The 54871-nt window shown below is 60.9% G+C and carries 57 protein-coding genes (2 of these 57 cut by a window edge); 42 read left to right on the top strand and 15 right to left on the bottom strand.

The window, feature by feature from the left end; genetic code table 11:
- The 12 genes from ACOYXG_RS19150 to ACOYXG_RS19095 all read left to right on the top strand — a co-directional run.
- Positions 1-416: the 3' portion of a DUF4823 domain-containing protein gene (locus ACOYXG_RS19150; protein ID WP_460353408.1), read on the top strand. Its footprint begins 190 nt before the window's first position; the window shows 416 of its 606 coding nt (coding positions 191-606); the start codon falls outside the window, past its left edge; the stop codon is at positions 414-416.
- A gap of 15 nt (positions 417-431) precedes the next feature.
- The gene (locus ACOYXG_RS19145) at positions 432-992 is read left to right on the top strand and encodes a DUF1285 domain-containing protein (RefSeq protein ID WP_460353405.1); all 561 of its coding nucleotides are present in this window, start codon (positions 432-434) and stop codon (positions 990-992) included.
- 192 nt (positions 993-1184) lie between these two features.
- A complete protein-coding gene (locus tag ACOYXG_RS19140; protein ID WP_027612366.1) occupies positions 1185-1901 on the top strand; it encodes a FadR/GntR family transcriptional regulator in 717 nt (238 codons plus the stop codon).
- Between the two features lie 132 nt (positions 1902-2033).
- Positions 2034-2909, top strand: a complete 876-nt coding sequence (locus ACOYXG_RS19135) for an SMP-30/gluconolactonase/LRE family protein (RefSeq protein WP_460353402.1) — start codon at positions 2034-2036, stop codon at positions 2907-2909.
- A 270-nt stretch (positions 2910-3179) separates the two neighbouring features.
- Positions 3180-3998: an SDR family oxidoreductase gene (locus ACOYXG_RS19130; protein WP_096794887.1), complete on the top strand. Its 819-nt coding sequence runs from the start codon at positions 3180-3182 to the stop codon at positions 3996-3998.
- A 136-nt stretch (positions 3999-4134) separates the two neighbouring features.
- On the top strand, positions 4135-5139 hold the full coding sequence (locus ACOYXG_RS19125) for a substrate-binding domain-containing protein (RefSeq protein ID WP_047295641.1): 1005 nt from the start codon (positions 4135-4137) through the stop codon (positions 5137-5139).
- Between the two features lie 33 nt (positions 5140-5172).
- Complete coding sequence (gene araG, locus ACOYXG_RS19120; protein ID WP_027612370.1) at positions 5173-6717, top strand: L-arabinose ABC transporter ATP-binding protein AraG; 1545 nt, start codon at positions 5173-5175, stop codon at positions 6715-6717.
- A gap of 12 nt (positions 6718-6729) precedes the next feature.
- Positions 6730-7698, top strand: coding sequence for an L-arabinose ABC transporter permease AraH (araH, locus tag ACOYXG_RS19115; protein WP_027612371.1), 969 nt, complete (start codon positions 6730-6732; stop codon positions 7696-7698).
- Between the two features lie 187 nt (positions 7699-7885).
- On the top strand, positions 7886-8599 hold the full coding sequence (locus tag ACOYXG_RS19110) for a GntR family transcriptional regulator (protein ID WP_027612372.1): 714 nt from the start codon (positions 7886-7888) through the stop codon (positions 8597-8599).
- A complete protein-coding gene (locus tag ACOYXG_RS19105; protein WP_115989161.1) occupies positions 8596-9594 on the top strand; it encodes an ADP-ribosylglycohydrolase family protein in 999 nt (332 codons plus the stop codon). Before ACOYXG_RS19110 ends, ACOYXG_RS19105 begins: the two co-directional genes overlap by 4 nt.
- Positions 9595-9808: 214 nt before the next feature.
- Positions 9809-11275, top strand: coding sequence for a purine-cytosine permease family protein (locus ACOYXG_RS19100; protein WP_460353397.1), 1467 nt, complete (start codon positions 9809-9811; stop codon positions 11273-11275).
- Positions 11268-12197 (top strand): PfkB family carbohydrate kinase, encoded by a 930-nt coding sequence (locus ACOYXG_RS19095; protein ID WP_460353394.1) that lies wholly within the window; start codon positions 11268-11270, stop codon positions 12195-12197. The genes ACOYXG_RS19100 and ACOYXG_RS19095 overlap by 8 nt, the downstream gene beginning before the upstream one ends.
- Before the next feature lie 116 nt (positions 12198-12313).
- On the opposite strand, the gene ACOYXG_RS19090 is transcribed toward ACOYXG_RS19095, so the two are convergent.
- From ACOYXG_RS19090 to ACOYXG_RS19075, 4 genes are all read right to left on the bottom strand, one after another.
- Positions 12314-12694 (bottom strand): Rho termination factor N-terminal domain-containing protein, encoded by a 381-nt coding sequence (locus tag ACOYXG_RS19090; protein ID WP_460353391.1) that lies wholly within the window; start codon positions 12692-12694, stop codon positions 12314-12316.
- A 63-nt stretch (positions 12695-12757) separates the two neighbouring features.
- Positions 12758-13015 carry a hypothetical protein gene (locus ACOYXG_RS19085; RefSeq protein WP_096794892.1) on the bottom strand — a complete coding sequence of 86 codons (258 nt, stop codon included), beginning with the start codon at positions 13013-13015 and terminating at the stop codon, positions 12758-12760.
- A gap of 44 nt (positions 13016-13059) precedes the next feature.
- Positions 13060-13404 (bottom strand): hypothetical protein, encoded by a 345-nt coding sequence (locus ACOYXG_RS19080; RefSeq protein WP_027612378.1) that lies wholly within the window; start codon positions 13402-13404, stop codon positions 13060-13062.
- Positions 13405-13501: 97 nt separating this feature from the next.
- Entirely contained in the window at positions 13502-14155 is a 654-nt protein-coding gene (locus ACOYXG_RS19075; protein ID WP_115989165.1) for an HD domain-containing protein, read from the bottom strand.
- Positions 14156-14370: 215 nt separating this feature from the next.
- On the opposite strand from ACOYXG_RS19075, the gene ACOYXG_RS19070 reads away from it, so the two are divergent.
- The 3 genes from ACOYXG_RS19070 (at position 14371) to ACOYXG_RS19060 (ending at position 16289) form a co-directional block, all read left to right on the top strand.
- Complete coding sequence (locus tag ACOYXG_RS19070) at positions 14371-14850, top strand: GNAT family N-acetyltransferase (protein WP_460353387.1); 480 nt, start codon at positions 14371-14373, stop codon at positions 14848-14850.
- A gap of 661 nt (positions 14851-15511) precedes the next feature.
- Positions 15512-15802, top strand: a complete 291-nt coding sequence (locus ACOYXG_RS19065; protein ID WP_027612380.1) for a hypothetical protein — start codon at positions 15512-15514, stop codon at positions 15800-15802.
- Positions 15795-16289, top strand: coding sequence for a hypothetical protein (locus tag ACOYXG_RS19060; RefSeq protein WP_460353384.1), 495 nt, complete (start codon positions 15795-15797; stop codon positions 16287-16289). Before ACOYXG_RS19065 ends, ACOYXG_RS19060 begins: the two co-directional genes overlap by 8 nt.
- A 43-nt stretch (positions 16290-16332) precedes the next feature.
- Here ACOYXG_RS19060 and ACOYXG_RS19055 read toward each other — a convergent pair whose 3' ends face one another.
- Positions 16333-16779 carry a hypothetical protein gene (locus tag ACOYXG_RS19055; RefSeq protein ID WP_103369245.1) on the bottom strand — a complete coding sequence of 149 codons (447 nt, stop codon included), beginning with the start codon at positions 16777-16779 and terminating at the stop codon, positions 16333-16335.
- A 190-nt stretch (positions 16780-16969) separates the two neighbouring features.
- On the opposite strand from ACOYXG_RS19055, the gene ACOYXG_RS19050 reads away from it, so the two are divergent.
- The 5 genes from ACOYXG_RS19050 (at position 16970) to ACOYXG_RS19030 (ending at position 22138) form a co-directional block, all read left to right on the top strand.
- A complete protein-coding gene (locus tag ACOYXG_RS19050) occupies positions 16970-17959 on the top strand; it encodes a 2-dehydro-3-deoxygalactonokinase (RefSeq protein WP_096794898.1) in 990 nt (329 codons plus the stop codon).
- 19 nt (positions 17960-17978) lie between these two features.
- A complete protein-coding gene (locus ACOYXG_RS19045) occupies positions 17979-18599 on the top strand; it encodes a 2-dehydro-3-deoxy-6-phosphogalactonate aldolase (protein WP_460353380.1) in 621 nt (206 codons plus the stop codon).
- Between the two features lie 48 nt (positions 18600-18647).
- Entirely contained in the window at positions 18648-19796 is a 1149-nt protein-coding gene (gene dgoD / locus ACOYXG_RS19040) for a galactonate dehydratase (protein WP_007961968.1), read from the top strand.
- 173 nt (positions 19797-19969) lie between these two features.
- On the top strand, positions 19970-21274 hold the full coding sequence (locus tag ACOYXG_RS19035; protein WP_460353377.1) for an MFS transporter: 1305 nt from the start codon (positions 19970-19972) through the stop codon (positions 21272-21274).
- Between the two features lie 60 nt (positions 21275-21334).
- A complete protein-coding gene (locus ACOYXG_RS19030; protein WP_096794901.1) occupies positions 21335-22138 on the top strand; it encodes an IclR family transcriptional regulator in 804 nt (267 codons plus the stop codon).
- On the opposite strand, the gene ACOYXG_RS19025 is transcribed toward ACOYXG_RS19030, so the two are convergent.
- Entirely contained in the window at positions 22135-23187 is a 1053-nt protein-coding gene (locus tag ACOYXG_RS19025) for an NAD(P)-dependent alcohol dehydrogenase (protein ID WP_027612386.1), read from the bottom strand. The genes ACOYXG_RS19030 and ACOYXG_RS19025 overlap by 4 nt on opposite strands.
- A gap of 190 nt (positions 23188-23377) precedes the next feature.
- Here ACOYXG_RS19025 and ACOYXG_RS19020 point away from each other — a divergent pair, with 190 nt between their 5' ends.
- A complete protein-coding gene (locus ACOYXG_RS19020) occupies positions 23378-24268 on the top strand; it encodes an AraC family transcriptional regulator (protein WP_007961974.1) in 891 nt (296 codons plus the stop codon).
- A 183-nt stretch (positions 24269-24451) separates the two neighbouring features.
- On the opposite strand, the gene ACOYXG_RS19015 is transcribed toward ACOYXG_RS19020, so the two are convergent.
- A complete protein-coding gene (locus ACOYXG_RS19015; protein WP_027612388.1) occupies positions 24452-26116 on the bottom strand; it encodes an electron transfer flavoprotein-ubiquinone oxidoreductase in 1665 nt (554 codons plus the stop codon).
- Positions 26117-26641: 525 nt separating this feature from the next.
- On the opposite strand from ACOYXG_RS19015, the gene ACOYXG_RS19010 reads away from it, so the two are divergent.
- The 10 genes from ACOYXG_RS19010 to ACOYXG_RS18965 all read left to right on the top strand — a co-directional run bounded on the left by ACOYXG_RS19010 (position 26642) and on the right by ACOYXG_RS18965 (position 36083).
- Complete coding sequence (locus tag ACOYXG_RS19010; protein ID WP_003226982.1) at positions 26642-27391, top strand: electron transfer flavoprotein subunit beta/FixA family protein; 750 nt, start codon at positions 26642-26644, stop codon at positions 27389-27391.
- Between the two features lie 2 nt (positions 27392-27393).
- The gene (locus tag ACOYXG_RS19005) at positions 27394-28323 is read left to right on the top strand and encodes an electron transfer flavoprotein subunit alpha/FixB family protein (protein WP_007961977.1); all 930 of its coding nucleotides are present in this window, start codon (positions 27394-27396) and stop codon (positions 28321-28323) included.
- 80 nt (positions 28324-28403) lie between these two features.
- Positions 28404-29225, top strand: coding sequence for a substrate-binding periplasmic protein (locus ACOYXG_RS19000; RefSeq protein WP_330206535.1), 822 nt, complete (start codon positions 28404-28406; stop codon positions 29223-29225).
- Positions 29226-29234: 9 nt separating this feature from the next.
- A complete protein-coding gene (locus ACOYXG_RS18995; protein ID WP_047598756.1) occupies positions 29235-29591 on the top strand; it encodes a DUF4398 domain-containing protein in 357 nt (118 codons plus the stop codon).
- Positions 29588-30400, top strand: coding sequence for an OmpA family protein (locus tag ACOYXG_RS18990; protein ID WP_460353370.1), 813 nt, complete (start codon positions 29588-29590; stop codon positions 30398-30400). Before ACOYXG_RS18995 ends, ACOYXG_RS18990 begins: the two co-directional genes overlap by 4 nt.
- 201 nt (positions 30401-30601) lie before the next feature.
- Positions 30602-32041, top strand: coding sequence for an aminotransferase-like domain-containing protein (locus ACOYXG_RS18985; RefSeq protein ID WP_003226969.1), 1440 nt, complete (start codon positions 30602-30604; stop codon positions 32039-32041).
- A 78-nt stretch (positions 32042-32119) separates the two neighbouring features.
- Positions 32120-32611 carry a translation initiation factor 2 gene (locus tag ACOYXG_RS18980; RefSeq protein ID WP_150368313.1) on the top strand — a complete coding sequence of 164 codons (492 nt, stop codon included), beginning with the start codon at positions 32120-32122 and terminating at the stop codon, positions 32609-32611.
- Positions 32612-32776: 165 nt separating this feature from the next.
- Positions 32777-33031 (top strand): YkgJ family cysteine cluster protein, encoded by a 255-nt coding sequence (locus tag ACOYXG_RS18975; protein ID WP_027612393.1) that lies wholly within the window; start codon positions 32777-32779, stop codon positions 33029-33031.
- Between the two features lie 41 nt (positions 33032-33072).
- Positions 33073-33678, top strand: coding sequence for an START domain-containing protein (locus ACOYXG_RS18970; protein ID WP_027612394.1), 606 nt, complete (start codon positions 33073-33075; stop codon positions 33676-33678).
- A 311-nt stretch (positions 33679-33989) separates the two neighbouring features.
- Entirely contained in the window at positions 33990-36083 is a 2094-nt protein-coding gene (locus tag ACOYXG_RS18965; protein WP_460353365.1) for an LTA synthase family protein, read from the top strand.
- Positions 36084-36140: 57 nt separating this feature from the next.
- Here ACOYXG_RS18965 and ACOYXG_RS18960 read toward each other — a convergent pair whose 3' ends face one another.
- Positions 36141-36299, bottom strand: coding sequence for a DUF3309 family protein (locus ACOYXG_RS18960; protein WP_169432680.1), 159 nt, complete (start codon positions 36297-36299; stop codon positions 36141-36143).
- Between the two features lie 323 nt (positions 36300-36622).
- Between ACOYXG_RS18960 and ACOYXG_RS18955 the strand changes: the two genes are divergently transcribed.
- The 3 genes from ACOYXG_RS18955 to csrA all read left to right on the top strand — a co-directional run bounded on the left by ACOYXG_RS18955 (position 36623) and on the right by csrA (position 38166).
- On the top strand, positions 36623-37438 hold the full coding sequence (locus ACOYXG_RS18955; protein WP_097088415.1) for an SDR family oxidoreductase: 816 nt from the start codon (positions 36623-36625) through the stop codon (positions 37436-37438).
- Between the two features lie 63 nt (positions 37439-37501).
- Complete coding sequence (locus tag ACOYXG_RS18950) at positions 37502-37834, top strand: YnfA family protein (protein ID WP_096794907.1); 333 nt, start codon at positions 37502-37504, stop codon at positions 37832-37834.
- Between the two features lie 146 nt (positions 37835-37980).
- A complete protein-coding gene (gene csrA, locus ACOYXG_RS18945; RefSeq protein WP_027612397.1) occupies positions 37981-38166 on the top strand; it encodes a carbon storage regulator CsrA in 186 nt (61 codons plus the stop codon).
- On the opposite strand, the gene ACOYXG_RS18940 is transcribed toward csrA, so the two are convergent.
- The 5 genes from ACOYXG_RS18940 to mnmC all read right to left on the bottom strand — a co-directional run bounded on the left by ACOYXG_RS18940 (position 38163) and on the right by mnmC (position 45602).
- The gene (locus ACOYXG_RS18940; protein WP_003192759.1) at positions 38163-38390 is read right to left on the bottom strand and encodes a YheU family protein; all 228 of its coding nucleotides are present in this window, start codon (positions 38388-38390) and stop codon (positions 38163-38165) included. The genes csrA and ACOYXG_RS18940 overlap by 4 nt on opposite strands.
- A 202-nt stretch (positions 38391-38592) precedes the next feature.
- Positions 38593-39783: an osmoprotectant NAGGN system M42 family peptidase gene (locus ACOYXG_RS18935; RefSeq protein WP_027612398.1), complete on the bottom strand. Its 1191-nt coding sequence runs from the start codon at positions 39781-39783 to the stop codon at positions 38593-38595.
- A 165-nt stretch (positions 39784-39948) separates the two neighbouring features.
- Complete coding sequence (ngg, locus tag ACOYXG_RS18930) at positions 39949-41697, bottom strand: N-acetylglutaminylglutamine synthetase (protein WP_027612399.1); 1749 nt, start codon at positions 41695-41697, stop codon at positions 39949-39951.
- A gap of 3 nt (positions 41698-41700) precedes the next feature.
- Positions 41701-43473 (bottom strand): N-acetylglutaminylglutamine amidotransferase, encoded by a 1773-nt coding sequence (locus ACOYXG_RS18925; RefSeq protein WP_150368284.1) that lies wholly within the window; start codon positions 43471-43473, stop codon positions 41701-41703.
- A 149-nt stretch (positions 43474-43622) separates the two neighbouring features.
- Positions 43623-45602: a bifunctional tRNA (5-methylaminomethyl-2-thiouridine)(34)-methyltransferase MnmC2/FAD-dependent 5-carboxymethylaminomethyl-2-thiouridine(34) oxidoreductase MnmC1 gene (gene mnmC, locus ACOYXG_RS18920; protein ID WP_097088405.1), complete on the bottom strand. Its 1980-nt coding sequence runs from the start codon at positions 45600-45602 to the stop codon at positions 43623-43625.
- Between the two features lie 341 nt (positions 45603-45943).
- Here mnmC and pap point away from each other — a divergent pair, with 341 nt between their 5' ends.
- On the top strand, positions 45944-47458 hold the full coding sequence (gene pap / locus ACOYXG_RS18915; protein ID WP_027612402.1) for a polyphosphate:AMP phosphotransferase: 1515 nt from the start codon (positions 45944-45946) through the stop codon (positions 47456-47458).
- Positions 47459-47561: 103 nt separating this feature from the next.
- Complete coding sequence (locus ACOYXG_RS18910) at positions 47562-48746, top strand: thiolase family protein (RefSeq protein WP_460353357.1); 1185 nt, start codon at positions 47562-47564, stop codon at positions 48744-48746.
- 110 nt (positions 48747-48856) lie between these two features.
- On the opposite strand, the gene ACOYXG_RS18905 is transcribed toward ACOYXG_RS18910, so the two are convergent.
- A complete protein-coding gene (locus ACOYXG_RS18905) occupies positions 48857-49051 on the bottom strand; it encodes a DUF6316 family protein (RefSeq protein WP_027612404.1) in 195 nt (64 codons plus the stop codon).
- Between the two features lie 210 nt (positions 49052-49261).
- Between ACOYXG_RS18905 and ACOYXG_RS18900 the strand changes: the two genes are divergently transcribed.
- The gene (locus ACOYXG_RS18900) at positions 49262-50221 is read left to right on the top strand and encodes a DMT family transporter (protein WP_460353354.1); all 960 of its coding nucleotides are present in this window, start codon (positions 49262-49264) and stop codon (positions 50219-50221) included.
- 123 nt (positions 50222-50344) lie between these two features.
- Here the strand turns inward: ACOYXG_RS18900 and ACOYXG_RS18895 are convergent, their stop codons facing one another.
- Positions 50345-51739, bottom strand: a complete 1395-nt coding sequence (locus ACOYXG_RS18895; RefSeq protein WP_460353352.1) for a class II fumarate hydratase — start codon at positions 51737-51739, stop codon at positions 50345-50347.
- Positions 51740-51932: 193 nt separating this feature from the next.
- Here ACOYXG_RS18895 and ACOYXG_RS18890 point away from each other — a divergent pair, with 193 nt between their 5' ends.
- The 5 genes from ACOYXG_RS18890 to ACOYXG_RS18870 all read left to right on the top strand — a co-directional run.
- Positions 51933-52451: a DUF2059 domain-containing protein gene (locus ACOYXG_RS18890; RefSeq protein WP_003226938.1), complete on the top strand. Its 519-nt coding sequence runs from the start codon at positions 51933-51935 to the stop codon at positions 52449-52451.
- Between the two features lie 12 nt (positions 52452-52463).
- Positions 52464-52763, top strand: coding sequence for a BolA family protein (locus ACOYXG_RS18885; RefSeq protein WP_007963599.1), 300 nt, complete (start codon positions 52464-52466; stop codon positions 52761-52763).
- Between the two features lie 285 nt (positions 52764-53048).
- Complete coding sequence (gene trhO / locus ACOYXG_RS18880) at positions 53049-53990, top strand: oxygen-dependent tRNA uridine(34) hydroxylase TrhO (RefSeq protein ID WP_096794914.1); 942 nt, start codon at positions 53049-53051, stop codon at positions 53988-53990.
- Between the two features lie 35 nt (positions 53991-54025).
- On the top strand, positions 54026-54628 hold the full coding sequence (locus tag ACOYXG_RS18875) for a DsbA family protein (protein WP_183785991.1): 603 nt from the start codon (positions 54026-54028) through the stop codon (positions 54626-54628).
- Positions 54621-54871 carry the 5' portion of an ABC transporter ATP-binding protein gene (locus ACOYXG_RS18870; protein WP_460353348.1) on the top strand. It continues 1567 nt past the right edge of the window, so the window shows 251 of its 1818 coding nt (coding positions 1-251); it begins with the start codon at positions 54621-54623; its stop codon lies beyond the right edge, outside the window. The genes ACOYXG_RS18875 and ACOYXG_RS18870 overlap by 8 nt, the downstream gene beginning before the upstream one ends.

Raw genomic sequence — 54871 nt, 5'->3', positions numbered from 1 at the left:
CGCCGGGTGGCTCCTATCCGCGCCCGAACGTGGTGGCAGAAGAAGCGTTCAAGGGTTTTGTCGAATACTTCCCGATGGTCCGCCGCGCGCGTGCCCCTGAAGGCCTCGATCAGGCGATGGGCGAAGCCCGCGATGCCGGCGCGCACTACCTGCTGTACACCCGTTTCGCCAAGGCTGACGACCGTATCGGTAACTCTGACGAATGGCTCGATCAGGAGGCCGTGGATCGCCTCGGCATCGACGGCGGCGTGATTCAGATCATGTTGATCGAGACCAGCACCCAGTATTTGATTGATACTGCACGGATCAAAAGTCGTGGCGGTTTACTGACGTTCCACGACAACAAGCCTGAAGACCTGATCGGCCCGCCGCTGGCGCAATACGCGCGCAGCCTGCTGGGAGTCGGCGACCAATAAACCAAGGAGTACGCCATGAGTGGACCGCAAAAAGCCAATGACCTGTTGGGGCAGATCCCCAAAACCAAAGGCCTGCCGCCGGTGCACTTGTGGAACCCGGACTTCTGCGGTGACATCGGCATGCGCATCGCCCGCGACGGCACCTGGTATTACCTGGGCACGCCGATCGGGCGCAAGCCGATGGTCAAGCTGTTCTCCACCATCATCCGCCGCGACGGCGATGATTACTTCCTGATTACCCCGGTCGAAAAGGTCGGGATCAAGGTCGACGATGCGCCGTTTGTGGCGATTGCCGTGGAAGTCGAAGGCGAGGGCGAAGCGCAGGTCCTGCGTTTCACTACCAACGTTGAAGAGACTGCTGAGGCCGGGCCGGAACATCCGATCCGCGTCGAGATCGACCCGGCGACGCAGGAACCTGCGCCTTACGTGCACGTGCGCACCAACCTCGAAGCGTTGATTCACCGCAATGTGTTTTACCAACTGGTGGAACTGGCGGTCAGTCGTGAGATCGATGGGCAGCGCTGGTTGGGTGTGTGGAGCGGCGGCGAGTTCTTCCGGATCGGCCTCGAACCTTGATCACAATCCCCCTGTAGGAGTGAGCCTGCTCGCGATAGCGGTGTGTCAGTCACCATCAACATTGACTGTTCCACCGCTATCGCGAGCAGGCTCACTCCTACAGGGGTTCATGATTCAGCAGAAAATCCCGATTGACTGTTAATCATATGATCATTAGCGTGGACACCCATCGCCAACTGCTTTGAGGTGTCCATGTCCAGCAGCTTTCATGCATCAACGGTCGATTGGCTGGGCAGCTGGATTGCCGCTGGCCAGGTCAAACCGGGGCAGGCGATCAAGGTCGAGGCGGATCTGGGCGAGCAGTTGGGTGTCAGCCGCACGGTGATTCGCGAAGCGATCAAGACTCTGGTCGCCAAAGGCATGCTCGAAGTCGGGCCTAAGGTTGGCACTCGCGTGTTACCGGTACGGCGCTGGAACCTGTTCGATCCGCAAGTCGTCGGCTGGCTCTCACGCAACGGCCTGCCGGAAAACTTTGTTGATGACCTGCTCGACTTGCGCCGCACCATCGAACCGATGGCCGTGCGCTGGGCCTGCGAGCGCGCCAGCCTGGAGCAGATTCACGCGGTGCAACTGGCCTACAACGCGCTGGAACGGGCGGTCGACAGCGGCATTGATTACAACCGTGCCGACCAGTCCTTCCACGAATGCATTCTGGCGGCCAGCCACAACCAGTTCATCGAGCAAATGGTCCCGGCCCTCGGCGCCTTGCTCGCCGTGTCGTTTGAAGTCTCCGCTGCCGACCCCGATGAACTGCGTCGCACCTTGCCGATCCACAAAGACATGGCCGACGCCATTGCTGCCCGTGATTCAGCACGCGGGGTCTGGGCCTGCATGACCTTGATCGACAACGCCGACCTGGCGATCAAACGCTTTTACCCGCAGGTGATGGCCAACAAAAAAGCCAGTTGACAACACAAATTCCCCTGTAGGAGTGAGCCTGCTCGCGATAGCGGTGGGTCAGTCACAATCGTCGTCACCGACCCACCGCTATCGCGAGCAGGCTCACTCCTACAGTTAGAACAACAACATGAAGGATTCAATATGCCGTTGACCGCCGTAACCCAACACCGCGCCAGGCTCGGTGAAGGGCCATTCTGGGACGCCCCGACCCAGGCGCTGTACTGGGTCGATATCGCCGGCAAGCAGGCGCTGCGGCTGATCGGCAACAACGTGCAGATCTGGCAGATGCCCGAGCACGTTTCCGCGTTCATCCCCTGTGCCAGTGGCGACGCGTTGGTGACATTGAGCAGCGGCGTGTATCGACTGGATCTCGATTCCCCGGGCCTCGAACCACGCCTCACGCTGTTCTGCATCGCCGACCCGCAACCCGGCAATCGACCCAACGAAGCACGCTGCGACGCCCAAGGCCGACTGTGGCTCGGCACCATGCAGAACAACATCGGTGACAACGGCGAAGACCTGCCGATCGAGCGTCGTTCCGGCGGCTTGTTTCGCATTGATCCCGACCAGCGTGTCACGCCATTGCTGCTCGGTCTCGGCATTCCCAACACGCTGTTGTGGAGCGACGACGGCACCAGACTGCTGTTCGGCGACAGCCTCGACGGGGCGCTCAATCGCTATTTCATTCACACCGACGGTAATCTCGGCAACGCCGAAATCTGGTACGGCCCCGACCAGAACGGTGGCCCGGATGGTTCGGCAGTCGACGCCGAAGGGTATGTGTGGAACGCGCGTTGGGACGGCAGCTGCCTGTTGCGCCTGACGCCGGACGGCAAGGTCGACCGCAAAATCGATCTGCCTGTCAGCCGTCCAACCAGTTGCGTATTCGGCGGCGAAGACCTGAAAACCCTGTACATCACCAGCGCCCAGAGTCCGCATAACCATCCGCTGGATGGCGCAGTTCTGTCGATGCGGGTCGATGTGCCGGGCAAACTTTGCACGCGCTTTGCTGGCTAAATCCCAAAATATGGGATGCAAAATTATATATTGAGATTATTTGGCAGTCGGGTTTATAGTCGGCTCCAGCAGTAACACGCACTCACACTTAAAAAGAACAAAACAGGTGAAGTGATGCAGCGAACCTCTATCGCACTCCTCAGCGGAGTCAGCGTCTCGCAACGGACCGGCGTCGCTCGCCGCGCCTGCCTGTTTCGTTTTCACAGTTTTCCAGACCGGACATCGGCAGATGCCCGGTTTTTTTGTGCTGACGAACAGGAGTCCTGATCCATGGCTGAACCTCTTTCCTTGCCGCCGGTGCCCGCGCCGCCGAAGGGTGAGCGTCTGAAAAACAAGGTGGTGCTGCTGACCGGTGCCGCTCAAGGCATCGGCGAGGCGATCGTTGCCACGTTCGCCTCGCAGCAGGCCAGACTGGTGATCAGCGATATTCAGGCAGAGAAGGTCGAGAAGGTTGCCGCCCAGTGGCGCGACAAGGGCTACGACGTGCAGGCGATCAAGGCTGACGTCTCGCGCCAGCAGGACTTGCACGCCATGGCCAAACTGGCGGTTGAGCTGCACGGGCGCATCGACGTGCTGGTCAATTGCGCCGGGGTCAACGTGTTCCGCGACCCGCTGCAAATGACCGAAGAAGACTGGCGTCGTTGCTTCGCCATCGATCTGGACGGCGCCTGGTACGGTTGCAAAGCCGTGCTGCCGCAGATGATCGAGCAGGGTGTCGGCAGCATCATCAACATCGCCTCGACCCATTCCAGCCACATCATTCCCGGCTGTTTCCCGTACCCGGTAGCCAAGCACGGCCTGCTTGGGCTGACCCGGGCGCTGGGCATCGAATATGCGGCGAAGGGCGTTCGGGTCAACGCCATCGCCCCGGGGTACATCGAGACGCAACTCAACGTCGATTACTGGAACGGTTTTGCCGATCCGCACGCCGAGCGTCAGCGAGCATTCGATCTGCACCCGCCGAAACGCATCGGCCAGCCGCTCGAAGTGGCGATGACCGCCGTGTTTCTGGCCAGTGATGAAGCGCCGTTCATCAACGCCTCGTGCATCACCATCGATGGTGGGCGCTCGGTGATGTACCACGACTGAGTGGATAGTGTTTCAGGCGGTGAACTCCGCGTGAAATCCAATCATCATACGATATGACTATTTTTGTCCTACATTGCAAAACCAGGCTTTAACGCTTTTCAAATAACGCTCAAAAAAAATAACAAGGAGTCAGCTTATGAAACGTCGTTTCGGGATTCGTACCCTGTGCAGTGCCGCCCTGGCGGTCACCGCGTTCAGTCTGAGCAGTACGCTGCTCGCTGCCGATGCCGTGAAAATCGGTTTCCTGGTCAAACAGGCTGAAGAGCCATGGTTCCAGACCGAGTGGGCTTTTGCTGAAAAAGCCGCCAAGGATAAAGGCTTCGAACTGATCAAGATCGCCGTGCCGGACGGCGAGAAAACCCTCTCGGCCATCGACAGCCTCGCGGCCAACGGTGCCAAGGGCTTCGTGATCTGCCCGCCGGATGTCTCGCTCGGCCCGGCGATCATGGCCAAAGCCAAACTCAATGACCTGAAAGTGATTGCCGTGGACGATCGTTTCGTCGACGCCAGCGGCAAGTTCATGGAGGACGTGCCGTACCTCGGCATGGCCGCGTTCGAAGTCGGCCAGAAGCAGGGCAACGCGATGGTCGCCGAGGCGAAGAAACGCAACTGGGACTGGAAAGACACCTACGCGGTGGTCAACACCTACAACGAACTCGACACCGGCAAGAAGCGCACCGACGGTTCGATGAAGGCGCTCGAAGACGCCGGCCTGCCGAAAGACCACATCCTGACCGCCGCGCTGAAAACCCTCGACGTGCCGGGCAGCATGGACGCCACCAACTCGGCGCTGGTCAAGCTGCCCAGTGCGGCGAAGAACCTGATCATCGGCGGCATGAACGACAACACCGTACTCGGCGGCGTCCGCGCCACCGAAGCCGCCGGGTTCGCTGCGGCCAATGTGATTGGCATCGGCATCAACGGCACCGACGCCATCGGCGAGCTGAAAAAGCCCAACAGCGGTTTCTTCGGCTCGATGCTGCCTAGCCCGCACATCGAAGGCTACAAGACTGCCGAGATGATGTACGAGTGGGTCACCACCGGCAAAGAACCGCCGAAGTACACAGCGATGGACGACGTCACCCTGATCACCCGTGAGAACTTCAAGCAAGAGCTGGAAAAAATCGGCCTGTGGAATTGATGGCTGCTCGATCGGTGTGAAGAGGTGACTCAGATGCACGCGCAAGTACAGACACACTCAAGCAGCGCCGGCGGCAGCCTGCGCTTCAACGGGATCGGCAAGACCTTCCCCGGGGTCAAGGCGCTGGACGCCATCAGCTTCGTCGCCCATCCAGGGCAGGTGCACGCCTTGATGGGCGAGAACGGCGCCGGCAAATCGACCCTGCTGAAAATCCTCGGTGGCGCCTACATTCCGAGCAGCGGCGAGTTGCAGATCGGCGAGCAGACCATGGCGTTCAAGTCGACCGCCGACAGCATCGGCAGCGGCGTCGCGGTGATTCACCAGGAGCTGCATCTGGTGCCGGAAATGAGCGTGGCCGAGAACCTGTTTCTCGGTCATCTGCCGGCCAGTTTCGGCCTGATCAATCGTGGCGTCCTGCGCCAGAATGCCTTGGCCTGCCTCAAGGGCCTGGCCGATGAAATCGATCCGCAGACCAAGGTCGGGCGCCTGTCGCTCGGTCAGCGGCAACTGGTGGAAATCGCCAAGGCGCTGTCCCGTGGCGCGCATGTGATCGCCTTCGATGAGCCGACCAGCAGTCTCTCGGCGCGCGAAATCGACCGTTTGATGGCGATCATCAGTCGCCTGCGGGACGAAGGCAAAGTGGTGCTCTACGTCTCGCATCGCATGGAAGAAGTGTTCCGCATTTGCGACGCGGTGACGGTGTTCAAGGACGGCCGTTACGTGCGCACCTTCGATGACATGAGCCAGTTGACCCACGATCAACTGGTGACCTGCATGGTCGGCCGCGACATTCAGGACATCTACGATTACCGCAGCCGTCCACGCGGCGCGGTGGCATTGAAGGTCGACGGTCTGCTTGGCCCGGGGCTGCGTGAGCCGGTGAGTTTCGAGGCGCACAAGGGCGAGATTCTCGGGCTGTTCGGCCTGGTCGGGGCCGGGCGCACCGAGCTGTTCCGCTTGCTCAGCGGGCTTGAACGCAACACCGCCGGACGCCTCGAACTGCGGGGGCATGAATTGAAATTGCGCTCACCGCGCGATGCGATTGCCGCCGGGATCCTGCTGTGCCCCGAGGACCGGAAAAAAGAGGGGATCATCCCGCTGGCCAGCGTTGCCGAGAACATTAACATCAGCGCGCGCGGCGCCAATGCCAGCCTCGGCTGCCTGCTGCGCGGGCTGTGGGAGAAGGGCAACGCCGACAAGCAGATCAAGGCGCTGAAAGTCAAAACCCCGCACGCCGGTCAGCAGATCAAATTCCTGTCCGGCGGCAATCAGCAGAAGGCGATTCTCGGTCGCTGGCTGTCGATGCCGATGAAGGTCCTGCTGCTCGATGAGCCGACTCGCGGCATCGACATCGGCGCCAAGGCCGAGATCTACCAGATCATCCATAACCTGGCCGCCGACGGTATTTCGGTGATCGTGGTGTCCAGCGACCTCATGGAGGTGATGGGCATTTCCGACCGCATTCTGGTGCTCTGCGAAGGCGCGCTGCGCGGCGAAGTCAGCCGCGACCAGGCCAATGAATCCAACCTGCTGCAACTGGCTTTGCCGCGCCATCGCGCTGACGGCGTGGCGAACTGAGAGGTGACTATGATGACCATCCAAAACAAGGCGCTGCCGACTCCCCGCAAACCGCTGGACCTGCGGCGCTTCCTCGACGACTGGGTCATGCTGCTGGCGGCGATCGGTATCTTCGTCGCCTGCACGCTGCTGATCGATAACTTCCTCTCGCCGCTGAACATGCGCGGGCTGGGTCTGGCGATTTCCACTACCGGCATCGCCGCGTGCACCATGCTCTACTGTCTGGCGTCGGGGCACTTCGACTTGTCGGTGGGCTCGGTGATCGCCTGCGCGGGGGTCGTTGCTGCGGTGGTGATGCGCGACACCAACAGCGTGTTCCTCGGCGTCAGCGCGGCGCTGGTGATGGGCCTGATAGTCGGGCTGATCAACGGCATCGTGATCGCCAAGTTGCGGGTCAACGCGTTGATCACCACGCTGGCGACCATGCAGATCGTTCGCGGCCTGGCGTACATTTTTGCCAACGGCAAAGCGGTGGGCGTGTCGCAGGAATCGTTCTTCGTCTTCGGCAACGGTCAGTTGTTCGGCGTGCCGGTGCCGATCCTGATCACCATCGTCTGCTTCCTGTTCTTCGGCTGGCTGCTGAACTACACCACCTACGGGCGCAACACCATGGCCATCGGTGGCAACCAGGAGGCGGCGTTGCTCGCCGGGGTGAACGTTGACCGGACCAAGATCATCATCTTCGCCGTGCACGGCGTGATCGGTGCGCTGGCCGGGGTGATTCTCGCTTCGCGCATGACCTCCGGGCAGCCGATGATCGGCCAGGGTTTCGAGCTGACGGTGATTTCGGCGTGTGTGCTCGGCGGCGTGTCGCTGAGCGGCGGGATCGGCATGATCCGCCACGTGATTGCCGGGGTGCTGATTCTGGCGATCATCGAGAACGCGATGAACCTGAAGAACATTGATACGTTTTATCAGTATGTGATTCGTGGTTCGATTCTGTTGCTGGCCGTCGTCATCGATCGCCTCAAACAACGGTAATCTTCAATCCCCCTGTGGGAGCGGGCTTGCTCGCGAATGCGGTGTGTCAGTCAATATTTTCGGCGTCTGACACAGCGCTTTCGCGAGCAAGCCCGCTCCCACAGGGGACCGCGCCGCGCCAGACCTTCCGTCATCTCTCCTAAAAATTCCTTGCTCGCCCGCGCCCGTTTCGGTTATCACTTTGTACATGATTAGACAGGTACGATTTGACAAGAAACAACGGGTGGTCGACGAACTCGTCCGGCGCATTGAAAGCGGCCTCATGGAGGACGGCTTTCTGTTGCCCGGCGAGCATCAGTTGGCTCAGGAATTCAACGTCAGCCGTGGCACGTTGCGCGAAGCGCTGGCCGAACTGAAGCGGCGCAATTACATCGCCACGCAAAGCGGGGTCGGCTCCATTGTCACGTTCGACGGTGTAGCGCTCGATCAGCGCAGCGGCTGGGCGCAGGCGTTGGCCGACAGCGGGGCGCTGATCAACACCGAAGTGCTGCGCCTGGAAGCGGTGACGCGGCCTGATCTGCTTTCGCGCTTCGGCACCGACCAATTCATCACCCTCGATCGCCGTCGTCGTTCCAACGACGGCACGCTGGTGTCCCTTGAACGTTCTTTGATGCCGGCCACCGGCGGCCTGGAAAGCCTGCCGCGGGTCGGTCTGATCGACAACTCGCTGACCATCACCCTCGCTGCCTACGGCTACATCGGCGAGCGCGGCGATCAGTGGATCGGCGCCGAACCACTCAATGCCGAAGACGCCGAACTGCTCGGGCGCCCGGTCGGCACCGTGTTCCTCAAGGCCCTGCGTACCACCTACGACCGGCAGAACCGTTTCATGGAGCAGGTCGAAAGCCTGCTCGACCCGGTGCATTTCCGCCTGCACCTGCAATTTGGAGAATCGAAATGACCGCGCTCAACCGTGCCCTCGGTGCGTTTTATGGCCTGGCCCTCGGTGATGCGCTGGGCATGCCGACGCAATCGTTGAACCGCGAAACGATCAAGACCCGCTTTGGCCGGATCACTGATCTGCAGGACGCCGGTCCTCTGCAACCGATTGCCGCCAACATGCCCAAAGGCTCGATCACAGACGACACCGAACAGGCGATTCTGGTCGGTGAGTTGCTGGTCGAAGGCAAGGGCCGCATCGAACCGGCAGTCCTCGCTCAACGGCTGATCGAGTGGGAAGCCGAGATGCAGGCCAAGGGTTCGCAGGACCTGCTCGGCCCGTCGACCAAACGCGCCATTGAAATGATCCTCGCCGGTCACTCGCCAGAGGAGGCCGGACGCTATGGCACTACCAATGGTGCGGCGATGCGCATCACTCCGGTGGGCATCGCCGCCAACGTCACCGATCCCGAACGTTTCATCGCGGCCGTGGTGCAGGCCTGTCAGGTTACCCACAACACCACGCTGGGGATTTCCAGTGCGGCGGCGGTGGCGGCGGTGGTTTCGGCCGGGATCAATGGCATGGATCTGGGCGAGGCGCTGAACCTCGGTCAGCAGATCGCGCAACAGGCCGAGGCACATGGTCACTGGGTGGCCGGTGGGCGTATTGCTTCGCGCATCAGTTGGGCGCGAACCATCAGCGTCGACAGCGACAAGGCGCTGCTGGCGGATCTGCTGTACGACGTGATCGGCACTTCGGTGGCCTCGCAGGAATCGGTCGTGGTGTCTTTCGCCCTGGCGCAGCAAGTGGCGGTCGGCGAAATGAGCGCGTTCGAAGCGTTGTGCATGGCCGCCAGCCTTGGCGGCGACACTGACACCATCGCGGCGATTCTTGGCGCCATGCTCGGGGCCTGCCTGGGCCTTGAGAGTTGGCCTGCCGAGATGATCGAGACGGTGAAGGCTGTCAATCATCTGGAGCTTGAGCCGTTGGTGCAGGGGCTGTTGGCCTTGCGTTGATCGGGCGGACGCCTTCGCGAGCAGGCTCGCTCCCACATTGGATCTGTGGCGTTCACATAACCCATGTGGGAGCGAGCCTGCTCGCGAAGGCCGCACTGCAAATCTTGAATATTCACCCGCAATGGATCGCACAGACAGGCCGAGGATGGCCGGGATGTCTTGTCGTTTTGCGTCATTGCCACAACCACAATAAAGGCAAACAGGAGCACTGTTCATGAGTTCAACAAACGCCGGGCAAAGCGCCGGGCAACTGGAAACCCGCGGCATTGAGCCGGTGCCGGAAGCCGAGTGCAACGGTCATCCGCTGCAACTGTTCTGGGTCTGGTTCGCCGCCAACATTTCCATTCTCGGCCTGCCATTGGGCGCCACGCTGGTGGCGTTTCGCGGGCTGGCGATCTGGCAGGCGATCATCGTTGCCATCGTCGGCGCCGCCGGTTCATTCGCCGTGGTCGGGATCATCTCGATTGCCGGCCGCCGTGGCCGCGCGCCGAGTCTGACCCTGTCGCGGGCGATCTTCGGCGTGCGTGGCAATATCGGCCCGACGCTGGTCTCGCTGATGTCGCGTCTGGGCTGGGAAACGGTCAACACCACCACCGCGGCGTTCGTGCTGCTATCGCTGTGTTCGATCCTGTTCGGCTCGTCGGTTGAAGCGAAAAGTGCGCCAGTGCTGACGCTGATCTTCATCGCCATTTTCGTCCTGCTGACTCTGTCGGTTTCCGGCCTCGGTCACGCCACCTTGCTGGTGATCCAGAAGTGGGCGACCTACGTGTTCGGCGCGCTGAACATTCTGGTCGGCGGCTTCCTCTGCGCGACCATCGACTGGAGCGCGGTGTTCAACGCCACGCCGGCCCCGCTGAGCGCAATGATCATCGGCATCGGCACCATGGCTGCCGGTACCGGGATCGGCTGGGCCAACGCCGGTGCGGACATGTCGCGCTATCAGCACCGCAGCGTCAAGGCTGTACGGCTGGTCGCTTCGGCGGCGTTCGGTGCGGGGATTCCGCTGGTTCTGCTGATCACCCTCGGCGGCCTGCTGTCGGTAGGCAACAACGATCTCGCCTCGGCGACTGACCCGATCGTGGCCATCCGCGACATGCTGCCGACCTGGATGGCCGTGCCGTACCTGATCACCGCGTTCGGTGGCTTGCTGCTGTCGAACAACCTCTCGGTGTACTCCGCCGGTCTGACCACGCTGACCCTCGGTCTGAAGGTCAAACGCGTGTACGCGGTGGTGGTCGACATCGTGGCGATCTTCGCCGGCTCGATCTACTTCATGCTGATCGCCGACAGCTTCTACGGCCCGTTCATCACCTTCATTTCCCTGCTGGCGGTGCCGATCACCGCGTGGGTCGGGATCTTCGTGGTCGATCTGATTCACCGTCACTACTACAGCCCCAAAGACCTGCTCGACGTCAGCCCGAGCAGCGCCTATTGGTATCGCGGCGGCATCGAGTGGCGCGCGTTCGGCGCGTGGGCGATTGCCATCGTGCTCGGCTTCAGCTTCACCACCATCGGCACCACCGCCGAGAACGTCTGGTTCAAGGGCTTTTTGTCCGACTCGTGGCTGGGCCACAACGGCCTCGGCTGGATCGTGACCTTCGTGGTGGCCGGTGGCATTTACTTCGTCCTTGGCGGGGCGAAAGATCGCCGTGCCGCGCAAGTCGAGAATGCTCATGCCTAAGATGTTGCACACCGGCCAGGTCATCATCGACCTGGTCATGGCCGTGGATCAGCTGCCGCAAATCGGCGGCGATGTGCTGGCGCAGTCTGCCGCTTTCGAGGCTGGCGGCGGCTTCAACGTGATGGCCGCAGCCGTGCGCAACGGTTTGCCGGTGGTCTATCTCGGTCGCCACGGCACTGGGCGTTTTGGTGATCTGGCGCGTCAGGCGATGAAGGATGAAGGCATTCACATCGGCATCCAGATGCCTGCACAACGCGATACCGGGATATGCGTGGCGCTGACAGATGCGTCGGCCGAGCGCAGTTTCATTTCCTACATCGGCGCTGAAGGTGAGGTGACCGGAGAGGACTTGAACAGCGTGGCGGCCGAGGCGGGCGACTACGTTTATGTAAGCGGTTACAGCCTGCTGCACGCAGGCAAGGCGCAGGCGCTGCTGGACTGGACGCTGGCGCTGCCGGAGGTGATCAACGTGGTGTTCGATCCGGGGCCGTTGGTGGAGTCGCCGGACTCGGCGCTGATGCAGGCGCTGCTGCCGCGCATCGATGTGTGGACCAGCAACAGCGTCGAGGCGTTGCGCTTTACCGGGGCTGCAGACATTGCTCAAGCGCTGGATCGGCTGGCGGATCATCTGCCCAAGGATGTGCTGATGGTGGTGCGCGATGGACCACAGGGTTGCTGGATTCAGCAGCGTGGCGAGCGACGGCATGTACCGGGGTTTGCGGTAAAAGCCGTGGACAGCAACGGGGCGGGTGATGCCCATGCCGGGGTGTTCGTCGCCGGGTTGGCGCAGGGTTTGCCCGCCCATGAGGCGGCGCGGCGGGCGAATGCGGCGGCGGCTTTGGCAGTGACGCGATGGGGGCCGGCAACAGCGCCGGGCGCGGCTGAAGTGGATGGGTTTATCCGCGAGTCCTGCGGCGACTGATCAACCGCCTTCGCGAGCAAGCCCGCTCCCACAGGGGGGATTTGCGTCTTTCACAACTCCAATGTGGGAGCGGGCTTGCTCGCGAAGAGGCCATACGGCTCAGCACAAAATATGGATCAGCCGGCCTTGCGCAACGCCGCAATCAGCTCATCCTTGCGCATCGAAGAACGCCCGGCAATGTTCTTCGCCCGCGCCTCTTTGCGCAGACTGTCGACAGTCTGCGTCTCGCGCGACGCCTTGCTGTCGCGCGCATGTCCCCCGCGACTGGCCACTGCGCGTCGTGACGACTCCTTGCGGTCTTCGGACTTGGCACTCGCCGGTTTCTTGCGTCCGGAACCGCCAGCCTTTTCGCCGCCGCCCGACTGTTTGTTGACCGTCGCCCAGGCCCGCGCTTCGGCTGCATCCTTCGACAAGCCTTTTTTCTCATAGCTGTCTTCGATGTGTTCGGCCTTGCGCTTCTGTTCGGCGGTGTATTTGTCTTTGCTTCCACGAGGCATGGGATTTCTCCTCTTTTGTGCAGATTCGGCCGCTCGCCGCACCGGCAGCGAGCGGCCTGAGGTCTACTGCAGATCCAGCTTGCGCGCCGCTTCGACGCCAGCCGCACTGAGCTTGATCGGCAGATTCAACGAGTGTTCGCCGGCCTCGTTGCAAGTCACATGACCATGGTGGATCAAACCGCGATCCTGCAGGGAGGCGAGGGCGCTGGCCACCACTTTCTCGCCGCGATAATTGTCCAGCACCTCTTTGCCCAGTCCGCTTGGATGAGCATGCAGCAGGCGGGTGAGGACTTCTTTTTCCAGGTTTTTATCGACGTTCATGGTTACCTCTTCATGGATGTGAATAGGACGCTCGCGTCGGCGAACTACTGGCTGCCGCCCTCGGAGCCCGAGCCACCGGTGGTGGTTTTCGAGCCGATGCCGGGGCCGGCGTTATCGGGTGTGGCGGGGGAGTCAGGGGTGTTCATGCCACCCTGGCGACCGGGGTCACTGCCTTGGGTGCGTGGGTCGGTGCCAGTGGCAGGTGGCTGGTTGATCAAGGGTACGCCGGAGCCATCGGTGTTCATGCCGGGGGCACTGTTGATGGCGGGCGCGCGTGGCGGTGGAACCGGGTCGGTGGGGCCTGTGCCCGCTGCGGTGGTGGAGGCGGCGAACACCGCAGGACTCAGCAGGGCGGCGAAAACGAGGGCAGTCAACCTTGACGGGATCATAGGGCTTCTCCAGTGATTGGAATCCTTACCTGTATTTGGTCTGCCCTCGAATCGGATTGGTGCCTGATGAACGACGAACGGTCGAGACACAGGATTATCAGTCGAGGCCGATTTCTTCCTTGAACTGCTCCATGAAACCCTTCAGGCGTTGATGGCGGATCTGCGCCAGACGCTGACCGGCGCCAGTCTGGAAACCGTCGGCGAGGTGCAGCAGCTTGGTCTGGAAGTGGTCGAGGCAGAAGCGTGTGTCGTCGTAGTCGCGCTCCTTGGCTTCAGGGTCGAGCGGGTCATACAGCGCACTGCCCATGCGCCCGGCGACGTAGAAGGTGCGGGCAACGCCGAGCATGCCCAGCGAGTCGAGCCGGTCGGCGTCCTGAACGAGTTTCGCTTCGAGGGTCAGCGGGGTGATGTTGGCGGAAAAACTGTGGGCTTCGATGGCGTGGGTGACGCCGCTGATTTTGCTTTCGGGCCAGTCCAGATCGGCCAGCACGCTGGCGGCTTTTTCTGCGGCGAGACGCGAAGCCTGCGAGCGCAGCGGCGAGTTTTTTTCCACGGACACGCAATCGTGCAGCAGCACGGCAGCGAGCAACACCTCCAGGTCGCCACCTTCCTCGGCCTGCAAGGTGCGCGCGTTGTGCCAGACCCGTTGCAGGTGCGCGAGGTCGTGGGCACCGTCGTCGCCGGGTTCGAGGGCGTGGGGCAGCAGTGCTGCTGCAAGCGCCTCCACGGGCATAAAAATCTCAGTGTTCATGAGCATCCTTTCAGACTGGCGAAGTTCCTGTGGGAGCGGGCTTGCTCGCGAAGGCGTCAATCCAGTCACCATCATTGTTGTTTGTCAGAGCGCTTTCGCGAGCAAGCCCGCACACACATTGCAATATCGGCGCAGGATATTCTCTGTGTTGCCATGTGACGAGCGCCGCATCCGGCCTTAGTATGGCGCTTTCCAACTTCCGACAAGGCCCGTTCATGACGATCGAAATCCGCCCGGCGACCCCCAGCGATGCGCCGCAAATCCTCGCCTTCATCACCGAACTGGCAGATTTCGAAAAGGCCCGCCATGAAGTCATTGCGAGTGTCACCGACATCGAGCGCAGCCTGTTCAGCGAAGGCGCTACCGCCCACGGCCTGATCTGCCTGCGTGACGGTGTGCCTATCGGTTTTGCAGTGTTCTTCTTCAGCTATTCGACGTGGCTCGGCAGCAACTGCCTGTACCTCGAAGACCTCTACATCACCCCCGAACAACGCGGCGGCGGTGCCGGCAAAACCCTGTTGCGGCATCTGGCGAAAATCGCCTGCGACAATGACTGCGGACGCTTCGAATGGAGCGTGCTGGACTGGAACACCCCGGCCATCGAATTCTACAAATCCCTCGGTGCGCAGCCGCTAGAAGAGTGGGTGCGCTATCGCATGGATGGCAAGGTGTTGCGTGAGTTTGCCGAAGGCTGAGGAGATGATGGCAATCCGATGCTGAAGTGATTGCCGCCACCGGGATGGCGGTGTTGTTGCCGATCATTGAGATCAACCAGTTGGTGCAGTAGCTGATTCCGAGGTCGTCTGGTCTGGCCTCTTCGCGAGCAAGCCCGCTCCCACAGGGGACAGAGTTGTTAATGCAATATATGTCACACCGCAAGAACCTGTGGGAGCGGGCTTGCTCGCGAAGGCGCCCGTCAGAACAACAAATAATTCAGACTTTTTTACCAGGACTTCAGCATCACCCGACCCTCAAAAGCACCATCCTCGGGTTCTCCTTTCTGTCATCTGCAACCACCCCGCAACGGCTGCAGCCGTGACATCCGTTCGGTCGCGCCCTCCGCCAACTGCCTATGACGTAACAGCAGGTTTTTGCAGGCCTGCGGCATCTTTGGCAACCAAAGTGTGGCAAGCAATAACCTCGATATCAACAACCCCAGCGTTTGCAACGGCATTGGCCGTCCTCTGAACTAAAAATCTTGAAACTCAATGGCGGGCTCTTTATGGGACCGCCATTTCAAAAAGGATTTCGTAGTGACTGCGCACTGCCCGCCACCAGACACAACGCCACCGCGTGTGCCAACGGCTTGAGCAGCCAAAGCGACGGCTCGACGGTTTCACGCTTGGAGGACAGAACGTGGGTACGACGACGGGATGGGCGAGCGAGCATCAAAAAGAGCCCGCGCCTAAGGCTGAATATTGGGTGAATGTGAGAGCCGATGCCAAGGACTGGAATTTTTCCGACCTGGTGGCTGATTTCGGAGAACAGTGGGATATGAAGAGCGGTCCGAACATGAATGGCAGGGTTGACGTTAACCACGCTGATGCATGGGCCATTTATATTGCCGATCTTGGCGCCGGGCTGTCAGCCAGAGATGTTCTGATGGAATCGGTGGTGTTGCATTTTAAAGGAAGGAAATGTGCGTAAGTTTATTCTGATTTTGATGTTTTCGATGTGTGCTTCATGTGCGATCAGCCACGGAAAACCTACTGCAAAAATCGAGTATTTGGGGGTGGAGCGCTACTTGGATCGAAACATTTACCAAGTCAGTTTTTCGTCCGACGTCGATGTCGACAAACTCTTCAAGTCCAAGATAAGTCAGTCGCTGCTTTGTGCTTTGGGGGAGAGTAGAGATTTTTCGCAGTCGCGCAATCTGAATGAATATGGTGAAGGATGGATTGAGCCTCTGAAGCCTGCAGACGGATCCACTTTCAAAGCGGATCTCATGTTTTATCGTGTGAAAGACTCAACGAGTGAAACGCTGATGAGCAGCAAGGACTTAAGCACTGTATTAGCGGGGCGAAAAACAATCGCATGCAAAGTCAGAATCAACTCCTACTCCTACAAAATCTACTATTCAGAAGTGATGAATATTCCTGTTGCTGAGCTGCTTAAGGAAGTTGACAAGTATTGAGATTGGGCTTCTTGCCTGATCATAGGAAGCCTTGTTCTGATGCTCATTTCTCTGCGGATTCCCAATGACCGCTGAGCAACCCATCAAGTGTCTTTCGCACGGAAATCTTGAAAGCCCCGGCCTTCTCTTCATCGAAGGCCGCTTTCCAGTAGGTGTAGCCCTGACTGAAATCCGGAATCTGCGCCGTCTCTCCCACGCGACGAGTCAGGCTGCGCTGCAAAGCCTCGGCCTGGAAAGGCAGGTGGGGCATTGCGGTGAACTCGCCTCCGGTGACCGGGTTGATCATCCGAATGCCATCAACGCGGATATGCACGACGGTGCCGTAGTGCGGATAGCTTTCGATTTTGAGGATGGTCAAGGTCGAGGCTTCTTCACCCGGCCGGGTGTTGTAAGCCCAGATATCACCCTCCTTGATAGCGGGCAAGGCGCTGGCAATCGCCGCGAAGCAGAGTGCGCTGCAGAGCAGTAACGCCTTTAAAGCGGTTTTCATTTTTTCTTCCTTGAACCTGTCGAGAGCGGTCGTCGCGTGAATGGGATCGGCATTTTAGAGATTTGGCGAAGAAACGGCTGTTACACTTGTAAATCCCACAATATGGGAATGATATTTATATATTGAGATTTTCCTGCGCCAAGGTTTATAGTCCGTCGCACTCACTGCCAAAAACAAAACAGGTGAAGCGATGCAGGCGCAATTGATCGCGCTCGACTGGGGGACGACCTCATTACGTGCTTACAAACTCGCGGCGGGCGGGGTGGTGCTGGAGCAGCGTGCGCTGTCGTCCGGGATCATGCAGTTACCGAAGACGCCGCGAGTCATCCACGGTGGTGAATGCGCCGACGGCTTTGAACTGGCCTTCGAAGAGGCGTGTGGCGACTGGCTCGAGGCGCAGCCGGATCTGCCAGTGATCGCCTGCGGGATGGTCGGCAGCGCCCAGGGCTGGCGCGAAGCGGCCTACTGCGAGACGCCGGCGAACGTCGCCAATCTCGGAAATTCCTTACAAACACTGGTCAGTCTGCGCGGCACGCGGGTACATATCGTGCCGGGGGTGATCCAGCGTTCGCGTCTGCCCAATGTGATGCGCGGCGAAGAAACCCAGGTCCTCGGCGTACTGCAGAACCTGCCGGCCGAGGCGGGCGGCGATCTGTTGATCGGTCTGCCGGGTAGCCACTCCAAGTGGGTGGAGGTGGTCGAGGGCCGCATCACTCATTTCGACACCTTCATGACCGGCGAAGTGTTCGCCGTGCTTAGTGAACACAGCATTCTCGGGCGTACCCAGCAACAGGGTGCGGCGTTCGACGGCGTGGCATTTGACCGTGGCGTGCAAGTGGCGCTGTCGGCGGACGGCGAACTGGGCGTGCTCTCCACATTATTCAGTGCCCGCACCCTGGGCCTGACCGGCGAACTGGCGCCGACGGCGCAAGCGGATTACCTCTCTGGCCTGATGATTGGCCATGAACTGGTGGCGCTTGCCGCAGCCCAGCGACGCCGACGCAATAGTGCGCATCTGCCGTCGATCATCCTCATCGGCAACGCGCAACTCTGCGCCCGTTACGGCCGTGCCCTCGATGCCTGCGGTTTCGCGCGCGTCACGCTGGCCGAGCAGGCCACCGAGCGTGGTCTGTGGCAACTGGCGCTGGCGGCCGGGCTGCTCGATTCCTTATCCCGTTAACCCTGACTGGAGGCCTGACATGCTCAAGCAAGCATTGGCACAAAACGGTCTGATCGCAATCCTGCGTGGCCTGCATCCGCAGGAAGCCGCTGCTGTCGGAGAAGTCCTGTATGCCGCCGGATTTCGCGTCATCGAAGTACCGCTCAATTCCCCGTCTCCGTACGAAAGTATCCGCATCCTGCGTCAGACCTTGCCCGCCGATTGCCTGATCGGTGCCGGTACGGTGTTGACGCCGGAGCAGGTCGAATTGGTGAAAGAGGCCGGCGGCCAGGTGATCGTCATGCCGCACAGCGACGCCAAAGTGCTGCGTGCGGCGAAAGCGGCGGGGCTGTACCTGTCGCCGGGTGTCGCCACGCCGACCGAAGCGTTCGCGGCGCTGGAGGAGGGCGCGGACATTCTCAAGCTGTTCCCGGCCGAGCAGATGGGCCCGGCGGTGGTCAAGGCGTGGCTCGCGGTGTTGCCCTCCGGGACGGTGCTGGCACCGGTCGGCGGTATTACCCCGGATAACATGCAGGCGTTCATCGACGCTGGCGTGAAAGGTTTCGGCCTCGGTTCCGGCCTGTTCAAACCGGGCATGACGACTGAGCAAGTGGCGGCCAATGCCAAGGCCTACGTGGCTGCCTGGAAAGCCCTTCGCTGAGATTTATCCGGCGCTGCGTGCGCTGCATCTAACAAGAGAGACAAGCAGATGAAAATCACCAAACTCACCACCTTCATCGTCCCGCCGCGCTGGTGCTTCCTCAAGGTCGAAACCGATGAGGGCGTGACTGGTTGGGGCGAGCCTGTGGTCGAAGGCCGTGCCCACACCGTCGCCGCTGCCGTTGAAGAATTGTCCGACTACCTGATCGGCAAAGACCCACGCAACATCGAGGACATCTGGACTGTGTTGTACCGCGGTGGCTTCTACCGTGGTGGCGCGATCCACATGAGTGCACTGGCCGGCATCGATCAGGCGCTGTGGGACATCAAGGGCAAAGCCCTCGGCGTGTCGGTCAGCGATCTGCTCGGCGGTCAGGTGCGCGACAAGATTCGTGTGTATTCGTGGATCGGTGGCGACCGTCCCGCCGACACCGCACGCGCCGCGAAAGAGGCGGTGAGCCGGGGTTTTACTGCGGTGAAAATGAATGGCACTGAAGAGCTGCAGTTCCTCGACTCCTTTGAGAAAGTCGATCTGGCCCTGGCCAACGTTGCCGCCGTGCGCGATGCCGTCGGGCCGAACGTCGGTATCGGCGTCGACTTCCACGGTCGGGTACACAAGCCGATGGCCAAGGTGCTGATGAAGGAGCTCGACCCGTACAAACTGATGTTCATCGAAGAGCCGGTGCTCAGTGAAAACTACGAAGCGCTGAAAGAGCTGGCACCGTTGACCAGCACGCCGATCGCCCTTGGCGAGCGGCTGTTCTCGCGCTGGGATTTCAAGCGGGTGCTGAGCGAAGGCTATGTCGACATCATCCAGCCCGATGCCTCGCATGCCGGCGGTATCACCGAAACCCGCAAGATCGCCAACATGGCCGAAGCCTACGACGTGGCGCTGGCGCTGCATTGCCCGCTGGGGCCGATTGCGCTGGCGGCGTGCCTGCAACTGGACGCGGCTTGTTACAACGCGTTTATCCAGGAGCAGAGTCTGGGTATCCATTACAACGAGAGCAACGATCTGCTCGACTACGTGAAGGATCCGCGAGTGTTCGACTACGACCAGGGCTTCGTGAAGATTCCGAACGGGCCAGGGCTGGGCATCGAGATCAACGAGGAATACGTGATCGAACGTGCGGCGGTCGGCCACCGCTGGCGCAACCCGATCTGGCGCCATGCCGATGGCAGTTTTGCCGAGTGGTGAGTCCCTTCTGACCCACCCAAAATCCACTGTGGGAGCTGGCTTGCCAGCGATGACGGCGGCACATCCGACATTGATGTAACAGATGCACCGCTATCGCTGGCAAGCCAGCTCCCACAGGGTTCGGCGCAAGTTTTACGACTGTCCTCAAATAATCATAAGAAGAGGCACCCCCCATGCCAACGCAAACCCTCACCGGGCAGGCGTCTTTAGTCACGCCTAGCCGCAAGCGGTTTTTCATCATGGTGTTGCTGTTCATCACCGTGGTCATCAACTACCTCGACCGCAGCAACCTGTCGATCGCCGCGCCCGCGCTGACCAGTGAACTGGGCATCGACCCGGTTCACGTCGGGCTGATTTTCTCCGCGTTCGGCTGGACCTACGCCGCGATGCAGATTCCCGGCGGCTGGCTGGTGGATCGGGTGCCGCCGCGCATCCTCTACAGTGTCGCGCTGCTGCTGTGGTCGCTGGCCACGGTGCTGCTCGGTTTCGCTGCGAGTTTCATTGCGCTGTTTGTGCTGCGCATGGCGGTCGGCGCGCTGGAAGCACCGGCCTATCCGATCAACAGCCGCGTGGTCACCACCTGGTTTCCCGAGCGTGAGCGGGCCACGGCGATTGGTTTTTACACCTCCGGGCAGTTTGTCGGCCTGGCGTTTCTGACCCCGGTGCTGGCCTGGCTGCAACATGAGTTCGGCTGGCACATGGTGTTCGTCGCAACCGGTGCGGCGGGCATTATCTGGGCGGCGATCTGGTACGCGGTGTACCGCGAACCGCGGGATTTCAAGGGCGCCAACAACGCGGAGATCGACCTGATCCGCGAGGGTGGCGGACTGGTAGACATTCAGGCGCAAGCATCCAAGGCCTCGTTCAGTTGGACCGATCTCGGCATCGTCCTGAGCAAACGCAAGTTGTGGGGCATCTACCTCGGCCAGTTCTGTCTGAACTCGACGCTGTGGTTCTTCCTGACGTGGTTCCCGACCTACCTGGTGAAATATCGCGGCATGGACTTCATCAAGTCCGGCCTGTTGGCATCGCTGCCGTTTCTCGCGGCCTTTGTCGGCGTGCTGTGCTCGGGATTCTTTTCCGACCTGTTGATCCGCCGTGGCTGCAGCGTGGGTTTTGCGCGCAAGCTACCGATCATTGGCGGGCTGCTGATTTCCACCTCGATCATCGGCGCCAATTTCGTTGAATCGACGCCGCTGGTGATCGCCTTCCTGGCGTTGGCGTTTTTCGGCAACGGTCTGGCCTCGATCACCTGGTCGCTGGTCTCGACCCTCGCTCCGGCGCGGCTGCTGGGGCTGACCGGCGGGGTGTTCAACTTCATCGGCAACCTGTCGGCAATTGCCACGCCGATTGTCATCGGTCTCCTCGCCAGTGGTGATTCGTTCGCCCCGGCGATCACCTACATCGCGGTGCTGGCGCTGATCGGTGCATTGTCCTACGTGCTGCTGGTGGGCAAGGTCGAACGTATCGAGTTGTAGTCGTCTGCGTCGGGCGACCATAATGCCGCCCGTTCCCTCGCTCAACGGTAAAGGCTGGATATGCAGGAAGACGCCCCGGAAAAAACCAAGGACGCCGCACCCACCGGCACCCAGACGCTGCTTCGCGGCCTGGGTGTGGTGCAGGCGGTGGCCAGTGGTGCCCGCGACCTGAAAGAGATCGCCCGGTTGATCGGCACCACGCGCAGCACCACCCATCGTCTGGCCAGTTGCCTGGTCGATGAGCGCTACCTGCGCGTGGTGCCACAAATCGGCTATCTGCTGGGGCCGAAGTTGATCGAACTGGGGTTTCAGGCGCGCGAAGAGTTGCCGCTGGTGAGTCTGGCCGGGCCGTATCTGGACGAGTTGTCGGCGCTGACCGGCGACACCGTGCACCTGGGCATTCGTGAGGGCGACGAGGTCTTGTATCTGCTGAAAAATCCGGGGCGCAACGGCCCGGAAATGCGTTCGCGGGTCGGCCACCGGATGCCGTTGGCACGCACCGGGATCGGCAAGGCGTTGATGCTCGATGATGCGCCACAGGATTGGCAGCGCCTGTACGACATCAGCCTGCCGGCGGGTGGGAAGAGTCAGTTCTGGCCGCAGCATCCCCAGCAGTCGTGGGAACAGCTCGAACAGCGCATGACCGAGTACGTGGCCGGTGGCTACGCCTTCGATCTGGAAGACAACGAACCGTCGATCCGCTGTGTGGCGGCGCCGATTCGTGATGCGAGCAAGCGCATAGTGGCGGCGATCAGTATCGCCAGCACCGTGCCGTACATGCCGCTGGAAAAAATGGCCGAGCTGATTCCCCTGATCAAAGGGGTCACAGCCCGGCTCTCGGCAGAACTCGGTCTGAAGGTTTAAAGCTTCAACGTCGCCATGTCGATCACGAAGCGATACTTCACGTCACCGGCAATCATCCGCGCGTAAGCCTCGTTGATCTGGCGAATGTCGAGCATTTCGATGTCGCAGGTGATGTTGTGCTCGGCGCAGAAATCCAGCACTTCCTGGGTTTCGGCAATGCCGCCGATCAACGAACCGGCCAGTACGCGGCGGCCCAGCACCAGGTTGGCAGCATGCACGGGCGGATCGATCGGTTCGATCAGGCCGACCAGAATGTGCACGCCATCAAAGCGCAGGGTTTGCAGGTACGGGTTGAGGTCGTGCTGCACCGGAATGGTGTCCAGCAGGAAGTCGAACCGGCCTGCAGCGGCAGCCATCTGCTCGGCATCGGTGGAGACGATCACGTGATCGGCGCCCTGACGACGACCTTCCTCAGCCTTGCTCGCCGAACGGGTGAACAGCGTGACTTCCGCGCCCATCGCCTTGGCGAACTTGATGCCCATGTGGCCGAGGCCGCCCATGCCGAGAATCCCGACCTTGTCGCCGGCCTTGACCCCGTAGTGCTTGAGCGGCGAATAGGTGGTGATGCCGGCACAGAGGATCGGCGCGGCGCTGGCCAGGTCGAGTTTCTCCGGGATGCGCACGACGAAGTGCTCGCTGACCACGATGCTGTCGGAGTAGCCGCCCATGGTGTTGCTGCCATCGACCCGGTCTGGGGTGGCGTAAGTCATGGTCGGGCCTTCGAGGCAGTATTGCTCGAGGTTCTGCTGGCAGGCGGCGCAGGTGCGGCAGGAGTCGACCATGCAGCCGACACCGACCAGATCGCCGACTTTATGTTGGGTGACGTTCGCACCAACGGCGGTGACTTTACCGACGATCTCGTGGCCGGGCATCAACGGATAAACCGCGATACCCCATTCGTTGCGCGCCTGGTGGATGTCGGAGTGGCAGACGCCGCAGTAGAGGATCTCGATCGCCACGTCGTCAGCGCGTGGGCTGCGGCGTTCGAATTTCATCGGGGCGAGGGGAGTGGTGGCCGATTGGGCGGCATAACCGATAGCGGTGTACATGAGGAACCTCGCAGAAGCAGTGACAGGTGAGGTGGCGCATTTTGGGCGCCGTCTGCCGCTGCGGCCATGACGATTCCTCCGGGTCTCATGCCTAATCCTCCGGCATGCAGGTCTGGGCAAGCGCATTGGCAAAAGGATCTGCGATGATGCTTGCATGCCTTTTTCCGTGACTTTTTTGAAGACCCCTCCGATGCAGTTGACCCGTCACCTTGATGCCAATGCCACACTGGTTTCGCTGATCGAGCCGCTGGCGCTCTGCGATGGTTACAGCCAGACCGGGTTGCCCGGCGTGCAGGTGTTGCGCGCCAGTTGCGACGTGGCGCGTGGCCCGCACATTTATGAACCGAGCCTGATGATCATCGCTCAGGGCAGCAAACTGGCGTTCCTCGGCCCGCGCACCATGGAGTACGGCGCCGGGCACTACCTGATTCAGGCGCTGCCGGTGCCGTTCGAGTGCGAAACCTTTGCCTTGCCGGATGCGCCGTTGCTGGGGGTGTCGGTGGCCATCGACCGGGTGCTGCTCGGTGAATTGGTGCTGGCCATGGGGCTGGCGCCCGGGCGGCATATCCCGGCGCAGACGCCGGAGTCGATGACCTCGGTGGTGCTCGACGATGACATGCGTGGCTGCGTCGAACGCTTGTTACGCTGCCTGCACGATCCGCTGGAGCGGCAGATTCTCGGGCCGGCGCGGGTGCGTGAATTGTTGTTCACTGCGTTGCGCGGGCCGCAGGCCGATGTGTTGCGCGCGCTGGTCGAGCAGCAGGGGCAGTTCGCCCGGGTCGCGGCGTCGATCAGTCACCTGCATGCGCATTACACCGAGCCGCTGAATGTCGAGACTCTGGCCAGTTGCGCGAACATGAGCGTTTCGTCCTTCCACGAGCACTTCAAGCGCAGCACGCTGTTGTCGCCGGTGCAGTACCTGAAGCGTTTACGCCTGCTCAAGGCGCAGACCTTGCTGGTCGCCGAAGGGCTGGGCGTGGCGCAGGTGGCGCATCGGGTGGGGTATCAGAGTACGTCGCAGTTCAGTCGTGAGTACAAGCGCTACTTCGAGCGTAGCCCTGGTGATGAGCGCGTAGCCTGATAAGACGATAATCCCCTGTGGGAGCGAGCCTGCTCGCGAAGGCGGTGTAGCAGTCGACATCATTGTTAACGACACACCGCTTTCGCGAGCAGGCTCGCTCCCACAGTTGTTTTGTGGTGTCAGAGGAATTTTGGGCAACAAAAAGGCCCCCGTTTCGGGAGCCTCGTTGTTCAGCGATACGCCTTACATGTTCGGGTAAGTCGGGCCGCCAGCGCCTTCCGGCGTGACCCAGGTGATGTTCTGCGAAGGGTCCTTGATGTCACAGGTCTTGCAGTGCACGCAGTTCTGGGCGTTGATCTGGAAGCGTTTTTCGCCGTCTTCCTTGGTGATCACTTCATACACGCCGGCCGGGCAGTAGCGCTGCGCCGGTTCGTCGTACAGTGGCAGGTTCTTGCTGATCGGGATGCTCGGGTCGGTCAGCTTCAAGTGGCACGGCTGTTCTTCTTCGTGGTTGGTACCGGAGATGAACACCGAGCTCAGTTTGTCGAAGCTGAGTTTGCCGTCCGGCTTCGGATAGTCGATCTTCTTGCAGTCGGCCGCGAGCTTCAGGCAAGCGTAATCCGGCTTGGTGTCGTGCAGGGTAAACGGCAGTTTGCCGCCGAAGATGTTCTGGTCCAGCCAGTTGAAACCACCGCCGACGATCGCGCCGAACTTGTGGATCGCCGGGCCGAAGTTACGGCTGGCGAACAGTTCGTCGTAGAGCCAGCTCTTCTTGAAAGCGTCGACGTAAGTGGTCAGCTCTTCGGTGCCATCCTTTTCGGCGAACAGTGCGTCGGCCACCGATTCAGCGGCCAGCATGCCGGACTTCATCGCGGTGTGGCTGCCCTTGATCTTGGCGAAGTTCAGGGTGCCGAGGTCGCAACCGATCAGCGCGCCGCCCTTGAAGACCATTTTCGGCAGCGAGTTCAGGCCACCTTTGCAGATCGCACGGGCGCCGTAGCTGACGCGCTTGCCGCCTTCCAGGTACTGGGCCAGCACCGGGTGATGCTTGAGGCGCTGGAACTCGTCGAACGGCGACAGGTAGGTGTTGCTGTAGGACAGGTCAACGATCAAACCGACCACCACCTGGTTGTTTTCCAGGTGATAGAGGAACGAGCCGCCGGTGTTTTCGGTGCCCATGATGTCCAGCGGCCAACCGGCGGTATGCACCACCAGGCCTGGCTGGTGTTTGGCCGGGTCGATTTCCCAGATTTCCTTCAGACCGATACCGTAGTGCTGGGCGTCGGCATCGCTGTCGAGGTTGTAGCGCTTGATCAGTTGCTTGCCGATGTGGCCACGGCAGCCCTCGGCGAACAGCGTGTACTTGCCACGCAGTTCCATGCCCGGGGTGTACAGGCCTTCTTTCGGGTTGCCTTCGCGGTCGACGCCCAGATCACCGGTGATGATCCCGCGCACGATGCCGTTTTCGTCGATCAGCGCTTCCTGAGCGGCGAAGCCCGGGTAGATTTCTACGCCGAGGTTCTCGGCCTGCTGGGCCAGCCAGCGGCACAGGTTGCCGAGGGAAATAATATAGTTGCCTTCGTTGTGCATGGTCTTGGGCACAAAGAAGTCAGGGATTTTCTGCGCACTGTCGGCGTTTTTCAGCACGAAAATGTCATCGCGGGTGACCGGAGTGTTCAGCGGGGCGCCGAGTTCTTTCCAGTCCGGGAACAGTTCGTTCAGAGCACGTGGTTCGAACACGGCACCGGAAAGGATGTGTGCGCCGACTTCGGAGCCTTTTTCGACCACGCAGACGCTGATTTCCTTACCGGCTTCGGCGGCCTTCTGCTTCAGACGGCAGGCGGCGGACAGGCCAGCGGGGCCGGCACCGACGATGACCACGTCGAATTCCATGTATTCGCGTTCCACAGGCTATCTCCTACTCAAGGCTCAACAGTTTTTTTTCTAATTTGGAGGTTCGGTGTCGCATCCGTTATTGCCTTTACGTTAACGTCAAGGGTAATAATGGGTAAACCACCTTTCTCTCTAGGCGGCGCATTATATCTACACCACTCCGAGCGTCCAATACAAACGTTTGTTTGAATCGGCTCCAGCCCAGAGAAATCAAAGAAGCGCGGCTTATGAACGGCCATTTTGCCGTATTGACCGGAATAGGCGTTCCGGTCAAGATACGGGCGGTTTTGCGCTCGCCGTAGGCAGACTGGCGGTTTCAAGAGCACCTCTAAAGACAGGGCACAGGCAGTACAAGGTGATGCGCAGCGCAAGTCCGGCGCGCAGTTTACACACCGTGCGATTCAATGACTTGTTGGTCACCACTGACGAACGGTCATCGCCCCCCGCCGGCGTTTTTAGAGGTGCCCTTGTGCCCGATGAGCATCAACCGCCAGGTTCGCCTAGGCGACTTTCTTTTCACCGGAGAGTAACGAGGAATCCATGAAGGTTCTTGTAGCTGTCAAACGCGTTGTGGATTACAACGTCAAGGTCCGCGTCAAGGCGGACAATTCCGGCGTAGACCTCGCCAACGTCAAGATGTCGATGAACCCGTTCTGCGAAATCGCAGTGGAAGAAGCCGTACGCCTGAAAGAGAAAGGTGTTGCGACTGAAATCGTCGTCGTCTCCATCGGCCCGTCCACCGCTCAGGAACAGCTGCGTACCGCACTGGCTCTGGGTGCCGACCGCGCCATCCTCGTCGAATCCGCTGAAGACCTGACTTCGCTGGCCGTGGCCAAGCTGCTCAAGGCTGTGGTCGACAAGGAACAGCCTCAACTGGTGATCCTGGGCAAACAGGCGATCGACAGCGACAACAACCAGACCGGCCAGATGCTCGCTGCACTGAGCGGCTACGGTCAGGGCACTTTCGCCTCGAAAGTCGAAGTCTCCGGCGACAGCGTTGCCGTGACCCGCGAAATCGACGGCGGCGCGCAGACCGTTTCCCTGAAACTGCCAGCGATCGTCACCACCGACCTGCGTTTGAACGAGCCGCGCTACGCGTCTCTGCCAAACATCATGAAAGCCAAGAAGAAGCCTCTCGAAGTGCTGACTCCGGACGCTTTGGGCGTTTCCACCGCCTCCACCAACAAGACCCTGAAAGTCGAAGCGCCGGCTGCACGCAGCGCAGGCATCAAGGTCAAGTCGGTGGCTGAACTGGTCGAGAAACTGAAAAACGAAGCGAAGGTAATCTAATCATGACTATCTTGGTAATCGCCGAACACGACAACAAGGTGCTGGCCCCGGCCACACTGAACACCGTGGCTGCTGCTGCCAAAATCGGTGGCGACATTCACGTGCTGGTTGCAGGTCAGGGCGCTGGCGCCGTGGCTGAAGCCGCTGCGAAAATCGCTGGCGTAAGCAAAGTCCTGAACGCTGACAATGCCGCTTACGCGCATCAGCTGCCGGAAAACGTTGCGCCGCTGGTTGCAGAGCTGGGCAAGGGCTACAGCCACATCCTGGCTGCCGCCACGTCCAACGGCAAAAACATCCTGCCGCGCGTTGCCGCTGCACTGGACGTTGACCAGATCTCCGAGATCATCTCGGTAGAAAGCGCCGATACTTTCAAGCGTCCGATCTACGCCGGTAACGCTATCGCTACCGTGCAATCGACCGCCGCGATCAAAGTGATCACCGTGCGCGCCACCGGTTTCGACCCGGTTGCCGCTGAAGGTGGTTCGGCGGCTGTTGAAGCCGTTGCTGCTGCGCACGACGCCGGCACTTCCAGCTTCGTCAGCGAAGAACTGGCCAAGTCCGATCGTCCAGAGCTGACCGCTGCCAAGATCGTCGTTTCCGGCGGTCGTGGCATGCAGAACGGTGACAACTTCAAACACCTGTACGCCCTGGCCGACAAGCTGGGCGCCGCCGTCGGTGCTTCGCGCGCTGCGGTCGACGCAGGTTTCGTACCGAACGACATGCAGGTCGGTCAGACCGGCAAGATCGTTGCGCCACAGCTGTATATCGCGGTCGGTATCTCCGGCGCGATCCAGCACCTGGCCGGCATGAAAGACTCCAAAGTGATCGTTGCGATCAACAAGGACGAAGAAGCGCCGATCTTCCAGGTGGCCGATTACGGTCTGGTGGCGGATCTGTTCGAAGCGGTACCTGAGCTGGAGAAGCTGGTCTAATCCGGCAGCTTCACTTATAAAGAGCCCGGCCTTATGGTCGGGCTTTTTTTTGTCTCGAATTTGCGTGGGAGTGTTTTGCCATGGATCTGCGTCGCTGGCTGTTATTGGGATTGATCCTGTTGCCGGGGATGGCTGCGGCCGCCGGCAAATGCGAGCGCCTTGTCGTCACTGGCAGCCCGGATGCGCCACCGTACCTGTGGCAGGACCCGCAGAATCCCAAGCACTTGATCGGCGCCAGTGCCGATCTGTTGCAGCAAGTGGCCAAGGATCTGGGGATCAAGGTCGAGCTGCTCTACGCCGGCAAACGCGCGCAGGCCCTTGATGAAGTGCGCAGCGGACGCATGGACATGCTGGCCGACACGCCGCTGATGTTCAACGAACTGGAAAACCTCGATTACATCTATCCACCGTTGCTGGAAAACGACTATCTGGTGTGGACGCGCAAAGGCTCGACGCTGGTCTACAGCGAAGCCAGGGATTTGCACGGGCACACTGGCGGGTTGTCGGAAAAGTCTCGAATGACCCAGGCATTCGGCACTTTCGCCGAGCAGAATCTGACCCTGACGCGGACGGCAAACCTCACTCAGGCCTTTCAGAAACTTCTGCTGGGTGAAGTGGAATACGTACTCGCCGGTCGCTACTCGGGCATGGCCGCCGCGCAGGCATTGGGCATGGCCAATGATCTGCTGGCGTTCGAGCAACCGATCGACCGACCGGGACTGTTCCTCGCGGTTTCGCACAACTCGGCCTGCAACGATCCGTGGTTGCGCGGACAGCTCGCTAAAAAGATGACAGAATTGCCCGCGTCCGGACTGACCGAAGCCGCGCTGCAACGCAACATCGAGCGCTGGAAGGCTCAGCAGCAACAGCCGCAGCCACCTGTCAGTGCCCCAAAACAGTAGGGATTCTTAGTGAGTATTCGACCTCTTTTCGCGGCCATGGCCGTTCTGGCCCTGGCCGGCTGCGCCAACGATCCTGCGCCCAATGAGCAAATGCGCCTGACCGAGCAGGCCATCACCCAGGCCAAGGCTGTCGGTGCGACCGCCGATGAACTGCCGGAAATGAAACTGGCCGAAGACAAGTTCAACCGGGCCAAGGGCAACATGACCGACGAGTCTTTCAAGAACGCCCGCATGCGCGCCGAACAGGCCGAGCTGGACGCACGTCTGGCAGAAGCCAAGGTGTTGACGCAAAAGAGCGAAGAGCAACTGAACGTGCTCAACACCCGCATCATCCGTCTGCGCAAGCAACTGGGAGATGCCCAATGAGCCTCAAGTCCAAAGCCCTCGGCGGGTTGATTCTGGCCGGTTGTGCAAGCCTCTACGGTTGCGCCGGTCAACACAGCGAAGCCGCCTTGCAGCAGGCCAGCAGCGACTTCCAGAAGGTCAAGGAAGATTCCAACGTGCTGCGTATCGCGCCCAAGGATGTGATCCGCGCCGGTGAGTCGCTGGCCCGTGCCGATCGCCTGTCGACCTATTGGGGCAGTGGCTCGGACGTGGTGCATTACGCCTACCTGAGTCAGCGCTATAGCGAAATCGCCCGCGAACACACCAATCTGGTGCTCAACGAAGAGCGCGCGGCGAAGCTCGAGCTGGAACGCCAGCGCCTGCAACTGGCCCTGCGTGAGTCCAAACTGCTGAGCGTGCAGCAGCAGGGCAAGTGGCTCGAGGAGCAGATCGTTGCGCTGGCCACCACGCAAACCGATCGCGGTCTGGTCATGACCTTGGGCGACGTGCTGTTCGACACCGGCGAAGCGGAGCTGAAAAACTCGGCCAACCGCGTGGTGCTGAAGATCGTGCAGTTCCTGCAGCTCAACCCGAAACGCGTGGTGCGCATCGAGGGCTACACCGACAGCACCGGCGGCAAACAGGAAAACCTCAAGCTGTCGCGTGATCGCGCACAGGCGGTGGCCGATGTGCTGATGGACCTGGGTATCGAGGACAAGCGGATTCAGGTCGAAGGTTACGGCGACGAATACCCGGTGGACGTCAACGCTTCCGAGCGCGGGCGGGCACAGAACCGTCGGGTGGAAATTGTGTTCTCCGACGAAAAAGGCCAGCTCGGCGCCGCCCGCTGAGGGCTGCGTCTCTGGAAAGCCCGGCCTGTCATGCAGCGCCGGGCTTTTTTACGTCTGTCGAATAGCGCGCAAATCCGTACAGTTGTAGCTGACACTGCACTGTACGGTCGACTATGGTGGCAACTGTCCCAGTACACTTCTAAACTGTTCCGGTATTGTTTCACACAAGAATAAAATGCCCGTGAAATCGAGTGCTGCGTCATGACCAACCTCTTGCTCTACCAACGTATTGCTCAACAGCTGGCGGAAGACATCCGGCGCGGTGTCTATCAGCCCGGAGAACGCGTGCCGTCGGTGCGCAAGATGAGTTCGCAGCTCAATGTCAGCCATGCAACGGTGTTGCAGGCTTACGCCAACCTCGAAGATCAGGGCCTGATCCGTGCACGGCCGCAGTCCGGTTACTACGTGCACCAGACCCCGGCACTGACAGCGCCGACCCCGGACATCGCCCGGGTCGAGCGGCCAGGACTGGTCACCCGCGCCAGCATCATTCAGCAAGTGTTGGTCGAATCGCGGCGCGAAGGGGTGTTCCCGTTGGGCGCTGCGGTGCCGAGTGTCGATTACCTCCCGGTGCGCGCGCTGCATCAACAACTGGCCAAGGTCACCCGATTCCATAGTCCGCGCGCGTTCAGTTACATGTTCAGCCCGGGTTTCGAACCGCTGCGTCGGCAAGTGGCGATCCGCATGCGCGATGCCGGGGTCGTCGTCGATCCTTCAGAAGTGGTGATCACCCACGGGTGTGTCGATGCGCTGCAGATGTCGCTGCGGGTGCTGACTCGTCCGGGCGACCTGATCGCCGCCGAATCGCCAACCTATTACGGTCTGCTGCAACTGGCCGACCTGCTGGGCCTGAAAGTGATCGAGATCCCCAGCGATCCGGCCACCGGCATGAGCCTCGAAGCCTTGCAACTGGCGGCGAACCAATGGTCAATCAAGGCGCTGGTGCTGACCACTCGCCTGAGCAATCCGCTGGGCGGCACCATGCCGGAAGAGCGGCAGAAACAACTGCTGCGCCTGGCTTCGGACTTCGATATCCAGATCGTCGAAGACGACATCTATGGCGAGTTGATGTTCGAACAGGGCCGCACCAAAGCCCTCAAGGCCTACGATCGACTGGATCGGGTGATCTACTGCTCGAGCTTTTCCAAGACCTTGTCGCCGGGCGTGCGTGTCGGCTGGATGATCGCCGGCAAGTATCAGCAGGAAATCCAGCGTCTGCAGACCTTCACCACGCATTCGGCGTGCAGCGTCACGCAAATGGCGATTGCCGCTTATCTGGAAAATGGCGGTTATGACCGGCATTTACGGTACATCCGCCAGGAATACCGAAAAAACCTCAGCGCGTTCCAGTTGGCGGTGCAGCAGTACTTCCCCGAAGGCACGCAAATGACCCGGCCCACGGGCGGTTTCATCCTCTGGGTGAGTCTGCCGGGCAGGGTCAATACCCAGGAATTGCACGTCCGCGCCTTGCAGCAGGGCATCAGTATTGCGCCGGGGCTGATCTTCAGTAATACCGAGCAGTTCAACCACTGCATCCGCCTGAACTGCGGCACGCCGTGGAATCGCGAGGCGGAAAGGGCGCTGATGACCCTCGGTTTGCTGGCGACTCAACTGTGTCAGGAAACCGCAGGCGGTTTCTGAACGAGTGGCGCACCGTGCTTGTCTTGTGACGCTCAACAGGCGAGCATATGGCCCTCTGCCGTTAGTGTTGTGGGGCTCATGAAAGCGATTTTGCCTGCTGCCTGGATTTTGCTTGGTGTGTTGACGATGGGCCATGCGCCCGGTGTCATGGCAGCCGCCGTTCAGGAAAAGCCTGCGGCGTCAGCTCCGGCGAGCAAAACGGCCAGCAACAAAGCCGTTGCGGACAAGAAAGCTCAGACGAAGAAAGCCCCGCAGAAGAAAGCGGCCCCGGTGAAGAAGCGGCCCCCGATTGCCTCCAAGTCAAAACCGGCCAGTGAAGTGGCTAAAACCAGACTGCCGCCGGCCAAACTGGACCTGAGCCTGCCCAAAGACATGGTCCAGCAGCTCAAACCTGCCGGCACCGTGTCGCTGCCCAAGCACGAGGCGATCCTGCCGCAGATGTTTGGCGAGAAGAACAGCGGCTTCCAGCTCAACGGCCGCCTGCTCAGCAATGAAATGCAGTTGCAGCTGCGCAACGAAGAGCGCCGCGAAGTCGAAGGCGCCGCGCTGGATTTCGAGTTCAAGCAATAAATTCAATCGACCCGTGACCCGCAGACCAGACGCTTTGTCGGAGACTGGTCAGTCACATTCAGTTATCGGTAAAAACCCCGGTGCAGGGAATTTGAAACAACCGTTTTAGCGGTTACTCTGTCCGTGTCTCTTTAACACATTGCCCGTCGCGAGGACTTGCTCGTCATGAAATGCCGTGAAGGCTGTGGCGCTTGCTGCATTGCCCCGTCCATCAGCTCTGCCATTCCGGGCATGCCCAACGGCAAACCTGCCGGCGAACGTTGCGTGCAACTCTCGGTCGAAAACCTGTGCAGCATTTTCGGCCAGCCGGAGCGTCCGGCGGTCTGTTCAGGATTCGCCGCCGATGTCGAAGTCTGCGGCAGCAGCTCGGAAGAAGCGATCAGGTTGATCGGCTGGTGGGAGCAGATGACGGCGGCGTGATGTGTCAAACGAACGGAACTTCAACAATAAGGAATAAGACTATGGGTTCGCTGCATCGTATCGCTGTGTTGTGTGGTTTGACCGCTGTGCTGGCTACTTCGATGGCTCAGGCCGAAGACTGGAAGGTCGCCAAGGAACAGGACGGGATCAAGGTCTCGCTGGCCGAAGTGCCGGGTTCCGATTACAAGTCCTATCAGGGTGTTGCCCTGATGAAGACCACCGTTGCCAAACTGCGTGCCTTGCAGGAAGACGTGGCCGGAGCCTGCGCCTGGATTCACGAATGCAAAACCCAGAAACTGCTCAAGCACGAGGGCGATCAGAGCTGGACCTATACCCAATTCAATACGCCGTGGCCAGTGACCCCACGTGATTCGGTGTTGCACATCACCACCGTTGAGGGCGCCGATGGCAGCCTGACCCGCAACCTCGAAGGCGTGCCGAAGTACCTTCCCGAAGAGAAAGGCTTTGTCCGTGTCGCTCAGGTCAAAGGGTTCTGGAAGTTCGTACCCAAAGGTGATCAAGTCGAAGTGACCTATCAGGTGCACACTGAGCCCGGCGGCAGCGTGCCGAGCATGATTGCCAACAAGTTCGTGGTCGACGCTCCCTTCAATACCCTTAAAGCCCTGAAAGAACGCGCCGAGAAGTAATTCTTCGCGCTGACAGCAAAACGCCCCGACCGATTCGGGGCGTTTTATTTTGTCGTTATATTGTGTTTCCAGATATGCGTTGGACGAAATTTTCACAAAGTGTTCCAGACAATTCGCCCGCGCAATTCAGCTTGTCCCCGCCCGAATGCTTGTATGAAAGAGTCGGGCAATGGGGCAGTAATCAATGGCAATGCTGCCGTTGATCGTGCAACATTTGCGCACCGCGCACGCCCCAGGGTCTGGAATGGCCAATAGAGGGCATGGCGCCGCTGTATTTTGCAACTTCAACTTCCAATGGGTCCTAAAACGACATGGCAAACCCGGACGCCCTGAATCAGCAGCGATCTTCCACTCGCCTGCTGCAACCGACCGTCAAATCGCATCTGGCCTACACGCTGCTGTGTGCCCTGGTCATGATGGTGATGTTTTCCGTGCTGCGCCTCGCGCTGCTGGTCTACAACCGCGAGATGATCCTCGATACCCCGGCTTCGACCTTCCTCGAAGCCTTCGCCAACGGCCTGCGTTTCGACCTGCGCCTGGTGGTCTACGTCTGCGTTCCACTGGTGCTGGCACTGTTCAGCGCCCGTGCAATGGCTGCGCGTGGCTTCTTCCGTCTATGGCTGACCGTGGCGTCCAGCATCGCGCTGTTCCTCGGCCTGATGGAAATGGACTTCTACCGCGAGTTCCACCAGCGGCTCAATGGTCTGGTGTTCCAGTACGTGAAGGAAGACCCGAAAACCGTGATGAGCATGCTCTGGTACGGTTTCCCGGTAGTGCGTTACCTGCTGGCGTGGGTCATCGGCACCGTGATCCTGACTCTGGCCTTCAAGGGCGCCGACCGTGCGACCCGTCCACGCGGCCCGTTCAGCGGCGGCAACGTCGGCACCCGTCAGGTGGCGCCGTGGTACACCCGCCTGGCGGTGTTCGTGGTCTGCCTGCTGATCTGCGTCGTGGCCGCCCGTGGCACCCTGCGTCAGGGCCCGCCGCTGCGCTGGGGTGACGTGTACACCACCGAATCGAACTTCGCCAACCAGCTCGGCCTCAACGGCACGCTGTCGCTGATCGCCGCCGCCAAGGACCGCATGGGCGAGGACCGCGATAACATCTGGAAAGCCACCCTGCCGCAGGAACAGGCGCAGAAAGTGGTGCGCGAGATGCTGGTGATGCCGGACGACAAACTGGTCGATGCCGACATCGCTGCCGTGCGTCGTGACTACACGCCACCGGCCGACAAGACCCTGCCGATCAAGAACGTGGTCGTGATCCTGATGGAAAGCATGGCCGGTCACTCGGTCGGCGCCCTGGGCGCACCGGGCAAAATCACGCCGTACCTCGACAAACTGTCGAAGGAAGGCCTGCTGTTCGACCGCTTCTTCTCCAACGGCACCCATACCCACCAGGGCATGTTTGCGACCATGGCGTGCTTCCCGAACCTGCCAGGTTTCGAATACCTGATGCAGACCCCGGAAGGCAGCCACAAGCTGTCCGGTCTGCCGCAGCTGCTCAGCGCGCGCAAGTATGACGACGTGTATGTCTACAACGGCGACTTCGCCTGGGACAACCAGTCGGGCTTCTTCAGTAACCAGGGCATGACCAACTTCGTTGGCCGTAACGACTTCGTCAATCCGGTGTTCTCCGATCCGACCTGGGGCGTGTCCGACCAGGACATGTTCGACCGTGGTCTGCAGGAGCTGAAGGCACGGGAAAACGGCAAGCCGTTCTACGCGCTGCTGCAAACCCTGTCCAACCACACGCCGTACGCCTTGCCGACGCCATTGCCGGTCGAGCGCGTGACCGATCGTGGCAGCCTCAACGAACACCTGACTGCCATGCGTTACGCCGACTGGGCACTGGGTCAGTTCTTCGAGAAGGCGCGTAAAGAGCCGTACTTCAAGGAAACCCTGTTCGTGATCGTCGGTGACCACGGTTTCGGCAACGAACGCCAGATCACCGAAATGGACCTGGGCCGCTTCAACGTGCCGATGCTGATGATCGCCCCGGGCATTCAGGAAAAATTCGGCACCCGTGACCACACCGTGGGTACGCAGATCGACATCGTGCCGACCATCATGGGCCGTCTGGGTGGCGAAGTGCGTCATCAGTGCTGGGGGCGTGACCTGCTCAACCTGCCGGCCGGCGACACCGGTTTCGGTGTGATCAAGCCGTCGGGCAGCGAGCAGACCACCGCCATCGTCACTGCCGACCAGATCCTGGTGCTGCCGAAAGAGAAGGAAATGGCGCCGAAGATCTACCAGTACCAACTGGGCGCGAACCCTTCTGCCGAGATCATTCCGGACGCACCGCGTACCGCCGAACTGAAGCTCAAGCTGGAAGCGTTCCTGCAAACGGCGACCAAGAGCCTGATGGACAACACCGCCGGTGTGATCAACGGCAAGCCGGACTGATAAAACCGCTGCATAAAAAAGAGGCCCCTGAGGGCCTCTTTTTTTTGTCTTGGGGTTTTATATCCTGCCAAGTAACAGCAAGACCAACAGCACCACCAACACCACGCCGATAATGCCCGAAGGACCATAACCCCAACTTCTGGAGTGCGGGAAGACCGGCAGACCACCGATCAGCAACAGGATCAGGATAATGATAAGAATTGTGCCCATGTCGATTTCCTTGTTTACAGCGTTCGAGAAGACTTGGTGTTCAAGGGCGACTGGAGGCTAACTAATTCCAGACGGCTTACAAATTCCGACTGGTGCGAATCAAAGAAAATTCAATGTTTTTTTAATGTATTTGGATTACTCGTTTATTTCCTTTAAAGCGCGAGATCAAAAGATCGCAGCCTTCGGCAGCTCCTACAGGGAACTGATGCAGGAGCTGCCGAAGGCTGCGATCTTTTGATCCTGTATTCAGCAATCTGATGGAGCGTGGGTGGCCAGTGTTCCTTCGCTACACTCCGTGCATCTCCTACGGAACAACAAGGCTGTCTGCTATGCAAAATCGCATGATGATCACGGGTGCGGGCTCAGGTTTGGGTCGCGAAATCGCGCTGCGCTGGGCGCGTGAAGGCTGGCAGCTGGCCTTGTCCGACGTCAGCGAACCTGGCCTGCAGGAAACCCTGAAGCGGGTGCGCGAGGCCGGTGGTGACGGTTTCACCCAACGTTGCGATGTGCGTGACTACAGCCAGCTCACAGCGTTTGCCCAGGCTTGCGAAGTGAAGCTCGGCGGTATCGATGTCATCGTCAACAACGCCGGTGTGGCGTCCGGCGGGTTCTTCAGCGAACTGTCGCTGGAGGATTGGGACTGGCAGATCGCGATCAACCTGATGGGGGTGGTCAAGGGCTGCAAAGCGTTCCTGCCGCTGCTGGAGCAGAGCAAAGGCAAGATCATCAACATCGCTTCGATGGCTGCACTGATGCAGGGCCCGGCGATGAGCAACTACAACGTGGCCAAGGCCGGTGTAGTGGCGCTGTCGGAAAGTTTGCTGATCGAACTGGCGCAGCAGGAAGTCAGCGTGCATGTGGTCTGCCCGTCGTTCTTCCAGACCAACTTGCTCGACTCGTTCCGTGGTCCGACCCCGGCCATGAAAGCCCAGGTCGGCAAGTTGCTGGAAAGTTCGCCGATCACGGCTGCTGACATTGCAGACTATATCTACCAGCAAGTGGCCGCCGGCGAATTCATGATCCTGCCGCACGAGCAGGGGCGCATGGCCTGGGCGATCAAACAGAAGAACCCGCAACTGATCTACAACGAAATGACCACCATGGCCGATAAAATGCGCGCCAAGGCCAGACAAACCAACGGCTGAACTTGCCCCGAGGATGTTGCGTCGTTAGGGTGGCCGCAATGGTCACCCTGTCGAGACGCATCAATGCTCAATTACCTGTGGTTCTTCCTCGCGGCGCTGTTTGAAATCGCCGGTTGTTTCGCCTTTTTCATGTGGCTGCGTCAGGGCAAAAGTGCCTTGTGGGTGATCCCGGCGCTGCTCAGCCTGACCCTGTTCGCGCTGTTGTTGACCCGCGTCGAAGCGGCTTATGCCGGGCGCGCCTATGCCGCCTATGGCGGGATCTACATCGTCGCGTCGATCGGCTGGCTGGCGGTGGTCGAGCGCGTTCGCCCTTTGGGTTCGGACTGGATCGGCGTGGCGCTGTGCGTGATCGGCGCGAGCGTGATTCTGTTCGGTCCGCGCTTTTCCGCCCCGTGAGGCGAGGCTGTTTAGTGATTTGCAGGAAATGTCTGACGGGCGCAGCGCTTATGGGTGTAGGGCAAGACTGAATTGCTCTCCGTGCATTGTCGAGCGGGCGTCCACCACGCATCTTCAGGGCTGGCTAACCCTGAAGGATAAATTCCATGCTTGTACTCAGCCGTGTAGTGGGCGAGTTGATTTCCATCGGTGACGACATTTCCGTGCGCGTGTTGTCAGTCAACGGCTCCAGTGTGCGCTTCGGTGTCGAGGCGCCGCAGAAGGTCAATGTGCACCGTTCTGAAGTCTATCAGCGGATCCAGCGCAAACAGGTCACCGAAAAGGTCCGCTAGTCGAACAGATGCTTGGGCACATCGTGTTTGAGCATCAACTGGCATTGTTCGCTTTCCGGGTCGAAGACGATCAGCGCCTGGCCTTTGGTCAGCGCCTGGCGCACGCGCAGCACGCGGGTTTCCAGCGGTGTGTCATCACCGTTGTCGGTGCCGTCGCGGGTGACGAAGTCCTCGATCAGGCGGGTGAGGGTGTCGACTTCAAGAGCGTCGTAGGGAATCAGCATGGGCACCTCGGCTAAATCAATGACGGGATGCTACGGCGATTGGTGGCTGGCTGCCAGTTTTGTGTGGGCGGGTCTGGCCCCATCGCTGGCAAGCCAGCTCCCACAGAGTTTGTTGATGTACACAAACAGGTGATCCACCTCGAAAACTGTGGGAGCTGGCTTGCCAGCGATGGGGCCAGTCCAGCCACCACAGAACCCCGGATCAACTGTCGGAACGCTGCCCCACCAGACTGTCCACCGACGGCACTCGCGTATCGCTCTCCATCTGTGTCTCATGTTCGATCTGGTGACTGAAGCGATCCAGGGAAGCATTGGCCGGGGCCGCATCACTGGCGAATACCGGCGGGCTCAGAATGTACGCTCCGAGCAAACGACTGAGCGCTGCCAGACTGTCAATGTGCGTACGTTCATAACCATGGGTCGCGTCGCAGCCAAAGGCGAGCAGGGCGGTGCGGATATCGTGCCCGGCAGTCACCGCCGAATGCGCGTCGCTGAAGTAATAGCGGAACAGGTCGCGCCGCACCGGCAGTTCGTTTTCACCGGCCAGACGCAGCAAATGCCGCGACAGGTGATAGTCGTAAGGGCCACCGGAATCCTGCATCGCCACGCTCACCGCGTGTTCGCTGGAGTGCTGGCCGGGCGCGACCGGCGCGATGTCGATACCGACGAATTCGCTGACGTCCCATGGCAATGCCGCCGCCGCACCGCTACCGGTTTCTTCAGTGATGGTGAACAGTGGGTGACAGTCGATCATCAACTCCTGACCGCTCTCGACGATGGCTTTGAGCGCAGCGAGCAATGCCGCAACCCCGGCCTTGTCGTCGAGGTGACGGGCGCTGATGTGACCGCTGTCGGTGAACTCCGGCAGCGGGTCGAACGCCACCACGTCGCCGACGCTGATGCCCAGCGAGTCGCAATCGGCCTTGGTCGCGCAGTAGGCATCCAGACGCAGCTCGACGTGATCCCAGCTGATCGGCATCTCGTCTACGGCAGTGTTAAACGCGTGCCCGGAGGCCATCAGCGGCAACACGCTGCCGCGTATCACGCCATTGTCGGTGAACAGGCTGACCCTGCTGCCCTCGGCAAACCGGCTCGACCAGCAACCGACCGGGGCCAGGGTCAGACGGCCGTTGTCTTTCACCGCACGCACGGCGGCGCCGATGGTGTCGAGGTGCGCGGAGACAGCGCGGTCAGGGCTGTTTTTCTTGCCCTTGAGGGTGGCGCGAATGGTGCCGCGACGGGTCATTTCGAACGGGATGCCAAGTTCTTCCAGACGCTCGGCGACGTAGCGCACGATGGTGTCGGTGAACCCGGTAGGGCTGGGAATGGCGAGCATTTCCAGCAGGACTTTTTGCAGGTAGTTCAGATCCGGTTCAGGGATTTGAGTGGTCATGGAAACTCCTGATGAGTTGAGGCGCATCGATGGTTTCGATGAGGGAATTTGTGTTGCCTGTCAGGGCCTCATCGCTGGCAAGCCAGCTCCCACAGTGATTGGGTACACCGGTAAACCTGTGGGAGCTGGCTTGCCAGCGATGGGGCCGGTTCAGGCGCTACATGATCAAGAAACAGCCGGCTGACTGTGCGGAAACAACAGATCGACAAATCGCTCTGCCGTCGGCTGCGGCTCGTGATTGGCCAGGCCGGCGCGTTCATTGGCTTCGATAAACACGTACTCGGACTGATCCGCCGCCGGCACCATCAAGTCGAGGCCAACCATCGGAATGTCCAGCGCCCGCGCTGCACGGACGGCGGCATCGACCAGGGTCGGGTGCAGAATCGCCGTGACGTCTTCCAGCGTGCCACCGGTGTGCAGATTGGCCGTGCGACGGACGAACAGGTGCTCGCCCGCCGGCAGGATGCTGCTGTAGTCATACCCGGCCGCGTGCAGGGTGCGTTGGGTTTCGTGATCCAGCGGGATCTTGCTCTCGCCACTGGTAGCGGCTTGCCGACGCCGGCTCTGCGCCTCGATCAATGCACCGATCGAATGATGGCCGTCACCGACCACCTCGGCGGGACGACGAATCGCTGCCGCCACCACTTCAAAACCGATCACCAGAATCCGCAGGTCGAGGCCTTCGTGGAAGCTTTCCAGCAGTACGCGGCTGTCGAAACGCTTGGCAGCTTCGATGGCCTGCTGCACCTCTTCGATGCTCTGTAGATCCACCGCCACGCCCTGGCCTTGTTCACCGTCGAGCGGTTTGACCACCACACGCTGATGCTCGTCAAGAAACGCCAGGTTGTCGTCGGCGTTGCCCGCCAGTTGCTGCGAAGGCAGCTTCAGGCCGGCGCCTTTCAACACTTTGTGGGTCAGGCTTTTGTCCTGACACAGACTCATGCTGATCGCGCTGGTCAGGTCGCTCAACGATTCGCGGCAACGTACCCGGCGCCCGCCATGGCTGAGGGTGAACAGCCCGGCTTCGGCATCGTCCACTTGCACATCGATGCCGCGCCGGTGCGCTTCCTCGACGATGATCCGCGCATAAGGGTTGAAGTTGGCTTCCGGCCCGGGCCCGAGGAACAGCGTCTGATTAATGCCGTTCTTGCGCTTGATGGCGAAGGTCGAGAGGTTGCGAAAACCGAGCTTGGCGTAAAGATTTTTGGCCTGACGGTTGTCATGCAGCACCGACAGATCCAGATAACTCAGGCCGCGACTCATAAAGTGTTCGATCAAGTGCCGCACCAGCACTTCACCGACGCCCGGCCGCGAGCACTGCGGATCCACCGCCAGGCACCACAGACTGCTGCCATGTTCCGGATCGTTGAAGGCTTTCTGGTGATTGAGGCCCATGACGCTGCCGATCACCGCGCCGCTGTCTTCATCTTCGGCCAGCCAGTACACCGGGCCGCCCTGATGATGCGGGGTCAGGCGCGTGGCATCGATCGGCAACATGCCGCGTGCCTGATACAGCAGATTGATCGCTTGCCAGTCCGCTTCGCTTTGCGCGCGGCGAATGCGGAAGCCGCGAAACACGCGGGTGGCCTGGCGGTAATCGCTGAACCACAGGCGCAGAGTATCGGATGGGTCGAGAAACAGTTGCGTCGGTTCCAGCCCGAGAATCTGCTGCGGTGCGGCGACATAAAGGGCGATATCGCGTTCGCCGGGCTGCTCGTTGAGCAGTTCCTGCGCCAGCGTCGCCGGGTCAGGGAAAGTGTGGCCGATCAGCAGCCGACCCCAACCGCAATGTACGGCGATGGGGTCGGCGCCGAGTTCGCTGCCGTCTTCGGCCAGACGCGCCTGCAAGCGTTCATACGACGGTGTCTGACCGCGTATCAGGCGCTGATTGATCGCTGTGGCGTGAGGTTTCATCAATCAGATTCCTTGTTCACTGAGCCACAGGTTCAGGGCCGCCAGTTGCCACAGTTTCGAGCCGCGCAATGGCGTCAGTTGGCCTTGCGGATCAGTCAGCAGTTTGTCGAGCATGGCCGGGTTGAACAGGCCGCGATCCTGGCTCGGATCCAGCAGCAGTTCACGCACCCAGTTCAGGGTGTCGCCTTGCAAGTGCTTGAGGCCCGGCACCGGGAAGTAACCTTTCTTGCGGTCGATCACTTCGCTTGGAATCACCAGACGTGCAGCTTCTTTGAGTACCTGTTTGCCGCCGTCCGGCAGCTTGAACTGGCCGGGAATCCGCGCCGAGAGTTCCACCAGGCGATAGTCGAGAAACGGCGTGCGAGCCTCCAGGCCCCAGGCCATGGTCATGTTGTCGACACGTTTGACCGGGTCGTCCACCAGCATCACCGTGCTGTCCAGACGCAGGGCTTTATCGACCGCGGCATCGGCACCAGGCTGGGCAAAATGCTCTTTCACGAAGTCGCCAGCGGCGTCATTCGCGGTCAACCATTTCGGTTGCACGGTGGCGGCGTAGTCGTCGTAGCTGCGGTCGAAGAACGCCGCACGATAGGCTGCGTATGGATCCGCCGCACCGTCGACTTGCGGGTACCAGTGATAACCGGCGAACAGTTCGTCGGCGCCCTGGCCGCTTTGCACCACTTTGCAGTGCTTGGCCACTTCGCGCGACAGCAGGTAGAAGGCGATGCAGTCGTGGCTGACCATCGGCTCGCTCATCGCACGGAACGCAGCGGGCAGTTGCTCGATGATCTCTTTTTCGTCGATGCGCAATTGATGATGTTGAGTGCCGTAGTGCTTGGCGATCAGATCGGAATACTGGAATTCATCGCCACGCTCGCCGCCGGCATCCTGAAAACCGATGGAAAAGGTCGACAGGTTCTCCACCCCGACTTCTCGCAGCAGGCCGACGAGCATGCTCGAATCGACACCGCCGGAAAGCAGCACGCCGACATCCACCGCTGCGCGTTGACGGATTGCCACCGCTTCACGGGTGCTGTCGAGCACGCGGTCGCGCCAGTCTTCGAGGGTCAGGTTTTTCTCGTCGTCCTGTGGGCCGTAGGGCAGGGTCCACCAGGTTTTCTGCTCGGTGCGGCCATCGGCTTCGACGCGCATCCAGGTCGCTGGCGGCAGCTTTTCGATGCCCGCGAGCAAGGTGCGTGGAGCCGGCACCACCGCATGGAAATTCAGGTAGTGATTGAGCGCCACCGGATCGAGGATCGGGTTGATGTCGCCGCCCTTGAGCAGCGCCGGCAGGGCCGAGGCAAAGCGCAAACGCTGGCCGGTGCGCGACAGGTACAAAGGCTTCACGCCGAGACGGTCGCGAGCGATGAACAGGCGCTGGGCATCACGCTCCCAGATGGCGAACGCGAACATGCCGTTGAGTTTCGGCAGCAGCGCTTCGCCCCAGGCGTGGTAGCCCTTGAGCAGCACTTCGGTGTCGCCACCGGAATAGAAGGCGTAGCCCAGCGCTTCGAGTTCGGCGCGCAGTTCCGGAAAGTTGTAGATCGCGCCGTTGAAGGCCAGGGACAAGCCGAGTTGGCTGTCGATCATCGGCTGCGCCGAGCCATCCGACAGGTCCATGATTTTCAGGCGACGATGGCCCAGGGCAATCGGCCCTTGGGCATGGAAGCCCCACGCGTCGGGGCCGCGAGGGGCCAGGTGATGGGTGATTCGCTCTACCGCTGCAAGGTCTGCAGGTTGATGATCAAAACGTAACTCGCCAGCTAATCCGCACATAAAGTCCTTACCGGTTTTTCCGTTGGGGAGGGGTGATTCAAGTCAGGCCAAAATGGCCGGTACTCAGAAACTGACCCGCTGCAGATGTGGGAGTTTTAGAACGATGAGTTATAAGAGGGGGCGACTGACCAGCGGCCAGTCGCGATTTTTCATTTGCCGCGAATCAACGTACGCAGCGCGAAACGGTTGGGGTGGCAGGCTTCGGCGACACTTCTGGGCAGTGGCAGCGGCTCGTTGTCCAGCCACGCCGCGAGCAGTTCGCCCGACAGCGGCGCGGTGATCAGCCCGCGTGAACCGTGGCCGCTGTTGACGTACAGGCCATCGAGCCAAGGGCAGGCGATGTCCGGCACTTGTCGTGCATCCTTGCTCAACGCCGCATAGGCCTGAGCGAAGGCTGTGCGGTCGGCGAGGGGGCCGACGATCGGCAGATAGTCGGGACTGGTGCAGCGGAATGCGGCGCGTCCCTCCAGGGTTTCCGGGGGCAGTTGATTGATGTGCAGGCGCGCCACCAGATCGCCGGAGATCTCTTCGAGCATCGCCAGATTGCCCAGGTGTTCGGCGGTGGTCGGCGTCAGGTCATCGCTGTTGAAGTCGAAACTCGCGCCCAGCGTGTGTTCGCCCAAGCGTGCCGGCGCGACATAACCTTCGGCGCAGACCACGGTGCGCAGCGCCTGGCTTTCAGCGGTTTGCGGCAGGCGCGTGATTTGCCCGCGAATGCGCTTGAGCGGCAACTCGGCACTTTGCGCAAAGCGTTTGATCTCCGCCGCGCCGGCCAATATCACCACCGGCGCGCTGGCGAGCACGCGCTCGCCGTCGAGGGCTTGCCACTGACCTTCGACCTTGCGCAGTTCCAGCGCATCGTGATGCTTGAGCAGTTCGATGTTTGCTTGCGCGGCTTGCGCCTGGCACAGCGCGGGTGGATGCACCCAGCCCCCTTCGGGGTAGAACAGCCCGCCGTGTGCCAGCGCAATCCCGGCTTGGATTTCGGCTTGCGGCTGATCAAGCCAGTGCACCAGATCTTCCGGGAAGGCCGCGGCCAGTTGCGCCTGACGCTCGGCTTCCTTGGCATTGAAAGCCAGTTGCAGCACGCCGCAATCGTCCCAGTCGGTGCCGCGTTGCAGGGTTTCCAGCAGGCGGCGGGTGTAGCCGAAGCCGCTGACGATCAGTTGCGACAACGCGGTGCCGTGGGCCGACAACTTCAGGTACAGGACGCCCTGCGGATTGCCCGACGCTTCCTGTGCCACGGCCTCGTGACGCTCCAGCAGACTGACTTGCCAGCCGCGCGCGGCGAGGCTGGCAGCGGTCGCACAACCGGCCAGCCCGGCGCCGATCACCAGCGCCCGACGCTCGCCGGTCAGCGGGGCAGGGCGAGCGAACCACGGTTTGTCCGGCAGTGGTGGCGCGACGTCCTGCGGCCAGCCGAGAAACTCGCCGCGCAGGATCTCCCACTTGTGGCCGATGCCCGGCGTGCGTTTCATCTTGAACCCGGCGGCGTTGAGCAGACGCCGCACCCAACCGGTGCTGGTGAAGGTGCTGATGGTCGAACCCGGCGCGGCCAGTCGAGCCAGTTCGACGAACAGTTCAGCGGTCCACATGTCGGGGTTTTTCGCCGGGGCGAAACCGTCGAGAAACCACGCATCAATCTGCGCATCGAGTTGCGGCAGTTGCTCCAGCGCATCGCCGATCAGCAGCGTCAGCGTCACGCGGCCATTGCCGAGAATGATCCGCTGAAAGCCCTGATGGATCGCCACGTACTGCGTCAGCAGTTGATCGGCCAGTGGCTTGAGCTGCGGCCACAAGGCCAGCGCCCGTTGCAGATCGGCCGGGCTCAACGGGTATTTTTCGACGCTGACGAAATGCAGCCGCGCACCGGCCACCGCATGCTGTTCGAACAACTGCCAGGCGCAAAGGAAATTCAGCCCGGTGCCGAAGCCGGTTTCGCCGATCACCAGTCGCCCGTGCGCCGGCAGCGCGGCAAAGCGCTCGGCCAGACGGTTCTGTTCGAGGAACACGTAACGGGTTTCATCCAGCCCCGACTGGTCGGAAAAATACACATCATCGAACACCCGCGAACGTGGGCGTCCGTGGTCATCCCAGTCGAGTTGGGCGTGGGGCAATACAGGTTTCATGGCAGGCTCGGCAACGACAAGGCGGCCATTCTAGCCGATCGGGCGGAGGGTGCTTGATCCATGGCAAGGCCTGGCTGTGCAGCCTCGAAGACAATCAACGATTTGGGCGCGGATCAGAGCAACCTGTGGCGAGGGGATTTATCCCCGATCGGCTGCGTAGCAGTCGCAATCCCGCTACCAGCGTGCATCTGGCGTTGAATGGCTTTGGGGCCGCTGCGCTGCCCATCGGGGATAAATCCCCTCACCACAGAGTTTTTCTTGAAGCCAAAAGGAGCGGAATTTCTCCGCCGCGCCCATGCCCAATCCGCTAGTCTTGCTGAATCCTGGAAGGAGCCGTCCCCATGTTTGAATCCGCCGAAATCGGCCATGCCATCGACAAAGAGACTTACGACGCGGCTGTACCTGCCTTGCGTGAAGCACTGCTGGAAGCGCAGTTCGAGTTGCAGCAGCAGAAGCGTTTTCCGGTGATCATTCTGATCAACGGCATCGAGGGCGCCGGCAAGGGCGAGACCGTCAAGTTGCTCAACGAGTGGATGGACCCGCGTCTGATCGAGGTGCGTACTTTCGATCAGCAGACCGATGAAGAGCTGGCGCATCCACCGGCCTGGCGTTACTGGCGGATGCTCCCGGCCAAGGGGCGGATGGGCGTGTTCTTTGGCAACTGGTACAGCCAGATGCTTCAGGGCCGGGTTCACGGTCTGTTCAAGGATCCACGCCTGGATCAGGCGATCAACGCCGCCGAGCGTCTGGAAAAAATGCTCTGCGATGAAGGCGCGCTGATCTTCAAGTTCTGGTTCCACCTGTCCAAGAAGCAGATGAAAGCGCGGCTCAAGGCGCTGGCCGACGACCCGCTGCACAGCTGGCGCATCAGCCCGCTGGACTGGCAGCAATCGCAGACCTACGACAAGTTCGTCAAATACGGCGAGCGCGTGTTGCGTCGCACCAGCCGTGACTATGCGCCGTGGCACATCATCGAAGGCATGGACGCCAATTATCGCAGTCTCGCCGTCGGCAAAATCCTGCTGGAGGGCCTGCAGAATGCGCTCAAGCGCCCAGAGGTGCATACCGAAGAGGTCAACGCCGCCCCGTTGGGCACGGCGGTCGATCAACTCAACCTGCTCGACAGCCTCGACCTGAACCAGCGGCTGGAAAAGAAAGACTACGAAGAACAACTGATCACCGAGCAGGCGCGGCTGTCCGGGCTGATGCGCGATAAACGCATGCGCCGCCACGCACTGGTGGCGGTGTTCGAAGGCAACGATGCGGCGGGCAAGGGCGGGGCGATTCGCCGGGTGGCGGCGGCGCTCGATCCGCGTCAGTACAGCATCGTGCCGATTGCCGCGCCCACTGAAGAGGAGCGCGCGCAGCCGTATCTGTGGCGCTTCTGGCGGCATTTGCCGGCGCGGGGCAAGTTCACCGTGTTCGACCGCTCCTGGTATGGCCGGGTGCTGGTGGAGCGGGTCGAGGGCTTCTGCAGCCCGGCCGACTGGCTGCGGGCCTACAGCGAGATCAATGACTTCGAAGAGCAGATCGCCGACGCCGGGGTCATCGTCGTCAAGTTCTGGCTGGCGATCGACAAGGACACGCAGATGGAGCGCTTCCAGGCCCGCGAGCAGATTCCATTCAAGCGCTTCAAGATCACCGAGGACGACTGGCGCAACCGCGACAAGTGGGACGCCTACCGCGCCGCCGTGGGCGACATGGTCGACCGCACCAGCACCGAGATTTCGCCGTGGACGCTGGTCGAGGCCAATGACAAACGCTGGGCCCGGGTCAAGGTCCTGCGCACGATTAACCGAGCGCTTGAGGAAGCTTTCGCGAAGTCCGACAAACGCGCGAAAAAACACAAGGACTGAGCCGATGGACCCGCATACGCGGGGTGAATGATTGTCGCGGTCGGCGGCAGGGTGGACTTATGCTCGTTTCACTCTCCTCCGACAACAACAATTGAGGTATGCCATGCGTGAAGTGGTGATCGTCGACAGCGTGCGGACCGGCCTGGCCAAGTCCTTTCGCGGCAAGTTCAACCAGACCCGTCCCGACGACATGGCGGCCCATTGCGTCAACGCGCTGCTGTCGCGCAATGACATCGACCCGGCCAGCGTCGAGGACTGCATTGTCGGCGCCGGCTCCAACGAGGGCGCGCAGGGTTACAACATCGGCCGCAACGTGGCGGTGTTCTCGCGGCTGGGCACCCATGTGGCCGGCATGACCCTCAACCGTTTTTGCTCCTCGGGTTTGCAGGCGATTGCGATTGCCGCCAACCAGATTGCTTCCGGTTGCAGTGACATCATCGTCGCCGGTGGCGTCGAGTCGATCAGCCTGACCCTGAAAAGCGTCAACACCGATCACCTGATCAATCCGCTGCTCAAGCAGCAGGTGCCAGGCATCTACTACACCATGGGCCAGACCGCTGAAGTCGTGGCGCGGCGTTATGACGTCAGCCGCGAGGCACAGGATCGTTACGCGCTGCAAAGCCAACTGCGCACCGCCCAGGCACAGGCGGCGGGGCTGTTCGATGACGAGATCGTGCCGATGGCGGTCAAGTACCGGGTCGAGGACAAAAACAGCGGCGAGGTGCAGATCCTCGATGGCATCGTCGATCGCGACGACTGCAACCGCCCGGACACCACTTACGAAAGTCTCGCCGGACTGAAACCGGTATTTGCCGAAGACGGCTCGGTCACCGCCGGCAACTCGTCGCAGCTGTCCGACGGCGCGTCGATGACCCTGGTGATGAGCCTGGAAAAAGCCCTGCAACTAGGACTCAAGCCGAAGGCGTTTTTCCGTGGCTTCACCGTGGCCGGTTGCGAGCCGGACGAGATGGGCATCGGCCCGGTGTTCTCGGTGCCGAAACTGCTCAAGGCCAAGGGCTTGCAGGTGGCGGACATTGATCTGTGGGAGCTCAACGAGGCGTTTGCCTCGCAATGCCTGTATGCCCGGGACCGGTTGGAAATCGACAACGACAAATACAACGTCAACGGCGGCTCGATTTCTATCGGCCACCCGTTCGGCATGACCGGGTCGCGGCAGGTCGGGCATCTGGTGCGCGAGTTGCAGCGGCGTAATTTGCGTTACGGCATCGTGACCATGTGCGTGGGGGGCGGGATGGGGGCGACGGGGTTGTTTGAGGCGGTGCGCTGAACCCTGGAAGGTGGGGTGGTTGATCTACCGCTTTCGCGAGCAGGCTCGCTCCCACATTGGAATGCATTCACCTGTGGGAGCGAGCCTGCTCGCGAAGAGATCGACCGGATTTACCGGTTGGAATCCAGAAGCTGCATCCGCGCGATATACGCTTTTATTTCCTGCTCAGCCTTCTCCGGGGAAGCGAACGGCCCCTCAAGGGTGTTCTCCCGCGTGCTGAAAAACAGTTCGCCATTGACCCGACACAACCGGTCGCTGCGAAAGTGCGTGGCGGGGGCGCTGTCATCGGCGCGCATTCCGTACATGATCGGGGCTCCTTGGGCGATTCGTTGCAGGGATCCAATCAGCTTATGCCTGAAGCACTTGGCGTGCCTCGTCAGCCGATCAACGGCAAAGCGTCAATTTAATGCTGCGACCTGCACAGTTTCATTCGCGGCCTGGCCCGAACTGTCCCTGTGTTGCGTCTGTCGGCGGGCCTAGAATGACCGCTCTTGTCAGCAGGCATTGGGGTTCGCATGCACATTTCATCCGGTCGCTGGGTCTACGGTCTGTTCCTGGCGCTGCTGACGGCGTTTTTGTGGGGCATCCTGCCGATCAAACTCAAACAGGTGCTGCTGGTGATGGACCCGATCACCGTGACCTGGTTTCGCCTGTTGGTGTCGGGCGGCTGCCTGTTCATCTACCTGGCGGCCACGCGCCGCCTGCCGAGCCGCCAGGTGCTCGGTCCTCGAGGCGGCTGGCTGGTGCTGATGGCGGTGCTCGGGCTGGTGGGCAACTACGTGCTGTACCTGATGGGCCTTAACCTGCTCAGCCCCGGCACCGCGCAGTTGGTGGTGCAGATGGGGCCGATCATGTTGCTGATCACCAGCCTGTTTGTGTTCAAGGAGCGCTTCAGCATCGGTCAGGGCATTGGCCTGGCGGTGCTGCTGATCGGCTTTGTGCTGTTCTTCAATCAGCGTCTGGCTGAACTGCTCACCTCATTGTCGGACTACACCGCCGGCGTGTTGCTGGTGCTGCTGGCCTCGACAGTCTGGACCTTCTACGCACTGGGGCAGAAGCAATTGCTCACGGTGTGGAATTCGTTGCAGGTGATGATGGTGATCTACCTGTTCTGCGCGCTGTTGCTGACACCGTGGGTGCATCCGCTCGAAGCACTGGAACTGAGCCCGGTGCAGGGTTGGCTGTTGCTGGCGTGCTGCATGAACACGCTGATTGCCTACGGTGCCTTTGCTGAAGCACTGGCGCACTGGGAGGCCTCGCGGGTCAGTGCGACGCTGGCGATCACGCCGTTGGTGACCTTTGGCGCGGTGGCGATTGCCGCCGGGGTGTGGCCGGAATATGTGCATGCCGAGCAGATCAATGGGCTGGGTTATGGCGGGGCGGTGCTGGTGGTGCTGGGGTCGGCGCTGGTGGCGTTGGGGCCGTCGCTGATTGCCGGGTTGAAGGCGCGGCGGATGAAGATTGCAGCCAGTTAGACCGCGCTGCTCCCATTCGCGAGCAGGCTCGCTCCCACATTTGAACGCTTTTCCAACATGGGAATACGGTCCACTGTGGGAGCGAGCCTGCTCGCGAAGACGGACTTTCAGGCGCTACAAATCTCAGCCCTTGGCGCCAGCCTCAATCATGTTCTCCGGCCGCACCCAGGCATCGAACTCTTCACTCGTCAGATACCCCAGCTGCAGCGCCGCCTCGCGCAAGGTCAGGCCCTCACCGTAAGCCTTCTTGGCGATTTCCGCCGACTTGTCGTAACCGATGTGCGGATTCAGCGCGGTCACCAGCATCAGACCGCGTTCCAGGTGCTGGGCCATGACCTGCGCGTCCGGCTCAAGGCCTGCAATGCAGTGCTGCTGGAAGTTGCTGCAACCGTCGGCGAGCAGGCGGATCGATTGCAACACGTTGTGGATGATCACCGGTTTGTACACGTTCAGTTGCAGGTGTCCCTGACTCGCCGCAATGCCGATGGTGACGTCGTTGCCCAATACCTGACAGGCCAGCATCGACAGCGCTTCGCACTGGGTCGGGTTGACCTTGCCGGGCATGATCGAGCTGCCCGGTTCGTTCGCCGGCAGCTTGACTTCGGCAAAGCCTGCGCGAGGGCCGGAGCCGAGCAGGCGCAGGTCGTTGGCGATTTTCATCAGCGCCACGGCGAGGGTCTTCAAGGCGCCGGACAGACTGGTCAGCGGCTCATGCCCGGCCAGCGCAGCAAACTTGTTCGGCGCAGTGACGAACGGCAGACCGGACAGCGCTGCGAGTTCCGCGGCAATCGCTTCGCCAAAGCCGTGCGGCGAATTCAGGCCGGTGCCGACCGCGGTGCCGCCCTGCGCCAGTTCACACACCGCCGGCAGTGCGGCGCGGATCGCCCGTTCGGCGTAATCCAGCTGCGCTATAAAGCCCGACAACTCCTGACCGAAGGTGATCGGCGTCGCGTCCATCATGTGCGTGCGACCGGTCTTCACCAGTTTCATGTGGCGCGCGGCCAATTCGGCCAGGCCGCCAGACAGCTCGGCGATCGCCGGCAGCAATTGCTCCTGCACGGCTTTGGCAGTGGCGATGCTCATAGCGGTGGGGAAGCAGTCGTTGGAGCTTTGCGAGCGGTTGACGTGATCGTTGGGGTGCACCGGCGTCTTGCCGCCGCGCGGGTTGCCGGCCAGTTCGTTGGCGCGACCGGCGATCACTTCGTTGACGTTCATGTTGCTCTGGGTACCGCTGCCGGTCTGCCAGACCACCAGCGGAAACTGGTCGTCGTGCTGGCCGTCGAGGACTTCGTCGGCGGCTTGTTCGATCAGGCGGGCGATGTCGGCGGGCAGGTCGCCGTTGCGGTCGTTGACCCGGGCGGCGGCTTTCTTGATCAGGGCCAGGGCGTGCAGTACCGGCAGCGGCATGCGTTCCTGACCAATGGCGAAGTTGATCAGCGAGCGTTGCGTCTGAGCACCCCAGTAGGAATCGTCCGGGACTTCGATCTGGCCCAGGCTGTCGGTTTCGATACGGCTCATCGTGCACACTCCTGTTGGTCTGTTTGCGCAGTTTAGGCCCGGTCAGGCCCAGGTGGTTCCCTCGAACCGATTGTTGACCGGTAAAACCCGGGCAATCAAGCGCGGCAAGGCTCGGGGGTTGAGCCACGAGGTTTTTTAGGCGCAGAATGGTTGCCCTTGGGGTTTTACCTCGCCTAGCTGAAAAGGAAACTCGATGACTCGTCTTCGTGCCATCTGCACCGCGGTTGCACTGGTTTGCGCCAGCGGCCAGGTGCTTGCCGATACCGCCAGCCACAACGCCAGTGCTGAAGCTTTCCTGACCCTGGCGCACGCTGACAAGCTGGGCACTCCGGTGTACATGCAAGTGCAGCAAATGTTCGCTCAGCGTTTTGAACAGACCAAAGCCCCGGAATCCAAGAAAGCCGTACTGGAAACCTACCAGGCCAAGGCCAACGCCGCCCTGGACCAGGCCATCGGCTGGAACAAGCTCAAGCCTGACATGGTCAAGCTCTACACCAGCAACTTCAGCGAATCGGAGCTCAAAGACCTGGTCGCGTTCTACCAGTCGCCACTGGGCAAGAAAGTCCTGGAGAAAATGCCGCAGCTGACCCAGCAATCGGCCCAGATGACCCAGGCCAAGCTGGAAAGCGCCGTGCCTGTCGTCAACAAGTTGCTCGACGACATGACCAACGAGCTGGCACCGAAAGGCGCTGCGCCGGCCAAGAAGAAGTAAGCGGAGTTCGTGATGAGCATGCAACAACGCATCGAATCGACGCTGGGCCTGCTGCAGCCTGAGCATCTGCAAGTGCTGGACGAAAGCCACATGCACAGTCGCGGGTTACAGACGCACTTCAAGGCAGTGGTGGTCAGCGCGCAGTTCGAAGGCCTGAACCGGGTCAAGCGCCACCAGAAAGTCTACGGCACGCTTGGCGAGCTGATGGGCGAGTTCCATGCGTTGGCGCTGCACACCTACACCCCGCAGGAATGGGCAGAAGTCGGCGCCGCCCCGGCGTCGCCGACCTGTGCCGGCGGTAGCAAACACTGATATTGGATGCAGTTGTGGCAGGGGCTTTTGTGGTGAGGGGATTTATCCCCGATGGGCTACGAAGTAGCCCTGAAACCATTCAATCCATTTACAACCGTTAAACCGCATTCTCAGGATTTACGACTGCTGCGCAGCCGATCGGGGATAAATCCCCTCACCACAGTAGTTTTGACAGATCCTAAATCCACCGTGTTTTTGCTAGAATCCGCAACGCGCCGCTCACCCGGCGCGTTTTTTTTGAATCCGGTTCACCCTTTGCGAGGGTAGCCACCTGGAGAAATACCCATGACACAACCGATTGTCGTGGCGGCACTGTATAAGTTCGTCACCCTCGAAGATTACGTTGACCTGCGCGAGCCCCTGCTGCAAGCGATGGTCGACAACGGTATCAAAGGTACCCTGCTGATCGCCGAAGAAGGCATCAACGGTACGGTTTCCGGTACACGCGAAGGCATCGATGGCCTGCTCGCCTGGCTGAAGAACGACCCGCGCATGATCGACATCGACCACAAAGAGTCGTACTGCGACGAGCAGCCGTTCTACCGCACCAAGGTCAAGCTGAAGAAAGAGATCGTCACCCTCGGCGTCGAAGGCGTGGACCCGAACAAAAAGGTCGGCACCTACGTTGAGCCGCAGGACTGGAACGCGCTGATCAGCGACCCGGAAGTGCTGCTGATCGACACCCGCAACGACTACGAAGTGGCGATCGGCACCTTCGAAGGCGCCATCGATCCGAAAACCACCAGTTTTCGCGAATTCCCCGACTACATCAAAGAACACTTCGACCCGGCCGTGCACAAGAAAGTCGCGATGTTCTGCACCGGCGGCATTCGCTGCGAGAAAGCCTCCAGTTACATGCTGGGCGAGGGGTTCGAAGAGGTTTACCACCTCAAGGGCGGCATCCTGAAGTACCTCGAAGAGGTGCCGCAGGAAGAAACCAAGTGGCAGGGCGACTGCTTCGTGTTCGACAACCGCGTGACCGTGCGTCACGACCTCAGCGAAGGCGACTACGATCAATGTCATGCCTGCCGCACACCGGTCAGTGTTGAAGATCGCGCCTCCGAGCACTACGTGGCCGGCATCAGCTGCCCGCATTGCTGGGACAAGCTGAGCGAGAAAACCCGCCGCAGCGCCATCGATCGGCAGAAGCAGATCGAACTGGCCAAGGCGCGCAACATGCCGCACCCGATCGGCTACAACTATAAACAAGCATCCACCGAGGCCTGATCATGACTGCGCGCCTGCTCTATGTGATGGATCCGATGTGTTCCTGGTGCTGGGGGTTCGCTCCGGTTGCCAAGGCATTGGTCGAGCAGGCGCAGGCAGCCGGGGTGGAGTTGCACCTGGTGGTCGGCGGGTTGCGCACCGGTAGTGGTGCAGCATTGGAACCGACTACACGGCGCTACATCCTTGAGCACTGGCAGGCGGTCACTGAGGCTACCGGCCAGCCGTTCAAGTTCGACGGGGCGTTGCCCGACGGTTTTGTCTACGACACCGAGCCGGCCTGTCGGGCGATCGTTACCGCGCGCAGCCTGGCGCCGGATTGCGCGTGGACGCTGGTCGGCCTGATCCAGCAGGCGTTTTACGCTGAAGGCCGCGATGTCACCCAGGCCAGCGTGTTGGTCGAGCTGGCGGAAAAGGCCGGCGTACCGCGAATCGAATTCGCTGCGTTGTTTGATCATGCCGATCAGCACAAGGCGACTCAGGCCGATTTCAGCTGGGTGCAGGATCTGGGCATCGCCGGGTTCCCGACCCTGCTCGCCGAGCGCAACGGCCAACTGGCGCTGTTGACCAACGGCTATCAACCGCTCAGCGAACTCTCGCCGTTGCTCGGCCGTTGGCTGGAGCGCGCCGCCTGTGCCTGACCTGGCCGATGACACGCCAGCCGTAAAGCGTGTCGACCGGCTGAGCTGGGCAGAAGTCCGGCGCCTGGCACTGCATCACAAAAAATCCCTGTGGATCGCCAACGGCGTGGCCGTGCTGGCGACGCTGTGCAGTGTGCCGATTCCGTTGCTGTTGCCGTTGCTGGTGGACGAGGTCTTGCTCGGGCATGGCGATGCCGCGCTGAAAGTCATGAACCACGTGTTGCCGTCGATGTGGCAACAAGC

It is taken from the genome of Pseudomonas sp. G3-39 (assembly GCF_054790485.1).
The sequence above is the reverse complement of the archived record's forward strand: the minus strand, read 5'-3'. Positions and strand labels throughout refer to the sequence as shown.

Bases quoted from the DNA above. Each gene is read 5' to 3' on its own strand.
- ACOYXG_RS19145 (WP_460353405.1), top strand. From the start codon at position 432: ATGAGTGGACCGCAAAAAGCCAATGACCTGTTGGGGCAGATCCCCAAA.
- ACOYXG_RS19140 (WP_027612366.1), top strand. From the start codon at position 1,185: ATGTCCAGCAGCTTTCATGCATCAACGGTCGATTGGCTGGGCAGCTGG.
- ACOYXG_RS19135 (WP_460353402.1), top strand. From the start codon at position 2,034: ATGCCGTTGACCGCCGTAACCCAACACCGCGCCAGGCTCGGTGAAGGG.
- ACOYXG_RS19130 (WP_096794887.1), top strand. From the start codon at position 3,180: ATGGCTGAACCTCTTTCCTTGCCGCCGGTGCCCGCGCCGCCGAAGGGT.
- ACOYXG_RS19125 (WP_047295641.1), top strand. From the start codon at position 4,135: ATGAAACGTCGTTTCGGGATTCGTACCCTGTGCAGTGCCGCCCTGGCG.
- araG (WP_027612370.1), top strand. From the start codon at position 5,173: ATGCACGCGCAAGTACAGACACACTCAAGCAGCGCCGGCGGCAGCCTG.
- araH (WP_027612371.1), top strand. From the start codon at position 6,730: ATGACCATCCAAAACAAGGCGCTGCCGACTCCCCGCAAACCGCTGGAC.
- ACOYXG_RS19110 (WP_027612372.1), top strand. From the start codon at position 7,886: ATGATTAGACAGGTACGATTTGACAAGAAACAACGGGTGGTCGACGAA.
- ACOYXG_RS19105 (WP_115989161.1), top strand. From the start codon at position 8,596: ATGACCGCGCTCAACCGTGCCCTCGGTGCGTTTTATGGCCTGGCCCTC.
- ACOYXG_RS19100 (WP_460353397.1), top strand. From the start codon at position 9,809: ATGAGTTCAACAAACGCCGGGCAAAGCGCCGGGCAACTGGAAACCCGC.
- ACOYXG_RS19095 (WP_460353394.1), top strand. From the start codon at position 11,268: ATGCCTAAGATGTTGCACACCGGCCAGGTCATCATCGACCTGGTCATG.
- ACOYXG_RS19090 (WP_460353391.1), bottom strand. From the start codon at position 12,694: ATGCCTCGTGGAAGCAAAGACAAATACACCGCCGAACAGAAGCGCAAG.
- ACOYXG_RS19085 (WP_096794892.1), bottom strand. From the start codon at position 13,015: ATGAACGTCGATAAAAACCTGGAAAAAGAAGTCCTCACCCGCCTGCTG.
- ACOYXG_RS19080 (WP_027612378.1), bottom strand. From the start codon at position 13,404: ATGATCCCGTCAAGGTTGACTGCCCTCGTTTTCGCCGCCCTGCTGAGT.
- ACOYXG_RS19075 (WP_115989165.1), bottom strand. From the start codon at position 14,155: ATGAACACTGAGATTTTTATGCCCGTGGAGGCGCTTGCAGCAGCACTG.
- ACOYXG_RS19070 (WP_460353387.1), top strand. From the start codon at position 14,371: ATGACGATCGAAATCCGCCCGGCGACCCCCAGCGATGCGCCGCAAATC.
- ACOYXG_RS19055 (WP_103369245.1), bottom strand. From the start codon at position 16,779: ATGAAAACCGCTTTAAAGGCGTTACTGCTCTGCAGCGCACTCTGCTTC.
- ACOYXG_RS19050 (WP_096794898.1), top strand. From the start codon at position 16,970: ATGCAGGCGCAATTGATCGCGCTCGACTGGGGGACGACCTCATTACGT.
- ACOYXG_RS19045 (WP_460353380.1), top strand. From the start codon at position 17,979: ATGCTCAAGCAAGCATTGGCACAAAACGGTCTGATCGCAATCCTGCGT.
- dgoD (WP_007961968.1), top strand. From the start codon at position 18,648: ATGAAAATCACCAAACTCACCACCTTCATCGTCCCGCCGCGCTGGTGC.
- ACOYXG_RS19035 (WP_460353377.1), top strand. From the start codon at position 19,970: ATGCCAACGCAAACCCTCACCGGGCAGGCGTCTTTAGTCACGCCTAGC.
- ACOYXG_RS19030 (WP_096794901.1), top strand. From the start codon at position 21,335: ATGCAGGAAGACGCCCCGGAAAAAACCAAGGACGCCGCACCCACCGGC.
- ACOYXG_RS19025 (WP_027612386.1), bottom strand. From the start codon at position 23,187: ATGTACACCGCTATCGGTTATGCCGCCCAATCGGCCACCACTCCCCTC.
- ACOYXG_RS19020 (WP_007961974.1), top strand. From the start codon at position 23,378: ATGCAGTTGACCCGTCACCTTGATGCCAATGCCACACTGGTTTCGCTG.
- ACOYXG_RS19010 (WP_003226982.1), top strand. From the start codon at position 26,642: ATGAAGGTTCTTGTAGCTGTCAAACGCGTTGTGGATTACAACGTCAAG.
- ACOYXG_RS19005 (WP_007961977.1), top strand. From the start codon at position 27,394: ATGACTATCTTGGTAATCGCCGAACACGACAACAAGGTGCTGGCCCCG.
- ACOYXG_RS19000 (WP_330206535.1), top strand. From the start codon at position 28,404: ATGGATCTGCGTCGCTGGCTGTTATTGGGATTGATCCTGTTGCCGGGG.
- ACOYXG_RS18990 (WP_460353370.1), top strand. From the start codon at position 29,588: ATGAGCCTCAAGTCCAAAGCCCTCGGCGGGTTGATTCTGGCCGGTTGT.
- ACOYXG_RS18985 (WP_003226969.1), top strand. From the start codon at position 30,602: ATGACCAACCTCTTGCTCTACCAACGTATTGCTCAACAGCTGGCGGAA.
- ACOYXG_RS18980 (WP_150368313.1), top strand. From the start codon at position 32,120: ATGAAAGCGATTTTGCCTGCTGCCTGGATTTTGCTTGGTGTGTTGACG.
- ACOYXG_RS18975 (WP_027612393.1), top strand. From the start codon at position 32,777: ATGAAATGCCGTGAAGGCTGTGGCGCTTGCTGCATTGCCCCGTCCATC.
- ACOYXG_RS18970 (WP_027612394.1), top strand. From the start codon at position 33,073: ATGGGTTCGCTGCATCGTATCGCTGTGTTGTGTGGTTTGACCGCTGTG.
- ACOYXG_RS18965 (WP_460353365.1), top strand. From the start codon at position 33,990: ATGGCAAACCCGGACGCCCTGAATCAGCAGCGATCTTCCACTCGCCTG.
- ACOYXG_RS18955 (WP_097088415.1), top strand. From the start codon at position 36,623: ATGCAAAATCGCATGATGATCACGGGTGCGGGCTCAGGTTTGGGTCGC.
- ACOYXG_RS18950 (WP_096794907.1), top strand. From the start codon at position 37,502: ATGCTCAATTACCTGTGGTTCTTCCTCGCGGCGCTGTTTGAAATCGCC.
- csrA (WP_027612397.1), top strand. From the start codon at position 37,981: ATGCTTGTACTCAGCCGTGTAGTGGGCGAGTTGATTTCCATCGGTGAC.
- ACOYXG_RS18940 (WP_003192759.1), bottom strand. From the start codon at position 38,390: ATGCTGATTCCCTACGACGCTCTTGAAGTCGACACCCTCACCCGCCTG.
- ACOYXG_RS18935 (WP_027612398.1), bottom strand. From the start codon at position 39,783: ATGACCACTCAAATCCCTGAACCGGATCTGAACTACCTGCAAAAAGTC.
- ngg (WP_027612399.1), bottom strand. From the start codon at position 41,697: ATGAAACCTCACGCCACAGCGATCAATCAGCGCCTGATACGCGGTCAG.
- ACOYXG_RS18925 (WP_150368284.1), bottom strand. From the start codon at position 43,473: ATGTGCGGATTAGCTGGCGAGTTACGTTTTGATCATCAACCTGCAGAC.
- mnmC (WP_097088405.1), bottom strand. From the start codon at position 45,602: ATGAAACCTGTATTGCCCCACGCCCAACTCGACTGGGATGACCACGGA.
- pap (WP_027612402.1), top strand. From the start codon at position 45,944: ATGTTTGAATCCGCCGAAATCGGCCATGCCATCGACAAAGAGACTTAC.
- ACOYXG_RS18910 (WP_460353357.1), top strand. From the start codon at position 47,562: ATGCGTGAAGTGGTGATCGTCGACAGCGTGCGGACCGGCCTGGCCAAG.
- ACOYXG_RS18905 (WP_027612404.1), bottom strand. From the start codon at position 49,051: ATGTACGGAATGCGCGCCGATGACAGCGCCCCCGCCACGCACTTTCGC.
- ACOYXG_RS18900 (WP_460353354.1), top strand. From the start codon at position 49,262: ATGCACATTTCATCCGGTCGCTGGGTCTACGGTCTGTTCCTGGCGCTG.
- ACOYXG_RS18895 (WP_460353352.1), bottom strand. From the start codon at position 51,739: ATGAGCCGTATCGAAACCGACAGCCTGGGCCAGATCGAAGTCCCGGAC.
- ACOYXG_RS18890 (WP_003226938.1), top strand. From the start codon at position 51,933: ATGACTCGTCTTCGTGCCATCTGCACCGCGGTTGCACTGGTTTGCGCC.
- ACOYXG_RS18885 (WP_007963599.1), top strand. From the start codon at position 52,464: ATGAGCATGCAACAACGCATCGAATCGACGCTGGGCCTGCTGCAGCCT.
- trhO (WP_096794914.1), top strand. From the start codon at position 53,049: ATGACACAACCGATTGTCGTGGCGGCACTGTATAAGTTCGTCACCCTC.
- ACOYXG_RS18875 (WP_183785991.1), top strand. From the start codon at position 54,026: ATGTGTTCCTGGTGCTGGGGGTTCGCTCCGGTTGCCAAGGCATTGGTC.